Genomic DNA, 54,676 nt, shown 5'->3' with positions numbered 1-54,676 from the left:
CCGTTACGCGGGCCACCGCCTCGACCTCGTCGCCCGCGACCGCGACGCCTACCTCCGGCTCACCCCGCACGCCACCGCCCACACCCCGGAGACCCTCACCCTCGGCGTCCCCACCGACGGCACCGCCGCCCACGTCCGCGCCCTGCTCGACACCCTCGACCCGCACCGCACCGACATCGAGCGCTTCACCCTGCACAGCGCGACCCTCGACGACGTCTTCCTCCACCTGACCGGCACCCCGAAGGAGCCGAGCCATGTCTGACCCGACCGCCGGACCGCTCGCCACCACCACCGCCCTCGTCGGGCGCGGCATCCTCCTCAGCCGGCGCAACCTCGACGCCGTCATCACCTCGCTGATGATGCCGGTGCTCCTGATGCTGGTCTTCGTCTACTTCTTCGGCGGAGCCATCGAGACCGGCCACGACCAGTACGTCACCTACGTCGTCCCCGGCGTCCTCGTCCTGTGCGCCGGCTTCGGCGCCGCCGGCACCGCCGTCAGCGTCAGCGACGACATGCGGCGCGGCACCGTCGACCGGCTCCGCACCCTCGACGTGGGCGGCGTCCCCTTCCTCACCGGACACGTCGCCGCCACCGTCGCCCGCAACCTCCTGGCCACCGCGCTCGTCCTCGGCGTCGCCGCCCTCATCGGATTCCGCCCCGCCGCCACCCCCGCCGGCTGGCTCGCCGCGATCGCCCTGCTCCTCGCCTACATCACGGTGATCTCCTGGCTGTCCGCCGCGGCCGGCCTCCTCGCCCGCACCCCCGAAGCGGCCAACGCCTTCACCTTCTTCATGATGTTCCTGCCCTACCCGAGCAGCGCCTTCGTGCCCATCGACACCATGCCGAGCTGGCTGCACGGCTTCGCCGAGCACCAGCCCGTCACCCCGCTCATCGAGTCCATGCGCGGCCTGCTCCTCGACCAGCCCGTCGGCAACGCGCCCTGGACCGCCCTCGCCTGGCTCGGCGGCATCCTGGCCCTGTCCGTCGCCGCCTCAGGCGCCCTCTTCCGCCTCCGCACCCGCTGACGGAGCACGGCGGACGGAGCACGGCGGACGGGGCACGGCGGACGGGCCGTGTGCGAGGGGTCAGAAGATGTCCGGGGAGAACGGCCGCAGCGGCGTACGGAAGAGCAGATCGGCCCGCGCCGCCGCACCCGGCACCGCCTCCTCGATCCGCCCGAGCAGCGCGAGCCGCACCGCCGACTCGTCGCCGAGGACCAGCCGGGACAGCTCCGCCACGTCGAGGACCAGATCCGCCGACGCGGTCGTCGGGGCGCACGACGCGCCCTTCGGGGAGGCGTCGAGCCGGTACCGCCCGCCCGCGAACCCGTCCGCGTCCCGCACGTCGAGCACCAGACCGTCCGCCACCGGGTACGTCCGCTCCTCCAGCACCCGCACCACGTCCAGGATCCGCAGCCACAGCATGTCCGCGTGGGAGACCGTCCGGGCGGCGCGCGGGTCCGGCAGGAGCAGCGGCAGCGGATCGTCCGGCGGCCGGTGGCCGGTCCGCACCGTCACCACCCAGTCCACCGAGCACACGAACCGCCACAGCGCCCGCTCGGCGGCGGGCGTCGCCGCGATCAGGTCCCGCACGGTCAGCGTGTTCTCCGGCTGCTTCCCGTCGCCCCACTTGTCGTCGCAGCGGTACGACACGTACCCCTCGGGCTCGCCCGCCGCCGAGCGGTAGACGGCGTAGTACGGCTCCGTCCACGGCTCCAGCTGGTGCCCGAGGCCGGTGCCCACGGCCCAGTTCCGCTCGACCCGGTCGGTGACCCCGGCGCGCGTCCCGGCCAGCCTCCGGTGCAGGTCGGGCCCGATGCGGCGGATCTCGGCCCCGTCGGCCAGATCGATCCGGCCGCCGTCCTCCGGGCGGCCGCTGCGGCGCGGGTCGAGCCCCGCCCGGCGCAGGTCCACGCTCCACTCGGTGGTCCAGCTCGCGGGACCGAAGCCGTACCGGCCGTAGATCGGGTACTCGGCGGCGATCAGCGTCGCGACCGCGTCGCCCCGCTCCCGCGCGGCGGCGAGGTCCCGCGCCATCAGGCGGCTCAGCAGCCCGCGCCGCCGGTGCGTCGGCGCCACCGTCACCTGGGTGACGGCGTCCGCGGCGAGGCCACCGCCGCCGACCGTGCTCACCCGCTGCGGGAAGGAACGGAAGGTGGCGACCACCCGGCCGTCCTCCACGGCGCCGAGGGTCCGGTCGAGGTCGACATGGGCCAGCCGGTCGGCCACCAGCGCGTCCGGGACCACGGGCTCGTTCAGGAAGCCCGTCCGCAACGCCCGCAGCCACTCGGGGAACTCGGACTCGGTCACCGTACGCAGTTCGACAGCCATCCTCCGACCCTACGCACGCCCCCACCCTCCCGGCGCGGCAATTTCCGGCGGGGCCGACGGCGCCCGTCAGCCGGGAGGACAAGCGGGCGGACGGGGCCGGCGGGCCGGAGCGGCGGGTCGGGCCGGCGGGCCGGACCGGCGGATCGCGCCAGCGGGCCGGGCCGGCTGGCCGTCGGCCGGTCAGGCCAGCAGGTCGTCGACCTGTGCCTCGCCCTCGCGATAGCGGCGGGCGATCTCCGCCCCGCAGTCGTCGGCGGTCCGCTGGAGCGTCTGCCGGCGCCGCGAGATCTGCTGCTCGTAGCCGGCGAGCCGCCCCATCGCGGTGTGCAGCTCCTCGTCCGTCCGGGCCGTCAGGTCCGACAGCTCGACCTCCGACAGCATCTCGGCCGCGAGCCGCCGGTACTCCTCCGCGCGCGGCGTGGACAGCGTCACGTGCCGGGCCGAGGTCCGGTGCCGGGACGGCACGTCCGCGAGGATCTCGGAGAGCCGGTCGAGCACCGGCGCCTCCGGATCGGTCCGGCGCGCCAGCTCGGCCCGCAGGATGTCGATCCGGCCCTGGAGCATCCGCCGCACATAGCTGAGATCGGCCTCGTCGCTCTGCGCGTCCCGCCGCAGCGTCCGCAGCTCGGACAGGCGCAGCCCGCCGAGCTCGTGCCCCGGGCGGCCGGAAGGAGCCGGCTCGGCGGCCGTCCGCTGCACGGGCGGCCGCGCGACCGGCCCGCCGGGCACCGCGCCGGCGGAGCGGATCAGCGGTACGGGGCCGGACGGCGTCGGCCCGGTGCTGGAAGCACTCATGAGAATCGTCCCCTCGACCGGTGCGGAGCCGCACCGCCTCCCCGCATGGTGCCACTCCCGCACGCGCGCGTGCAGGCGCTCTGCACCCGTTCGGCCCCCAGAAATCCCCGATCGGTAAGTTGGGACGCATGCGAGCTGTGGTGCAGAGGGTGGACGGCGCGAAGGTCGTCGTCGCAGGGGAGACGGTCGGCGAGATCACCGGCGAGGGGCTGTGCGTCCTGGTGGGCGTCACCCACGACGACACACCGGAGAAGGCCGCCCAATTGGCCAGAAAGCTCTGGTCCGTCCGGGTATTGGAGGACGAGAAGTCCTGCTCCGACGTGGCCGCGCCGCTCCTGGTGATCTCCCAGTTCACGCTCTACGGCGACGCCCGCAAGGGCCGCCGCCCCACCTGGAACGCCGCCGCCCCCGGCCCCGTCGCCGAACCCCTCGTCGACGAGGTCGTCGCCCAGCTGCGGAAGCTCGGCGCCCACGTGGAGACGGGCCGCTTCGGCGCCGACATGCGCGTCAGCCTCACCAACCACGGCCCGTTCACGGTCCTGCTGGAGGTCTGAACCCCTACGGCTCGACGACGGTCTCCTGCGCGGCCGCCGTCGACCCCGCCACCAGCGGCGCGTCCACCGGCACGTTCCGCTTCACCAGTGCCAGGGCGATCGGCCCCAGCTCGTGATGGCGCACGGCGGTCGTCACGAAGCCGAGCTGACGCCCGTCGGGACCGTCCGAGGCGAGCCGCAGCGGCGTGCCGTGCCCCGGCAGGCTGACCTCGCTGCCGTCCAGGTGCAGGAAGACGAGCCGGCGCGGCGGCTTGCCCAGGTTCTGCACCCGGGCGACGGTCTCCTGCCCCCGGTAGCAGCCCTTCTGCAGGTGCACCGCGGTGCCGATCAGCCCGAGCTCGTGCGGGATCGTCCGGTGGTCGGTCTCGAAGCCGAGCCGGGGCCGGTGCCCCTCCACCCGCAGCGCCTCGTACGCGAGGACGCCCGCGGCCGGCCCGTGAGCGGCGGCGAAGGAGTCCAGCTCCGCGCGCGGCAGGAACAGATCGCGGCCGTGCGCGGTCTCCCGTACGACCACGCCCTCCGGCGCCTCTGCGGTGGACCCGGCCGGCAGGTGCACGACCGCGAAGTCCTCCGTCCGGTCGGCGACCTCGACCCGGTAGAAGAACTTCATCGACTCCAGGTAGGCGATGAGCTCGCCCCGCGTCCCCGGCTCGACGTGCGCCCACACCGTCTCGCCGTCGTCGACGAGGGAGAGCGCGTGCTCGATGTGCCCGTTGGCGGAGAGGATCAGCGCCTCGGTCGCCTGCCCGGCCGGCAGGTCGCTGACGTGCTGGGTGAGGAGCAGGTGCAGCCAGCTCAGCCGGTCGTCGCCGGTGACGGTGACGACGCCCCGGTGCGACAGGTCGACGAAACCGGAGCCGTCGGCGAGGGCGCGCTGCTCTCGGAACAGGTCGCCGTAGTGGGCGGCGACGCCTTCGTCCCGCCCTTCGGCGGGAACGGCGCCGGGCAGGGACAGCAGGGAGCTCTTCATGGGAAAAGCCTACGACTCCCCGGTCACGCCCCGTCGGCGGCGGCCTTCCGCGCGCACCCGGCGCACCGGCCGAAGATCGCGAAGTGCTTCATGTCCGTCTCGAAGCCGAAGGTCTCGCGCAGCTTCCCGGTGAACTCGGCGGCCACCTCCACCTCCGCCTCGATGACCTCCGAGCAGTCCCGGCACATCAGGTGCAGATGGTGGTGCCGGTCCGCGAGGTGGTAGGTCGGCGCGCCGTGCCCCAGGTGCGCGTGGCTGACGAGCCCGAGCTCCTCCAGGAGCTCCAGGGTCCGGTACACGGTGGAGACGTTCACCCCGGAGGCGGTCTTCCGCACCTCGACGAGGATGTCGTCCGGCGTGGCGTGCTCCAGCGCGTCGACCGCCTCCAGCACGAGCTGCCGCTGCGGCGTCAGCCGGTATCCCCGCCGCCGCAGGTCGCTCTTCCAGTCGGTGCTCACCACGCCCCCCAGTGTAGGAGGGCGCGGCGCGTCACCGGAGGTCCCGCGACAGACCTACTTGAAGAAGGCGATGCCGTCGTCGGGCATGTCGGGGAGGTTGCGGGCCATCTCGGCGACCTCTTCCGGGGTGACGACCTTCTTCAGGTGCGCCGACATGTAGGGGCGGAGCGGGACCTCGGGGGTCGCCTTCTCGCCGACCCACATGAGGTCGCTCTTCACGTAGCCGTAGAGGCGCTTGCCGCCCGAGTACGGCCCCGAGGCGGCGGTACGGGCCACGGCGTCGGTCGCCAGGTCGATCTGCGGCTTCTGGTCGGCGAGCTCGCCGTACCAGACCTCGACGACGCCGTCGTCGCGGACCATCACGACCTCGACCTTGCGGTCCTTGTCGATCCGCCAGAAGCCGCTCTCGCTCTCCAGCGGGCGGACCTTCTCGCCGCTCGCGCTGAGGACCCAGGAGTGCGAGTGGTACTCCAGGAAGTCCCGGCCGTCGTGGCTGAAGGTCACGGACTGGCCGAAGTTGCACTTCTCGGCGCCCGGGAAGTCGGAGACACCGGCGCCCTCCCAGGTTCCGAGGAGGAACGCGAGCGGGACGAGGTCCGGGTTGAGGTCGGACGGGATCTGGATCATGAGCGGCTCAGACGATCTGTGAAGGGGGACCGGTGAAGGGAGGGGGAGGTCAGCGCTGGCCCTGGTACAGCTTCTTCACGGCCAGTCCGGTGAAGGCGAGCACGCCGACGGCGACCAGGACCAGCAGGATCTCGAAGAAAAGAATCACAGGGTGCTCCTCGGCTGAGCGGTGAAGGCGGAACGGGCCGGACCCCAGCTTAGTGGGCGGGGGCCCGGCCCACTCGGTGAGGTGGGTCTCCCGGTGACCGCGTCAGCCGAGCAGCTGCGCCTGCAGCGCGACCGTCTGCTGGAAGGGCACGGTCAGCACCCCGCCCTTGCGGGTCTGGGTGATCACCGCGAGCGTGTCACCGGCCTGGATGTAGGACCAGCGGGTCTGCTCGGAGCCGTACGGCTCCTCCTCCTGGTACGCGTAGGGGGTCAGGTTCGGCACGTCGACGTCCCGCGTGGACGGGTCGAGCGCCGCCGACTCCACCCCGGGCGGCAGCCGCTCGCCCCGGTACACCGCGCGGGCGGCCTCGTCCTTGTACGCCTCCGAGAACGCCACCGACGAGAACCGCAGCAGGTGGATCCGGGTCGTGGTGCCGTCCGGCATGGTCCAGCCGCGCGCGGCGACGTGGCGGAGCGCCGAGTCGGTCAGATACGCCTTCACGTCGGGCCGGTCCTTCTCCACCAGCACCTCCAGGTAGGAGTCGAGCCCCACCCAGCCGCCGTTCAGCTTCGGGTCGACCTTCGCCCCGGCCGGCGCGGCGAGCAGCAGCTTCCGCAGGTCGGCGTGGTGGACCTCGCCGTCGTTGCCGTCGGTGAACGGCCGCGGGGACCCGTCGGGCAGCGCCGGCAGGGCCAGCTCCGGGTAGTCCCACCGCCCGTCGGGCTCGGTCGCGAGCCCCGGCACGTCGGTCCGCTCCATCGCGGTGATCCCCATGGCGGCCCCGGCCCCCACACCGCCGCAGACGAGCACGGCGGCGGTCCAGCGGACGACGCCCCACAGCACCCGCCGCGCCTTCGTGGGCCCGGGGGCGGGGGCGGGGGCGGGGACGGGGGCCGGGGCCTCGTCCACCACGTCCACCACGTCCACCGGCCGCTGCTCCTCCGCCGGAACCTGGGACGGGGCCCCGGGCTCGGTCACGGTCACGGTCTGCTCGCTCATACGTACTCCCCCGGGGATGCGATGTGGTCGAGCTGCTGCTTCATCAGCTTGGCCACCCGCGCCTTGTCGAACGGCTTGGCGCCCGCCGCCGTCATGGTGACCAGGACGTCGGAGTCGTAGGCGAGGCAGACCATCTCCGCGAGTGCCTTGGCCTTCTCCCCCTTGTCCAGCGAGTCGTCCTCGGGCGCCAGGTAGCAGACGGCGTTCTTGTGGTCCTTGATCGTGGGCCCCTTCGGGAACTCCAGGTAGTCCAGGACCTCCTTGCGGATCCGGTGGCTGTCGCGGACCCGCTTTTTGTCCTTGATCCGCGCGACCTCGAACGTGACGACGACGTCGTCGTTCTCGTCGGCGAAGGTGCGCACGCCCACGCCCTGGATGCCGAGCTTGTCGACCTCCTTCTCGAAGGCGCGGCGCTTCTTCCCGGAGAGCCCCTCGCCCGCCTGCTTCATCAGCGCGGTGGCCTCCGCGGCGCCGAGCTCGCCGTCGTTCCCGTACAGCTCCTCGTCGGGGCCGAACACGTACCCCTCCGGCAGCGGCAGCAGGAGCCTGCTCAGCGGTGTCGCGGTCTTGCCGCGTGCCACGGCGGTGGCGGGGTCCTCGCCCTGGACCGGCTTCTCGGGGTCGTCCCACAGCCGCGTCGGCGCGGTGCGGTCGGCGGAGGAGACGGTGACGGCGGTGTAGGCGACGCCGCCGCCGATCAGGCCGAGGACCAGTACGGAGGGCAGGACGACCCCGAGGAGGATCCGCCCGACACCCCGCTTCCGCGTCCCGGGCTCCACGTGCTCCACGTGCTCCACGTGCTCCACGTGCTCCGCTTCGGGTCCCGCTTCGGTCACGTCGTTCCGGTCCTCACTCACAGGCGCCCCAGCTGTCGCTCGGCCAGCGAACGGATCTCTTTCCCGGAAATCTTCTTCGTGTCGGTGACGAAGATCTCGACGGCGATGTCACCGCGGTGGAAGACGGCCCTCGCCTCGTACAGGTCCAGGTAGCCGGGCTTCCGGTCCACGGGGAAGACGTAGGAGCGGCCGTCGGTCGACCCCTTGATCGGCGTGCCGTCCTCGTCCGCCCAGTCCTCGTCCGGCAGGTAGGCGTGCTGGCCCTCGGTGAACTCCTGCGCGCCCAGCACGGCGCTGGACCGGTACTGGATCAGCCGGATGTGGGTCCGCTTGTGCTCGCCGGTGATCCAGGAAGTGGCCGCGACCCGCCGGATCTCCAGGTCCAGCTGGTCCTCCAGGGCCTCGCCCGGGTTCTCGAACATCGCGGCGAAGGTGTCCACCGACATCCAGCCGTCGACGTCCTCGGCGTACTCGTCCTCCTTCGCCCCGGCGGGCTTCGGCAGCAGCAGCTTGCGCAGGTCGCCCTGGGCCTTGGCCTGGCGGTCCTCCGCGGCCGGCAGGCGCTTCTGCTTCTGCCCCTTCGGAAGCGGCTTCGGGTACGCGAGGCCGGGCTGGTTCAGCGGCGGGAGCGGCGTCGGCTCGCGGTCGGCCTGGATGCCGTAGCCCACGGCGGTGCCGCCGACGAGGCCGATCACGGCGGCGATCGCGATCAGCCCGACCGTACGGGCGATCCTGCGGCGGCGCGGAGCCGGCCGGGCGGGCGGTTCCGGCCCGGGATCCGGCACGGGCGCCGGGGTGTTCTGAGCGGGTTCCACCGCTTCCGTGGCTTCCAAGACAGTCCCCCCACGAGACTATGAACGGCGGATTCCGTTATCCGCGCATCCACCTGACCCGTGAGCCGTGCATGAAGTTGCGGAGCCTCGCATTACAGTTCGGTATATGGCGAAGAAGCTCGTGATCAAGGTGACCGCCGGGGCCGACGCCCCGGAACGCTGCTCCCAGGCTTTCACCGTGGCCGCCGTCGCCGTCGCGAGCGGCGTCGAGGTGTCGCTGTGGCTGACCGGCGAGTCCTCGTGGTTCGCCCTCCCGGGCAGGGCGGCCGAGTTCGAACTGCCCCATGCGGCCCCGCTGCCGGACCTCGTCGACTCGATCCTGGCGGCCGGCCGGATCACCCTGTGCACCCAGTGCGCGGCCCGCCGCGAGATCACCGAGAAGGACGTCCTGGACGGCGTCCGCATCGCCGGCGCCCAGGTCTTCGTCCAGGAGGCCACGGCCGACGACACCCAGGCCCTCGTCTACTGACCCCGCGCGGGCCCGGTCCTACCGGTCCCGCCGCTTCCTGCCGTCGAGTTCGTCCCACCACTCGTCCGACTGCGGGTCACCGGACGGATCGTCCCACCACCGGTCCTCCGGCCCCCGCCGGTTCGCCACCATCGCGGCCACGGGCGGGATCACCATGGCCACGACGCACATCCCGATGGCCACCGGCATGGAGAACAACCGCACGACGGCCCAGGCGCCCACGAACAGAACCACACAGGCACCCATCAGCCAGAAATAAACGTGCCGACGCCGCGCGTACACACTTCCAGCCTACGACCGAAGTCCCCCCGCTGACAGATCGGCGGGCCGCTCCCCGGGTCCTGGTGATGGCGTCCAACCGCCCCTCTCCACCGGAACGGATACCTTCCCGGCGGGCTGCCCCGAACGGTCCTGAGCAGCCTGAACCGCTGGCGGCGTCCGTCGGCGAGACGCATCCCGTGCGTCGTCCTCCGGACCGTCGGCGGTCCTCGGTGCGCGGAGGGGTCCGGGCCTCACCTCGTGCGCGGCCGGGCGATGGTTCTCCGTGCCAGCCCGGCGGCGCGCCTCGACGCGCGATCGCCCGGCCTCTTCCGTCATCCTGCGGGGTACGGGCTTCTCTGCCCTGCGCCGCGCGCCCAGTCCCTGGCCGCGCCGCCCGATCACGACGGCGGAAGCCTCGTGCCGGGACGTCTTCCCTCGGGTGGTACTGGTGCTCCGCCTCCAGTGCTGAGCACCCCATCGGCTGGAGTACGCGGGATCCACCACGATCACCGCCAACCCGGCCCTGTGGGCCATGGCCACGAGCCTCGACATGAAGCGCGCCGTGGGCATGCCTGCCACCATCGACCGGAACCGCCGCCCCGCCTGTCCTGCCCACCCGCACCGATCCCGGCCGGTGTCGAAACCGAGGTCCTCGATGACCAGGGCCGACACGCCGCCCTTCCTGGCCTCCCCCACGAGTGCGGTGCAGACGCGTCTCACCTGCGCGTCCCGCCGGGACGCCGACCCGCTGTAGTCAGCGTCGATCCTGCCCGGCCGCCCCACCGGGTTCCCGTGCCTGTCCAGGCGCCAGACCGCCAGATGGTCCACGTTCTGATCGATCCCCAGAACCCCGCCGGCCAGTGCCGACGCCATCAGTGACTCCTCGTCCGCGTCCACCCGCAGGGCGGCTGCCGCCGGGGTGAACGACGCGGTCAGACGGCAGCGGTCGCCGTCGAACCGGATGGTGTAGCCGACCGCCCGGTGTGCCTCGACCTGTGCACGCCACTCATCGGCCCGGTAGGCGAATCGACAGCGGGCGTCCAAGGTGTAGCGGCCGAAGCGGTCGCAGTGCTCTCGGTGCCGCTCCGCGAGCACCGCCGGCAGCTTGACCACGACCTCTCCGTCGGGTCCGACCCTCAGGGACTGGTTCCCGTGCGTCTTCCCGGCCTCGCCGTCCGCCTCGATCCGGTTCCTCGCCTCCCACCAGCGGTGCCGCCACTCCTCCGGAGTCCACCCCGGCCGGTCCGGATGGAGACGGCTGTGCAGCAGGTCCTTGCCCCCGCGCACGACGTGCACCCGCCCCGCCGCCGAGTCGGCGGCGACCTCGCCGGCCCGCGCCCGAAGGATCTGAAGTCGCCGCTGCTTGGCCGCCCGCACCCCCCGTGACGGGTAGCCCCTGGCGCGCGTGACTTCGTCGCGCCCTCCGACCGGCGCGGCGAGCCGCCGTTCGATCGCCTCGATCGCGGCGACGAGTTGCCTGAGATGGGCCGCCTGCGCCCGTCGGGCCAGCTGCCATTGTTCGTTCGACCCACGGGTGATCGTGCCGGCCCACCGTGAAGAGGTGAGGGCCGTCAGCCCGCGCTTGCGACGGGCGAAGTCGGCGGCGGTGTGGCGGGGACCCAGCCTCACCCGCTCGGCGAGATCGCGGGAGGCGAGCCGGGAAAGGTACTCCGCCAGCTCACGAAGGATCACGGCATCGCGGTCCGACAACCGCAGCCTGGTCCGCACGGTCAGCGCGCCGGTGGGAACGACCACACGCGGAGGAGCGAGCACCCGCAGTCCGGATGCCGAACGCTCGACCATGCCCTCACCCCCCGATCACCCACCCGTCGAACGTCTCAACGAGTCATGCGTACGGAGGTCACACGGTCGGCCGAATCAATCGGTCCGGGAACGGCGCGAGGGGCCGCACGAGGCGTCCAACCCCCAGGATGTGCGGCCCCTCGGCCAGTAGGTGGGGCTTCCCGCCGCACCGGCTCCCACGGAGACCGGCGCGGCGGCGCGAAGCCCGGCGCGGATCACACCGCGATGGCGACGTCCGTCAGGCTGCCCGTCTCGGTGACGACGACCTTGCGGTCGGCCGTGGCGCCGGGGACGAGGGCGCGGAGGGTCCACTCGCCGGTGGCCGCGTAGAAGCGGAACTGGCCGGTGGCGGAGGTGGGGACCTCGGCCGTGAACTCGCCGGAGGCGTCGAGGAGACGCACGTAACCGGTGACGGGCTCGCCGTCCTTGGTCACCTGGCCCTGGATGGCCGTCTCACCGGGCTTGAGGGTGCTGACGTCGGGGCCGCCGACCTGTGCTCCACACATGTTGTTACGTCCTGTCCTGTCGCGAGGGGAGGTCTTACTTGTTGGCGCCGAGCTCGATCGGCACGCCCACGAGGGAGCCGTACTCGGTCCAGGAGCCGTCGTAGTTCTTGACGTTCGGGACCTGGAGCAGCTCGTGCAGGACGAACCAGGTGAGGGCGGAGCGCTCGCCGATGCGGCAGTAGGCGACGGTGTCCTTCGCCAGGTCGACCTGCTCGGCCTCGTAGAGGGCCTTGAGCTCGTCGTCCGACTTGAAGGTGCCGTCGTCGTTGGCGTTCTTCGACCACGGGATGTTGCGGGCGGACGGGACGTGGCCCGGGCGCTGCGACTGCTCCTGCGGGAGGTGGGCGGGGGCGAGCAGCTTGCCGGAGAACTCGTCGGGCGAGCGGACGTCGACGAGGTTCTGGGTGCCGATCGCGGCCACGACGTCGTCGCGGAAGGCGCGGATGGAGACGTCCTGGGCCTGGGCCTTGTACGCGGTGGCCGGGCGGGCCGGGACCTCGGAGCCGTCGACCAGGTCGCGGGAGTCGAGCTCCCACTTCTTGCGGCCGCCGTCGAGGAGCTTGACGTCCTGGTGGCCGTAGAGCTTGAAGTACCAGTAGGCGTACGAGGCGAACCAGTTGTTGTTGCCGCCGTAGAGGACGACCGTGGTGTCGTTCGCGATGCCCTTCGCCGAGAGGAGCTTCTCGAAGCCCTCCTGGTCGATGAAGTCGCGGCGGACCGGGTCCTGGAGGTCCTTGGTCCAGTCGATCCGGATGGCGTTCTTGATGTGGTTCTTGTCGTAGGCGGCGGTGTCCTCGTCGACCTCGACGATCGCGACGGCCGGGTTGTCGAGGTTGGCCTCGACCCAGTCGGCGTCGACCAGTACGTCGCTGCGAGCCATGCTGTTCTCCTCCGGGGCAGTGTGCGGCGGTGTGGTGCGGGGGTGGTGCGGCATGTGCGGGTACGCGTCACGGCGTGCGCCCGACGGCGTGGTGCTGCGCGGTGCGGCCCCGGCCGCGAGGGGCCGGCGGGCCGTGGGGAATACGGGCGCGGAGCGCGTCCCGCTCAGACGGAGCGACAGAGCATGGCGGCGATGCGGCACAGGTCTACTGCCCGCCGCTTCGTGAGTTCCGCCTGTCGCTTCATGCCGTCGATCGTAGGGACGGACAGGCGACCGTGTCACCGGCGTGTCGTATCGTGAGACGCGATCGTCCGAAGAATGAGATGAGAGAGGGGCCGGAGCACGCTCCGACCCCTCGCCGACGGCCCTCCCGGCCCCGCGCTTCTGCGGATCGGACGGGCTCGTCTCAGTATGTGAAAGTGTCCGGGACGGTGGGCCTTTCTCAGCCCGCCACGGCGACGTCCTTGCCGGTCACCGTGACCGCGAGCCCCTCCGGGCGCGGCTCCACCTTGGAGACCCGCATCCCGGCGACGCGGCCGAGCTCGCGCTCGAAGTCGGTGCGCTCGCGGATCATGTCCTCCACGAGCGGGATGCCCTCGCCGGGCACCTCGTCGGCGCGGACCTTGATGGTGTCGCCGTCGACCAGTGTGACGGAGGAGACGACGGTACGGGTCACCTTGCGGCCCAGGACCTCGACGCTGCCCGTCACCTTCACCTTGCCGGGGCCGCCGTACTCCATGGCGGTGGCCCGCTCCGAGGCGGCGACCAGGTCCGCGTACGAGATGAGCGCCGTGCCGGTCGCCGAGGCGGCCCTGGCGCCGGTCCAGTCGCCCGTCACCGTCACGTCCCGCAGGTCGACGGTGAGCTCGCCGATCCGCACGGGCTTGCCGCCGGCCTGGGTGCGGACGCCCCGGGCGACCACCTCGACCTCGCCGAAGCGCTTGTCGGCGGCCTGGGTGAGGAAGGGGAAGCCCTTGATGTCCACCTCGACCGACTCGGTCCTGCCGCCCGCGAGCGAGGCGCGCCCGGCGATCTCGGACTCGGCCCAGGCGACGGCCAGCCGGTCGCCTCCCACCAGGATCCCGCCCAGCACGACGGCCACCACCAGCAGGATCCGCAGTGCTCGCATGGCTGATTTTCCCCCGTTGCCGAAGATGACGATGTCCGGGGACATCGCCGGAGACGTGTGCCGGCCCCCCGACACGTGATCGACGTGCCGGGGGGCCGAGTGGTTCCCGGGAGCCCCGGGCGGTGCGGCCGGACCGCTCAGACCAGGGCGCGGCCGAGAAGGTACACGGCGGGCGCCGCCGCCGTCAGCGGCAGGGCCACTCCGGCCGTCATGTGCACGAAGCGGGACGGGTAGTCGTAGCTGGCCACCCGCAGGCCGACGAGGGCGCAGACGCCGGTGGCGAGGCCGAGGAGCGCGCCGGAGGCGCCCATGCCGGCGAGCGTGCCGGCGGCGATGCCCGCGCCGGCGGCGGCGAGCAGCGAGACGACGAGGGAGACGGGGCCGGGCAGCGGGACCGCGCGGGCGAGGACGGTCGCGGCGACGGCGGCGGAACCGGCCACCACCGCGTCCGGTTCGGCGCCGAGGTGCCCGGCGGCGAGGACCGTGAGCGCCGCCGAGGCGACGGTGGCCATGAGGCCGTACATCCGCTCGTCGGGGTCGGCGTGGCTGCGGAGCTGGAGGACCAGGCTGAGCAGGACCCAGACGCCGAGGGTGCCGAGGAGGGCGGGGGCGGCGTGCTCGCGGCCGGTGGCCAGGAGGGCGGCGTCGGCGACGAGCCCGCCGAGGAAGGCGAGGGCGATGCCCTGGCGGGCGGGCCACATGCCGTTGAGCCGGAACCAGCCGGCGGCGGTGAGTCCCTGGAGCGCGACCAGCGGCAGCAGGAGCCCGTACGTGCCGAGCGCGGCGCCCCCGGCGAGCAGCAGTCCGAGGACGGCGGTGAGGAGGGCGGGCCGCATCCCGGGCTCGATGATCGGCGACCGGCCCTCGGCCCGCGCGCGCTGGGCGTCGGTGATGCGGGTGTTGCCGGAGGTCGTCGGCGAGGAGTACGCGGGCCCGGCGCCGGCCGCCGGGACGGCTTCCGGGACGGCCTCCGGGACCGGAGCGGGGGCGGGGGCGGGGGCGGCGGGGGCCGGCACCGGGGCGTGGGCCTCATGCCGCGGCTGGGCGTACGCCTGCGGGTACGGCTCCTGGGCGTACGGCCCAGCGGTGTACTGCTCCTGGGCGTACTGCTCCTGGGCGTGCGCCTGGGGGTACGCCTGTCGCGGGTACGGCTCCGGCGCGTACGCCTGGGCGTGCGTGCCCTGGGGATGCGCGGCCTGGGGATGCGTGCCCTGGGGATGCGCGGCCTGAGGGTGCGCCCCCTGGGGGTGCGCCCCCTGGCTGTACGGCTCCGGCGGGTACGTCTCCGGCCGGTACGGCTCCGCGTACGGCTCCGGGGTGTACGCCTGCCGGGGCTGCGCGTCTGCGGCGTACGGCTGCTCCTGCGGCGGCCGGACCGCGGGCTGGTACGTGGTGTCCCAGGTCTGGCCCTCCCAGGTCTGGGTGACCGAGGGGTCGTACGCGTTCGGGTCGTACGGCTGCCCGCCGTACCGCTGGTCATCGCTCATGCTGTGGGGTTCACCCTCCTGCGAACGGGGGGAGCACCTCGACCGTGCCGCCCTCGGCAAGCCGTACCGTCTCATGGCTCCGGGTTCCGACCGGGTCGCCGTCGACGAGGAACGAGCACCGCTGGAGGACACGGACGAGCTCGCCCGGGTGGTTCGCGCGGGCGGCGTCCAGGGCTTCGGCGAGGGTCTCGGCGGTGTACGGCTCCTCGGCGATCCCGGCGGCGGCCTTGGCCGCGGCCCAGTAGCGGATGGTTCCCGCTGCCATAGCGGCGCTCCCTTCGTTCGTGTGCGCGCCGCCCCCCATGATGGGCTATCGGCGGACGAGCCAGGCGCCGAGCCGGTCGAGCAGTTCCTCCGCGGCGGCGTTCTCGGCGTGGCCCATGCCGGGCTCCAGCCACAGTTCGGCGCCGCCCGCGGCGGCCAGGGTGCGCGGGTGGTCGAGGGGGAAGTAGGCGTCCCGGTCGCCGTGGACGACGAGCAGCGGGGTCGGGGCGATCCGCGCGGCGGCCTCGACCGGGGAGAGCGGGACGGGGTCCCAGGGGCGCCGGTCGATGCGGACGCGGAGCCCGTACCGGCCGACGAGCCGGCCGACCGGGCGGGTGACGACCCAGTGGAGGCGGCGCATCGGGGCCGTCCCCCGGTAGTACCAGCGGGCGGGGGCGGAGACGGCGGCGACCGCGTCGGGCGCGGCGTCGGTGCCGCGGTCGAGGGCGGCCTGCCGGAGGACGACCGAGCCGCCCATGGAGAAGCCGACGGTCACCACGCGCGCGTGCCCCAGCTCGCGGGCCCAGCGGACGGCGGCGGCGAGGTCCAGGACCTCGCGGTCGCCGACGGTGGAGAGGCCGCCGGAGCCGCCGTGGCCGCGGAAGGAGAAGGTGACGACGGCCGCCGCGTGGCGGCCGAGGACCTCGGCGGCGCGGCGGACGGCGGGCCGGTCGAGTGAACCCGTGAAGCCGTGCGCGACGACCACGGCCGTGCCGGCACCGGTGGCGGGGCCGCCGCCGGTGCCGGGTGCGCTGTCGCTGTCGGGTGCGCTGTCGGCGGGGTCGGCGACACTGGCGGGGAAGGGTTCGTGCAGCGCCTCGATGCGGACGCCGTCGGCCGTCCGCAGCATTGCGCGGCGAGGTCCGAAAGTGAGCGAGGAAACATCCATCATGTGAAATCGGCCCTCTGCCTCGGAACTCATGTGGGCTATTCTCCTGGGCAGAGGATCCGGGCGACGTCGCCACCGGGTCCTTTTGCGTTTTCCGACCGTTGTTACGGACGGATGAACAAAAGCTCTCAGGGCGCGAGAGCCACAGGTGAGACCCGCACCACCCGAGCAGTACCGCAGCTGTCCTCGCAGGGACCGAGGAGGAACCGACGTCATGGACGAGCGTACGAAGCACGACCGACCGACGAGCCGGCCGACCCTGGCAGGGGGCGAGGCCCGATGAGCTCACTGCTGCTGCTGACCAACGCCCTCCAGCCGTCGACCGAGGTGCTGCCCGCCCTCGGCCTGCTGCTGCACAACGTGCGGGTGGCGCCGGCCGAGGGTCCGGCGCTGGTGGACACCCCGGGCGCGGACGTGATCCTCGTCGACGGCCGGCGCGACCTGCCGCAGGTCCGCTCGCTCTGCCAGCTGCTGCGCTCCACGGGGCCCGGCTGTCCGCTGATCCTGGTGGTCACGGAGGGCGGTCTGGCGGCCGTCACCGCGGACTGGGGCATCGACGACGTGCTGCTCGACACGGCGGGTCCTGCCGAGGTGGAGGCGCGGCTGAGGCTCGCGCTGGGCCGTCAGCAGATCGTGGCGGACGACTCCCCGATGGAGATCCGCAACGGCGACCTGTCGGTGGACGAGGCCACGTACAGCGCGAAGCTGAAGGGGCGGGTCCTGGACCTGACCTTCAAGGAGTTCGAGCTGCTGAAGTACCTGGCGCAGCACCCGGGCCGGGTGTTCACGCGCGCGCAGCTGCTCCAGGAGGTGTGGGGGTACGACTACTTCGGCGGCACCCGGACGGTGGACGTGCACGTGCGGCGGCTGCGGGCGAAGCTCGGCCCCGAGCACGAGTCGCTGATCGGCACCGTGCGGAACGTGGGTTATCGCTTCGTGACGCCCGAGAAGGTCGAGCGGGCCGCCGAGGAGGCGCGGGCCAAGGAGGCGAAGGAAGCGAAGCGGGCGGACGGCTCCGCGGGGACGAAGGGGTCGGAAGCGGGACAGGACGCCCGGCAGGAGGCTCGTTCCGGTGCCGGAGTCAAGGGCGCCACGGCCGATTCCACCCGTTAGGCGGACGGCAACGTGGCGTATGCCACAGTGCGACCTGCCGGTAGGTAGGTCACCCCGCGTAGACTTCCGCGCGTGGCCAAGGTGACGCGGGATGACGTAGCGCGACTGGCGGGTACTTCGACCGCGGTCGTGAGTTACGTCATCAACAACGGACCCCGGCCGGTCGCCCCGGCCACGCGCGAGCGTGTCCTCGCCGCCATCAAGGAGCTGGGCTACCGGCCCGACCGGGTGGCCCAGGCGATGGCGTCCCGCCGCACGGACCTCATAGGCATGATCGTGCCGGACGCGCGCCAGCCCTTCTTCGCGGAGATGGCGCACGCGGTCGAGCAGGCCGCCGCCGAGCGCGGGAAGATGGTCCTCGTCGGCAATTCCGACTACCGCACCGAGCGCGAGATCCACTACCTGCGCGCCTTCCTCGGCATGCGGGTCTCCGGACTGATCCTGGTCAGCCAGGGCATGAGCGAGCAGGCCGCGAGCGAGATCGAGGCGTGGGACGCGCGCGTGGTGCTGCTGCACGAGCGGCCCGAGGCGATCGACGACGTGGCCGTCGTGACCGACGACATCGGCGGCGCGCAGCTCGCCACCCGGCACCTCCTGGAGCACGGCCACCCGTACGTGGCGTGCCTCGGCGGCGTCCCCAACACCCCGGCCGTCGGCGACCCGGTCGCCGACCACGTCGAGGGCTGGCGGCGCGCCATGGTGGAGGCCGGCCGGTCCGTCGAGGGCCGGCTCTTCGAGGCCCCGTACAACCGGTACGACGCCTACCAGGTGGCCCTGAAGCTGCTCGCGGGCCCGGACAGGCCGCCGGCGATCTTCTGCTCCACCGACGACCAGGCGTTCGGCGTGCTGCGGGCCGCCCGCGAGCTGCGCATCGACGTGCCGACCGAGCTGGCGGTGGCGGGCTTCGACGACGTGAAGGAGGCGGCGCTCACCGATCCGCCGCTGACCACCGTCTACTCCGACCGCCCGGCGATGGCCCGGGCGGCCGTCGATCTGGTGCTGGACGACGCCGTCCGGGTGGCCGGCTCGCGCCGCGAACGCGTCAAGCAGTTCCCCTCCGCGCTGGTGGTCCGCCGCTCCTGCGGCTGCCACTGACCCGCCCCGGGCGCGGCTGCCACTGACCTGCGCCCCGGGCACGGCTGCCACCGACCCGCCCCGGGCGCGGCTGCCACCGACCCGCCCCGGGCGCGGCTGCCACCGACCCGCCCCGGGCGCGGCTGCCACTGCCCCGCCCCGGGCGCGGCCCTCGGACCACGCCCCCCGCCATCCACCACCGCCGACCCCCACGCCCGTCCTTATTTCGGGCATACAGGGTTCTGTCGGGCTTCTCAGCCGGTCCTCAGGTGGTTCTCATCTCGCGGGCCGAGAGTCTGATCCATGACGGACCACACCCAGCCCCAGCAGCCGTACCACCCGCCGCGCCCGCCGTACGAGCCGGTGCGGCCGATCACGACCGAGCCGGGCACCACCGTGTGGCCGTCCGGGTCCGGCGGCGGGCACACCCCTCCCCCTGCCGGACCGGCGTACGCGACGGCCGGCCCTGCGCCCGCCGCCGGCCCCGCGCCCGTCTCCCGGCGGCGCGCCAAGCGCGGTGTCGGACTGATGGCCGCCGTGGCCATCGCCGCCGCGGCGATCGGCGGCGGCACCGCGACCCTGGTGCAGCAGCTCACCGTGCGGGACGCGCCCGTCACCGCCTCCTCCGTCGTCAGCGGCACCAACGTCTCCGCGAGCAGCGCCGGCACGGTCGCCGGGGTCGCCGAGGCCGTCTCCCCCTCCATCGTGGAGATCTCCGCGAGCTCCACCTCCGGCAAGTCCACCGGCTCCGGCGTGATCATCACCGGCGACGGCGAGATCGTCACCAACAACCACGTGATCTCCGGCGCCTCCGACATCACCGTGCGGACCAGCGACGGCAAGACCTACCGGGCCGAGGTCGTCGGCAAGGACCCCGACAAGGACCTCGCCCTCATCAAGCTCCAGGACGCCTCCGGGCTCAAGGCCGCCACCCTCGGCGACTCCTCCAAGGTGAAGGTCGGCGACGAGGTCGTCGCCATCGGCTCCCCCGAGGGCCTCACCGGCACCGTCACCAGCGGCATCGTCTCCGCCCTCGACCGGGACGTCACGGTCGCCAAGGACCCCGAGGACGCCGAGGAGGACTCCGGCGGCCAGGACGGACAGCAGCGGTGGGACCCGCGCCAGGGCTGGCCGTTCGAGTTCGGCGGGCAGGAGTTCAACGGCGACACCGGCTCCTCGAAGACCACGTACAAGGCGCTCCAGACCGACGCCTCCCTCAACCCGGGGAATTCCGGCGGCGCGCTGATCAATATGAACGGCGAGATCATCGGGATCAATTCGGCCATGTATTCGCCCAGCTCTTCGAGCGGTTCGACCGCCGGCAGCGTCGGCCTCGGATTCGCCATCCCGGTGGACACCCTCAAGGCCGATCTCGACACCCTCCGCTCGGGCGGCCGGAGCTGAACGCATGGCACGCTGACCCCATGAGCAGCGGGCAGCCGAACGCATCCGAACGCATCCTCATCGTCGACGACGAACCCGCCGTGCGGGAGGCCCTGCGCCGCTCCCTCGCCTTCGAGGGGTACGCGACGCGGGAGGCCGTCGACGGGATGGACGCGCTCGCCGCCATGGAGTCGTACGCCCCCGACCTCGTCGTCCTCGACGTGCAGATGCCGCGCATGGACGGGCTGACGGCGGCCCGCCGGATCCGGGCCGCCGGCTCGACCGTGCCCATCCTGATGCTCACCGCCCGCGACACCGTCGGCGACCGCGTCACCGGCCTCGACGCCGGCGCCGACGACTACCTCGTGAAGCCCTTCGAGCTCGACGAGCTCTTCGCCCGCATCCGCGCCCTGCTGCGCCGCAGCTCCTACGCCGCGCCGTCGGCCGTCACCGCCGAACCGGCGGACGTGCTCTCCTTCGAGGACCTGCGCATGGACCTGGCGACCCGCGAGGTCACCCGCGCCGGGCGGCCCGTCGAGCTGACCCGCACCGAGTTCACGCTCCTGGAGATGTTCCTGGCGCACCCCCGGCAGGTCCTCACCCGCGAGCAGATCCTCAAGGCCGTCTGGGGCTTCGACTTCGAGCCCAGCTCGAACTCCCTGGACGTGTACGTGATGTACCTGCGGCGCAAGACGGAGGCGGGCGGCGAACCGCGCCTGGTCCACACCGTGCGCGGGGTCGGCTACGTGCTCCGCGGCGGAGGCGGCGCCGAATGACCCCTCCTCCCGGCGCCGGTCCCCGGCCACGGCCCCGCACCCCCCTGGCCTGGTTCCGCTCCCGCCCGCTGCGCTCCCGGCTCGCCCTGCTCACCGCCTTCGCGGTGGCCGTCGCGGTCGCCGCCGTCTCGGCGGCCTGCTGGTTCGTGACGCGGGCGCAGCTGGAGGGCGAGATGGACGCGGGGCTGCGGACGACCCGGCTCGACCAGGGCGCCGTGGCGAGCCTGTTCACGCTCTGCCGGCGGGGCGAGACCCCGCCGCCGGCCGCCGGCTCGTACACCGTGCAGATCATCGACGCGGCCGGCGGCGTCTGCACCTCCGGCCAGGCCGCGCTCCCGGTCGGCGAGGCCGATCGCGCGGTGGCCCGGGGCGCGCTCCCGAACGTCCTGCACACGGTGAAGGACGCCGACGGCCGCGAGATGCGCGTGTACACGTACCCGCAGCAGCTGGGGCCCGGGCTCGTCGCCGTCTCCGTCGCCCGCCCCCTCGCAGAGATCGACAACTCGCTCGCCACCCTGGGCTGGGTCCTGCTGCTGGTCTCCGGCATCGGCGTGGTCGGCGCGGGCGCCGCAGGACTGTGGGTGGCGCGGACCGGCCTGGAGCCGGTGAACCGGCTGACCGGGGCGGTGGAGCACGTGGCCGCGACGGAGGACCTGACGGTACGGATCCCGGCGGAGGGCGAGGACGAGATCGCCCGCCTCTCGCGGTCCTTCAACCAGATGACGGCCGCGCTGGCCAGCTCGCGCGACCGGCAGGCCCGCCTGATCGCCGACGCCGGCCACGAACTCCGCACCCCCCTGACCTCCCTGCGCACCAACCTCGAACTGCTCGCCCGCAGCGAGGAGACCGGCCGTGCGATCCCGCCGGAGGACCGCCGGGCGCTGATGGCCTCGGTGAAGGCGCAGATGACGGAGCTGGCCGCGCTCATCGGCGACCTCCAGGAGCTGGCCCGCCCCGACGCGGTGCGCCCGGGTCCCCTGGAGGTCGTCCCCCTCCACACCGTCCTGCGCTCGGCCCTCGACCGGGCGCGCCTGCGCGGCCCGGAGCTGACCTTCACGACCGACCTGGCGCCCTGGTACGTACGCGCCGAACCGGCCGCGCTGGAACGGGCCCTGGTCAACGTCCTCGACAACGCGGTGAAGTTCTCGCCGCCGCGCGGCACGGTCGAGGTGGTCCTGATGCGCGGCGAGCTGACGGTCCGCGACCACGGCCCCGGCATCGCCCCCGACGAGCTCCCGCACGTCTTCGACCGCTTCTGGCGCTCCCCGTCGGCCCGCAGCCTCCCCGGCTCGGGCCTGGGCCTCTCGATCGTGGCCCGTACGGTCAAGCAGGCGGGCGGTTCGGTGAGCCTGACCCCGGCGGAGGGCGGCGGCACGATCGCGGCCCTCCGCCTGCCGGGCGCGCCGACACCGCCACCGGAGGTCACCGGCTGACGGGCTACTGCCCGACGCGCCCGTCGACGCGTTCGCGCAGCAGGTCGGCGTGGCCGCAGTGGCGGGCGTACTCGGTGATCTGCATGGTGAGGAGTTCGCGGAGCTGTCCGCCGTCGGCGATCGGCGCGCCGAGGTCGGGGGCGGCGGCGATGAAGCGGTCCGTCGCCTCCGCCTCCTCCTTCCAGCGGCGCCGGGCGTCCTCGACGACGGCCGGGTCGGCGACGGCGCCGGTCCAGTCGGCCTCGCGGTCGTCGGGGGTGCGGTAGATCCGGGGCGAGGGCTCGCCGGCGAGGCGGCGGAAGTGGCGTTCGTCCTCGGCCATGTGCCGCAGGAGGCCGAGGAGGGACATGGTGGAGGGCGGTACGGAGCGGCGGGCGAGCTGCTCGGCGTCGAGGCCCTCGCACTTCAGCTCCAGGGTGAGGCGGAAGTGGCGCAGGGCGTCGAGGAGCGCGCCGCGCTCGTCGGTGACCTCCGGGCCGCCGCCCTCGCGCGGGTCGTCGTCGGGGTCGGCCCACATGTCGGTGTGGACGGTGGAGGTCGTCCACCGGGTCAGGTCCGTGTCGCTGGTGTCGCTGGTGTTCATGGGCGCCATGGTGGCTCAGTTGTGGCGGAGCAGGGCGTCCACGAGCCCGGGGCGGGTGGCGGGGAAGTCCAGTGGCACGATGCCGAGTCCGGTGCGGCCGGCCGCCCAGGAGCCGTCGAGGAAGGCGTGGACGCGCGGGTTGAGGTTGTCGGAGTTCCAGCGGGGCGGCAGGGCGGCGGAGGTGCTGACGAAGTTCACGTACAGCGGTCCCGGCCGTTCGGCGGCGGCGCGGAAGTGGGCCTCGATCTTGGGGTACTTGGCGGCGGGGAGCGCGTTCCAGTCGTCCTGCACGGCGAAGTGACGGGAGTCGGCCCAGCGCAGGCCGGGCAGTCCGCCGTTGTCGGCGAGGAGCACGACCCGGCCCCGGGCCTCCCCGAGCGCGGGGAGCCCGTCGCCGATCCGGAAGAGGGAGCGCCAGCCGCGCCGGTCGAGGTAGTCGTCGAAGACGCCCCGGAAGACGGCGTCGGACTCCTCCGAGTACTCCTGCTTGACCCGCATGAGGACCGTCTCGGAGGGGTGGGCGGCGAGGAAGTCGCGGCAGGCGACGAGCACGTCGCCGAACATCATGTGCTGGTAGGCGGCGCCGTGGTGGATGGCGAAGGACCCGCCGGTCACCCGGCAGCGCACGTCGAGGAAGCGCACCCCGCTGTCGAGCTGCTGCGCGACGGTGGTGTTCTGGCACTGGGCCCACGGCCCGCCGAACCGCGCCCCGGAGTCGTGCGTGCCGGGGATCGTGAGCCGGGCGAGCGCGGTGCCGTCCGGGTGCGCTCCCATCCACGCGCGCGGGTCCACGGCCGCGGCGCGTGCCGCGGGCGCCCCGGTGAGCAGTACGGCTCCGGCCCCGAGGGCCCCGGCGAGAAAGCGTCGTCGCTCCATGGAACGGGATGATGGCAGGTGCACGTCAACCTGCGCCAGAGCGGGGACGGGTGCGCCTTCGGCCGGGGGCGGCCGGAACGGGGGGTGTTCCTCCGCCCGTACGACCGCGTCGGCCGTACGGGCGGAGGACACCCGAGGACTACTGCACGACCGTGATGCGGCCGGTCGCCGGGGCCATGAGCGGCTGGGCCGCCGAGGAGTTGGCCGTCAGGTAGGCGATGAAGATCTCCAGGTCCGAGGCGCCGACCAGCTTGTTCGCACCGGTGGCCAGGACCGGGAAGCCGTCGCCGCCGCCGGTGAGGAACTCGTTCATCGCGACCCGGTAGCTCTTCGCCGGGTCGATCGGCTCGCCGTTCAGCCGCACCGAGTCGACCACGATCCGGTCCGCGCCCGCCTTCGTCATGTCCAGGGTGTACGTGAAGTTCTTCGACACCTGGAGGATCTTCGGGGCCGCCTGGTTGGCACCGCTGACCTGCTGCTGGAGCGCGGTGACGAGCTGGGCGCCGGTCAGGTCGACCGTCGTCATCATGTTGGTGAACGGCTGGACGGTGTACGCCTCGCCGTAGGTCACCACGCCGTCGTCGCCCTTGGTCAGCGGCGCGCGGACGCCGCCCGGGTTCATCAGCGCGAGCTGCGCGCCGCCCTTGTCGGCCGGGGAGAGACCCGCCAGCTGCGCGTCGGCGATCAGGTTGCCCATCGGCCTCTCGACCGCGTCGAGCGGGTTCTCGATGTTCTCGCCGATGTAGCCGACCGGCCGGTTCGCGATCGGGGCGGCCAGGGCCTTCCAGCGGTTGATCAGCTTGGTGATCTTCCAGTGCGCGTCCACGTCACGGGTGACGACGTGGTTCGCCGAGGACACGGCGGTGCGGACGATGTCCTTCGTGCGCCGGTCGTAGGTGAGCGTCGTGTCGGTGTAGAGCCGGCCGAAGGAGGCCGCCGAGGTGACCGTGCGCGGCTTGCCCGAGGGGTCCGGGATGGTGCACGCGTACGCCTGGTGGGTGTGGCCGGTGACCAGGGCGTCGACCTGCGGGGTGACGTTCTTGGCGATGTCGACGATCGGGCCGGAGATGCCGGCGCCGGCACCCGGGGTGTCGCAGTCGTAGTTGTACGCGCCCGAGGCGGGCAGACCGCCCTCGTGCAGCAGCGCGACGATCGACTTCACGCCCTTGCGCTCCAGCACCTTGGCGTACTTGTTGATCGCCTCGGCCTCGTCGCCGAACTTCAGGCCCTTGACGCCCTCGGCGGAGACGATGTTCCCGGTGCCTTCGAGCGTGACGCCGATGAAGCCGATCCTGACGCCGTCCTTCTCCCAGATGAAGTACGGGTCGAGCAGCGGCCTGCCGCTCTTCTCGTCCGTCACGTTGGCCGTGAGGTACGGGAACTTCGCGCCCTTGAAGCGCTTGCCCTTCTCGAAACAGCCCTCGGTCGGGTGGCAGCCGCCGTTCTGTATGCGGCTCAGCTCGCGGGCGCCCTCGTCGAACTCGTGGTTGCCCACCGAGCTCACGTCGAGCTTCATCGCGTTCAGGGCCTCGATGGTCGGCTCGTCGTGGAAGAGGCCGGACAGCAGCGGCGAGGCACCGATCATGTCGCCCGCGGCGGCCGTGATGGAGTAACGATTCCCCTTGCGGGCCTGCGCCAGGTGCGTGGCCAGGTACTCGGCGCCGCCGACGCCCTTGATCTCCTCGGTGGTGCCGTCCTCCTTCACGCGCTTGAGGTTGCCCGAGGAACCGGTCGGCGGCTCCAGGTGGCCGTGGAGGTCGTTGAAGGACAGGAGCTGCACGTCGACCATGCGGCCCCAGCCGTGGCCGTGCCCGCCGTGCCGCTCGCCCCCGCGGTCCTGGCCGGCACCGGCCGGCATCGCCGCGACGAGCGCCCCGACGGTCGCCAGCCCCGCGCCGGCGGCCAGAATCCGCCGCCCCGCCTTGCTCTTCCTGCGGTTCACTGCCATCTCTTCCCTGGTCCCCTCTTCCCCTTGCCCCGGTACGCGGCTTTGATCGTCGCCGCGCTTGCGGACGCAGCCTAGAGTCAACGCGCGTAGCGCAACAGGGGGTAGCCGGTTACAAGACAGTTGCCGCTGGCCGAAGCACCGGCGCCGTAGGCTCGCACCATGACTTCCGACGCGGCGCCCGCCCTCGAACCGGGACGGCAGATCCAGACGTACGACGAGCTCACCCCCGAGCAGGTCCAGGAGGTCATGGACCTGCTCGCGGCCTCGGACCGCGCCGACGGCGTGCACGCGGTCTCCGAACAGGGGCGGCTCTACCTCCGCCACGGCCGGCGGGACGGCGTGCGGCACTTCCTCCTCACCGTCGGGCCCCGCCTCCAGGGCTACGCCCAGCTGGAGGAGACCGACCCCGTCGAGGCCCCCGCCGCCGAACTGGTCGTCCACCCCGACCAGCGCGGCCGGGGCCACGGCCGCGCCCTCGGCACCGCCCTCCTCGCCGCCTCCGGCAAGCGGCTGCGGGTCTGGGCGCACGGCGGCAAGCCGTCCGCCCGCCACCTCGCCCAGGTCCTGGGCCTCACGCTCTTCCGCGAACTGCGCCAGCTGCGCCGCTCCCTGACGCCCCTGGACATCCCCGAGCCGGCCGTCCCCGAGGGGATCACGCTGCGTACCTTCGTCCCCGGCCAGGACGACGCGGCCTGGCTCGCGGTCAACGCCGCCGCCTTCGCCCACCACCCGGAGCAGGGCTCGCTGACCCAGCGCGACCTGGACGACCGGATGGCCGAGCCGTGGTTCGACCCGAAGGGCTTCTTCCTCGCGGAGGACGCCGACGGCCGCCTCGTCGGCTTCCACTGGACCAAGACCCACGCCGAGGAGCGCCTCGGCGAGGTGTACGTCGTCGGGATCCTGCCCCAGGCGCAGGGCGGCGGCCTCGGCAAGGCGCTCACCGCGACGGGTCTGCGCCATCTGGCGGCGGAGGGGCTGCCGACGGCGATGCTGTACGTCGACGCCGACAACTCGGCGGCCGTGCGGGTCTACGAGGGGCTGGGCTTCCGGACCCACGAGGTGGACCTGATGTACCGCTCGGAGTCGTAACGCACGTTTCTCATGTGCCCCGGGGGGCGGTGGAGTTGACACCGCCCCCTTCTTTCCACCACCCTTTCACTACTTGATTAGTGAAAGGGTGGTGGAAGGGACGTGGTCGAGTACCGCATCGACCGGCGCAGCGGCGTCGCCACCTACCTCCAGATCGTCCAGCAGACGAAACAGGCCCTCCGGATGGGCCTCCTGGAGCCCGGCGACCGACTGCCCACCGCACGCGAGGTCGTCGAAGCGACGGCCATCAACCCGAACACGGTCCTCAAGGCGTACCGCGAGCTCGAACGCGAGGGCCTCGTCGAGGCCCGGCGCGGCCTCGGCACCTTCGTCCGCGCCACGCTCGGCACCAGCGCCCCCGCCGACTCGCCCCTCAGGGGCGAGCTCGACGCCTGGGCCCGCCGGGCTCGCGCGGAGGGCATGGACCGCGAGGACATGGCGGCGCTCTTCACCGCCGTACTGACACAGCACTACGAGGGGGACGACGAGAAGTGACCGCGAACGTGGCCCTGGGAGCGGAGCTCCTGGGCAAGAAGTACGGCGGACGGAGGGGCGGCTGGGCCCTCCGGGAGTGCGACTTCGCCCTCCCCGCCGGCCGGATCTGCGCCCTCGTCGGGCCCAACGGCGCCGGCAAGTCCACCCTCCTCGGCCTCGCCGCCGGCCTGCTCCGCCCCACCGAGGGCACGCTCACCGCCCCGCCCCGCGAGGAGCTCGCCTACGTCGCCCAGGCCAAACCGCTCCACCCCCGGCTCACCGTCGCCGACACCCTCCGCATGGGCCGCGAGCTCAACCCCGGCCGCTGGGACGACGCCGCCGCGCTCCGCGCTGTCGAGGGCGGCGGCTTCTCCTCCGGTACCCTCGTCCAGCACCTCTCCGGCGGCCAGCGCACCCGCGTCGCCCTCGCGCTCGCCCTCGGCAAGCGCGCCGGACTCCTGCTCCTGGACGAGCCGATGGCCGACCTCGACCCGCTCGCCCGCCACCAGCTCATGGGCCTGCTGATGTCCGACGCGGCCGAGCGCGGCACCACGGTCGTCATGTCCTCGCACATCCTCACGGAGCTGGAGGGCGCCTGCGACCACCTGATGCTGCTCTCCGGCGGACGCGTCCGCCTCGACGGCGCCGTCGACGACCTGCTCGCCGCGCACACCCTGCTCCGGGGCCCGGTCGCCGACCTCGCCCCGCACACGGTGGTCGACTCCCGCACGACGGGCCGTCAACTCACCGCCCTTGTCCGCCGCGAGGGCCCCGTCGAAGGGCCCTGGGAATCCACCGAACCGTCCCTCGAGGAACTCCTCCTCGCCCACCTCCGCAACCCCGAAGGAGCCGCCGCGTGAGCAGCCTCGCCCTGAAGGGCTCCGCGTGGGTGACGATCCGCCAGTACCGGCGGACGCTGTGGCTGGCGGGCGCGGCGGCGGTCCTGGCCCTGGCCGTGATCGGCGTGCTGCGGATCTGGGACGCGCAGTACCCGGACGTGCGCACGGAGGACGGCTTCCTGCAACTGGACCCGTTCAACAGCGGGAACCCCTGGCTGCGCGGCGCGATGCACTCCTTCTCCGAGGGCGTCCTGGGGATCCCGTTCCTCGTCGCGCTCTTCGTCGCGGGACCGATGCTGGCGCGCGAGTTCGAGTCGGGGACGTACCAGCTCTCGCTCACCCAGTCGGTGAGCCCGGTCTCCTGGCTCCGCGCCAAGCTGACCGTCGCCACCGGCACCGCGCTGGGCGCCGTCCTGCTCCTGACCGGCGCGTACGCGCTCGGCTGGGCGCGGGTCGGCGACTCGTACAGCCTGCTGCGGACGGACGCCGGGCCGTATCTGGTCCTCGGCACCGTCCTCGTCGCCTACACGCTCCTCGCCGTCGCCGTCGGCGCGCTCGCCGGACTGCTGATCCACCGCACCCTGATCGCCATGTCCGCCGCCGGCCTCTTCGTCGGCGTCACCCTGCTCACCCTCCACGCCTGGCGCTGGGACTTCCTGACACCGGTCACGATCACCGGGGAGGCGGTGGAGAACGCCTCGACCCTCATGGCCCCCGACGGCGCGCTCATCGTGAAGCAAGGACTGCTCACCTCCGACGGCAGGCGTCTGGAAGGCTGGTTCTGCGGCGACTCCGGCGGCGCCTGCCGCACCGACGAACCCGTCACCGCCCAGTACCTCGACTACCACCCCGTCTCCCACGTCCTGCCCACCCAGCTCATCGAGACCGGCATCCTCCTCGCCCTCGCCGCCCTCGCGGCCCTCGCCGCCTTCCGGGTGCTCCGCGCACGGCACCCGTAGCGCCGGGGCATCCGCAGGAAGCCGGCACCCGTAGCGCCGGGGCACCCGCAGGAAGCCGGCACCCGTGGCGGCCCGTCACCCGCACGGGTGAAGATGGGGGGCGGGGCCCGTCACAGGCCCCGCCCCCGATTCCCGCACGACATGTCGTCGTCACCCGCCATTCAGACGCGCTTGCGACGCTCACGCAATGAAGCGATCCGTGACCACGCCCGGCGGGGTGATCTCCCCGGGAAGACTTCCCAAGGGGAGACTGCCCTCCCCCACGGCCCGCTCCGACGCGCCCGGCGACCCCTTCGCGCGGAAGAATGGGTCCATGAGCCAGCAGCCCGCCGAGGTCCCGGTCCAGACCTCCGCCACCGCGTCCCCGCAGCCGTCCCTGGGTTCCATAGCGGCCCACCGCCCGCACGCCGTCAACGGCGGCGGAGCCGGGAGCGACCTGGAGCCCGACCTCGACTCCGACCTCGACGCGTACGAGGCGTACACCGAGGACGGCGACGGCACCGACGGCGAGCTGCCGCAGGGCCGCTTCCTCGACCGCGAGCGCAGCTGGCTCGCCTTCAACGAGCGCGTCCTCGAACTCGCCGAGGACCCGACGACCCCCCTCCTCGAACGGGCGAACTTCCTCGCGATCTTCGCCTCGAACCTCGACGAGTTCTTCATGGTCCGGGTCGCCGGCCTCAAGCGCCGCATCGCCACCGGCGTCGCCACCCGCTCCGCCTCCGGTCTCCAGCCCCGCGAGGTCCTGGACCTCATCTGGACCCGCTCGCGCGAGCTGATGGCCCGGCACGCCGCCTGCTACCAGCAGGACGTGGCCCCGGCCCTGGCCGACGAGGGCATCCACCTGATCCGCTGGCCCGAGCTCACGGAGAAGGAGCAGGCGCGGCTCTTCACCCTCTTCCGCCAGCAGATCTTCCCCGTCCTCACCCCGCTCGCCGTGGACCCGGCGCACCCCTTCCCGTACATCTCCGGGCTCAGCCTCAACCTGGCCGTGGTCGTGCGGAACCCGGTCAGCGGCCACCGCCACTTCGCCCGCGTCAAGGTGCCGCCGCTGCTCTCCCGCTTCCTGGAGGCGTCCCCGCAGCGGTACGTGCCCCTCGAGGACGTCATCGCGGCGCACCTGGAGGAGCTGTTCCCCGGCATGGAGGTGCTGGCGCACCACATGTTCCGGGTGACCAGGAACGAGGACCTGGAGGTCGAGGAGGACGACGCCGAGAACCTGCTCCAGGCCCTGGAGAAGGAGCTCATGCGGCGCCGCTTCGGGCCGCCGGTCCGCCTGGAGGTCGAGGAGTCCATCGACCCGTACGTCCTCGACCTGCTCGTCCGCGAGCTGAAGGTCTCCGACGCCGAGGTCTACCCGCTGCCCGGCCCGCTCGACCTGACCGGGCTCTTCGGGGTCGCCTCGCAGGACCGGCCCGAGCTCAAGTACCCGAAGTTCGTCGCCGGCACCCACCGGGACCTCGCCGAGGTCGAGTCCGCGTCCGCGCCCGACATCTTCGCGGCGCTGCGCGAGCGGGACGTGCTCCTTCACCACCCGTACGACTCCTTCTCCACCTCCGTCCAGGCGTTCCTGGAGCAGGCGGCGGCCGACCCGGACGTCCTGGCCATCAAGCAGACGCTGTACCGGACCTCCGGCGACTCCCCGATAGTCGACGCGCTCATCGACGCCGCCGAGTCCGGCAAGCAGGTCCTGGTCCTCGTCGAGATCAAGGCCCGCTTCGACGAGCAGGCCAACATCAAGTGGGCGCGGAAGCTGGAGGAGTCCGGCTGCCACGTCGTCTACGGCCTCGTCGGCCTCAAGACCCACTGCAAGCTGTCCCTGGTGGTCCGCCAGGAAGGCGAGCTGCTGCGCCGGTACTCGCACGTCGGCACCGGCAACTACCACCCGAAGACGGCCCGGCTCTACGAGGACCTCGGCCTGCTCACCGCCGACCCGCAGGTCGGCGCCGACCTCTCCGACCTCTTCAACCGGCTCTCCGGCTACTCCCGCCGCGAGACCTACCGGCGCCTGCTGACCGCCCCGAAGTCGCTCCGGGACGGCCTGGTCTCCCGGATCACCAAGGAGATCGCCCACCACCGGGCGGGCCGGCCCGCGTACGTGAAGATCAAGGTCAACTCGATGGTCGACGAGGCCGTCATCGACGCCTGCTACCGGGCCTCCCAGGCCGGCGTCCCGGTCGACGTCTGGGTGCGCGGCATCTGCGCCGTACGGCCCGGCGTCCCCGGCCTCTCGGAGAACATCCGGGTCCGGTCCGTGCTGGGCCGCTTCCTGGAGCACTCCCGGGTCTTCGCCTTCGGCAACGGCGGCGAGCCCGAGGTCTGGCTCGGCAGCGCCGACATGATGCACCGCAACCTGGACCGGCGCATCGAGGCCCTGGTCCGGGTCTCCGACCCCGCCCACCGGGCGGCACTCACCCGGCTCCTGGAGACCGGGATGTCCGACACCACCTCCTCCTGGCACCTCGGCCCGGACGGGAACTGGACGCGCCACGCGACCGACCCCGAGGGCAAGCCGCTGCGGCACGTGCAGGAGATGCTCATCGACGCGCGGAGGCGCCGGCGTGCACAACCTTGACCCCACGCAGTCCGCGCAGTCCCCGTCCGCGACGCGCTCCGCGCGCGACGCGACCGCGGGCGAGGTCCTCGCTCCCTACCTGCACGCCCGGGCCGCGGACTTCCTCCGCGGCCTGCGGCAGCACGGCGAGAGCGGCGCGGACACCTCCGGAGCCGAGGAGGCCGCCGGTACGCTGCGGGCCGCCGCCCGCCGGATCAGCGGCAGCCTGCACACCTTCCGGCCGCTGCTCGACACCGCCTGGGCCGACCAGCTCCGCACCGAGCTGGCCTGGCTCTCCGGCACCCTCGCCCTGGAGCAGGCGTGCACCTCACGGCTGGTGCGGCTGATGGACGCGCTGAACCGGCTGGCCGGCGGCGCCGGGCCGGTGCCCGCCGCCCGCGGCTCGGAGAGCGCCGGGCTGACCGTCGGCGCCGCCCGGGCCGGCGCCCTCCTGGAACGGCAGCTCACCCTCGCCAGGACCCGGGCCCACTCGGCCGCCCTCCAGGCCCTCGGCTCCTCCCGCTTCCACGCCCTCGCGGACGCCGTCGCCCTCCTCGCCTCCGAGGTGCCGCTCGGCCCGGCCGGGTCCGCCCCCGCCGACGAGGTCCTCGACGCCTCCGCGTCCGTCGCCCGCCGCCGCCTCCTCGACGCGGTCGGCACCCTGCCGCTGAGCCGCGCGGCCCACCCGTACAACGCGGAGGCCCTGGCGCTGGCCGCCGGCGAGAACCAGGACGCGCCCTGGCACCACACCCGGCTGCTGCTCCGGCTCCACCGGTATGCCACCGAGGTGACCGCCCTCGGCGCCGAGCCCGACCCGCCGCTGTACGAGGCGGCCCGGGCCCTCGACCGGCACCGCGACGCCGCCGAAGCGGGGGCCGCCGCCTCCGCGGCGGCCCGTACCCCCCGCATCGCCCCGGCCACCGCGTACGCCCTCGGCATCCTCCACGCCGACCAGCGCCACGAGGTCGAAGCCGCCCGCTTCGCCTTCCAGCACGCCTGGCACACGGTCGCCGTCCCGGTCCCATGACCTCCCCGGAACCGGTCCTGGCGGCGGGCTGCGTCCTGTGGCGCCCGTCGCCGGCCGGGCACGGCATCGAGATCGCCCTCGTCCACCGGCCGAAGTACGACGACTGGTCCCATCCGAAGGGGAAGCGGAAGCGCGGCGAGAGCGCCGAGGCGTGCGCCCGGCGGGAGGTCCTGGAGGAGACCGGGCACCACTGCGCGCTGGGCGCCCGGCTGCCCACCGTCCGCTACCCCGTCGACGGCCGCCCCAAGGAGGTCGTCTACTGGGCGGCCCGCGCCCTCGGCGGCGCCTTCGTGCCGGGCCGGGAGGTGGACCGGCTGCACTGGCTGCCGCCGGCCGAGGCCCGCACCCGCCTGACCCAGCCACGCGACCGCGCGCTGCTCGACTCCCTCCTGGCGACGGCGGCGACCCCGGGCGGACAGCCGGGCGACGCCTGCTAGACCCGGCGCCCCCGCCGGCCCCCGGCCCGAGCCCGGCACCCCGGCCCCGGCCGCGCGTACGGGCCCGGCACGCCGTGCCGGGCCGCACCGTGGCTTACGGCACGGTTCACCTCGCGTTCACTCTCCACGGTTGGCCGCTTCACCTGATCTGCCTAATTTCGGCCTTACGGGGTGCACGGAGCCTGACGATGCACCCGCAACCCGACACACGCCGCCCTCGAAGCGACGGACACCCGGTCCGAAACACGGCGGCTTCTGGAAGGAACCTCCGAAAGTGAAGCTTTCGCGCAAGAACGGGCTTCGCGCCTCCGCGATCGGTGCCCTCGTCGTCTCCGGCGCGCTGGTCCTGTCGGCGTGTGGCTCGGACGACAACAGCGAGCCCACCAAGGGCGGCGGCGACAAGACGTCCGCCGCGGCGTCGAACATCAAGTGCGACGGCGCCAAGGGCCAGCTGCTCGCCGCGGGCTCCAGCGCGCAGAAGGGCGCGATGGACCTGTGGGTGAAGAACTTCCAGGCCGCCTGTGAGGGTGTCGAGGTCAACTACCAGGCCATCGGCTCCGGTGGTGGCATCACCAAGTTCAACCAGGGCCAGGTCGCCTTCGCGGGCTCCGACTCCGCCCTGAAGGACGAAGAGGTCGCCGAGTCGAAGAAGATCTGCCAGGGCGGCACCGGCGTCAACCTGCCCATGGTCGGCGGCCCCATCGCCATCGGCTACAAGCTGGAGGGCGTGGACAACCTCGTCCTGGACGCCCCCACCCTCGCCAAGATCTTCGACAACAAGATCACCAAGTGGAACGACCCGGCGATCGCCAAGCTGAACCCGGGCGCCAAGCTCCCGGACAGCAACATCCAGGCGTTCCACCGCTCGGACGAGTCCGGCACCACCCAGAACCTGGGCAAGTACCTCTCGGTCGCCGCCCCGGCCGACTGGAAGCACGACCCGAAGACGAAGTCGTGGCCGGCCCAGGGCGGCCAGGCCGCCAACGGCTCCTCCGGCGTCGCGACCGCCGTCAAGGACGCCGAGGGCTCCATCGGCTACTTCGAGCTCTCGTACGCCACCGCGAACAAGATCTCCACCGTCAGCCTGAACACCGGCGCCTCCGCCCCGGTCGCGGCCACCTCGGAGAACGCCTCCAAGGCCATCGCCGCCGCCAAGGTCAAGGGCACCGGCAACGACGTGGCCCTCTCCCTCGACTACGCCACCAAGGCCGAGGGCGCCTACCCGCTCATCCTCGTCACCTACGAGATCGCCTGCGACAAGGGCAACAAGGCGGAGACCCTGCCGACCCTGAAGGCGTTCCTCAACTACACCGTCAGCGACGAGGGCCAGAAGGTCCTCGCCGACGCCGGCTACGCCCCGCTCCCGGCCGAGATCGCGGCCAAGGTCCGCGCGATCGTCCCCACCCTGTCCTGACCCCCGGCCGGGGGCGGCCCCTCACCTCCCGTGGAGGTGCCGCCCCCGGCATCCGGTGCACCGCCGCCAGGAGCCGTACCCCGTACGGCTCCGCAGACCGGAGAAACCGATGGTTACCACGACACCACCCATAGACCAGAACAGGAGCAGGCGCGCCAAGAGCGCGGCCCGCCCCGGAGACCGCATCTTCAGCGGCCTCTCCAAGGGGTCCGGCATCACCCTGCTCGTCATCATGGCCGCGATCGCGGGCTTCCTGACCTACCGCGCGATCCTCGCCATCTCCAAGGACAGCACCAACTTCTTCACCACCTTCGAGTGGAACCCGGCCGGTTCCCCGCCGGTCTTCGGCATCGCCGTCCTCGCCTACGGCACGATCGTCTCCTCGATCATCGCCATGGTCATCGCCGTGCCGGTCGCGATCGGCATCGCGCTCTTCATCTCGCACTACGCCCCGCGCAAGCTGGCCAAGCCGCTCGCGTACGTCGTCGACCTGCTCGCCGCCGTGCCCAGCATCATCTACGGCCTCTGGGGCGCGATCTTCCTGGTCCCGTACCTGGACGGCCTCAACAAGTGGCTCGACCAGTACCTGGGCTGGACGTACATCTTCGACAAGGCCGGCGACGGCGTCGCCCGCAACATGTTCACCGTGGGCATCCTGCTGGCCATCATGATCCTCCCGATCATCACCAACGTGACCCGCGAGGTCTTCCTCCAGGCCCCGAAGATGCACGAGGAGGCCGCGCTCGCCCTCGGCGCCACGCGCTGGGAGGTCATCCGCATGGCGGTGCTGCCCTTCGGCCGCTCCGGCATCATCTCCGCCTCGATGCTGGGCCTCGGCCGCGCGCTCGGCGAGACGATGGCCGTCGCCGTCGTCCTCTCGCCCAGCTTCGTCCTCTCGGGCCACCTCCTCGACCCGGGCGGCGGCACCTTCGCCCAGAACATCGCCGCGAAGTTCAACGAGGCCAACGAGTTCGGCCGGGACGCGCTGATCGCCTCCGGTCTCGTCCTCTTCGTCATCACCCTGCTGGTCAACGGCGCCGCGCGCATGATCATCGCCCGCCGCAAGGAGTACTCGGGGGCCAACGCATGAGCCACGCCGTCCAGGATCGCCCCGTGGCGTTCGCCAAGCCCCGCGGCCCCCTCTCCCACGCCCGCCTCCCGCGCTGGACCCCGCTCGCCGTCGCGGCCGGCTCCATCGCCGCCGGCGTCGGCATCGGCCTCGCCGCCGGCTGGCACAGCAAGGTGCAGTGGGGCATGATCTCCGCGCTCCTCTTCGTCCTGGCCACCTACGCCGTCACCACCAAGGTGGAAGGCTCCCGCCAGGCCAAGGACCGCGTCGCCACCAGCCTCGTCTGGGTCTGCTTCGTTCTCGCCGTCATCCCGCTGCTCTCGCTCGCCTGGGTGACGATCAGCAAGGGCATGGAAGTCCTCGACGGCTACTTCCTCACCCACTCGATGAACGGCGTCCTCGACGCCGAGGCCGGCGGCGGCGTCTACCACGCCCTCCTCGGCACCATCGAGCAGGTCGGCATCGCGACCCTGATCGCCGCGCCGATCGGTCTGCTCACCGCGGTCTACCTGGTCGAGTACGGCACGGGGAAGCTCGCCAAGGCCGTCACCTTCTTCGTCGACGTCATGACGGGCATCCCGTCGATCGTCGCCGGCCTCTTCATCCTCGCCACCTGGAACCTGATGCTGGGCTTCGGCCCCTCCGGTTTCGCCGGCGCGATGGCCCTCGCCATCCTGATGATGCCGGTCGTCGTCCGCTCCACCGAGGAGATGCTCAAGCTCGTCCCGAACGAGCTCCGCGAGGCCAGCCTCGCCCTCGGTGTCCCGAAGTGGCGCACGATCCTGAAGGTGGTCCTCCCCACCGCGATCGGCGGCATCACCACGGGCGTCATGCTCGCGGTCGCCCGCATCACCGGTGAGACGGCCCCCGTCCTGCTCCTCGTGTTCGGTACGAAGCTCATCAACCCGAACCCCTTCGAAGGCGCCCAGTCCTCGCTGCCGCTCTACGTGTACGAGCAGTACGCGGTCGGCACCGACGCCGCCGTGGCCCGCGCCTGGGCCGCCGCGCTCGTCCTGATCGCCTTCGTCATGATCCTCAACCTGGTGGCCCGCGGCATCGCCCGCTGGAAGGCCCCGAAGACCGGCCGCTGACCGCGGCACTCTGGATGTGAACTGATATGGCCAAGCGAATCGACGTCAGCGGCCTCTCCGCGTACTACGGCACCCACAAGGCGATCGACGACATCTCCATGACCGTCGAGCCCCGCTCGGTGACGGCCTTCATCGGCCCCTCCGGCTGCGGCAAGTCCACCTTCCTGCGCACCCTGAACCGCATGCACGAGGTCACCCCCGGCGGCCGCGTCGAGGGCAAGGTGATGCTGGACGACGAGAACCTGTACGGCTCCGGTGTCGACCCGGTCGCGGTCCGCCGCACCGTCGGCATGGTGTTCCAGCGCCCCAACCCCTTCCCCACCATGTCGATCTTCGACAACGTGGCGGCGGGCCTCCGGCTGAACGGCTCGTACAAGAAGGCCGAGCTCGCCGACATCGTGGAGCGCTCCCTCAAGGGCGCGAACCTGTGGAACGAGGTCAAGGACCGCCTCAACAAGCCGGGCTCCGGCCTCTCCGGCGGTCAGCAGCAGCGCCTGTGCATCGCCCGCGCCATCGCGGTCGAGCCGGACGTCCTGCTCATGGACGAGCCCTGCTCGGCCCTCGACCCGATCTCGACCCTCGCGATCGAGGACCTGATCGGCGAGCTGAAGGAGCGCTTCACGATCGTCATCGTGACGCACAACATGCAGCAGGCCGCCCGCGTCTCGGACCGCACCGCCTTCTTCAACCTGGCCGCCGTCGGCCAGCCCGGCAAGCTCATCGAGCTGGACGACACCGAGCGCATCTTCTCCAACCCGAGCGTCCAGGCGACCGAGGACTACATCTCCGGCCGCTTCGGATAAGGACTCGTCTGCGGTGCTGCATGGCGGTGCCACCGTACGACGAAGGGCCCGGCTCCCCCAGGGGAGCCGGGCCCGACCATTTCCAGCCACCTACCGACCTCAGCCGAAGACCAGCCGCACCGACCTCAGCCGAAGAACAGCTGCACCACGTAGAAGCTCAGCGCCGCGACGATCGCCGCCGCCGGCATCGTGATGAACCAGCCGAGGATGATGTTCTTCGCGACGCCCCAGCGCACCGCGTTCACCCGCTTCGTCGCACCCACGCCCATGATCGCGGAGGTGATGACGTGGGTGGTGGAGATCGGCGCGTGGAAGAGGAACGCCGAGCCGAACATGATCGACGCACCGGTCGTCTCCGCCGCGAAACCCTGCGGCGGGTCCAGCTCGATGATCTTGCGGCCGAGGGTCCGCATGATGCGCCAGCCGCCCGCGTACGTACCGAGCGAGAGCATCACGGCGCAGGCGATCTTCACCCAGACCGGGATGTCGTCACCGGCCTGCTGCACATCGGCGATGACCAGGGCCATCACCACGATGCCCATCGTCTTCTGCGCGTCCTGGAGGCCGTGGCCGAGCGCCATGCCGGCCGCCGAGACCGTCTGCGCGATGCGGAAACCGCGCTTGGCCTTGTGCGGGTTCGCCTTGCGGAAGATCCACAGGATCGCGCACATCACCAGGTAACCGGCCACGAGGCCGACCACCGGCGAGATGAACATCGGGATGACGACCTTGTCGAGGACGCCGCCCCAGATGACCTCGGTGCCGCCGGCGAGCGCCGCGCCCACCATGCCGCCGAAGAGCGCGTGCGAGGAGGAGGACGGCAGACCGAAGTACCAGGTGACCAGGTTCCAGATGATCGCGCCGACGAGCGCGGCGAAGAGGATGCCCATCCCCTTGTCGCCGTGCGGCGTCTCGATCAGGCCCTCACTGACCGTCTTGGCGACCCCGCTGCCCATGAAGGCGCCGGCGAGGTTCATGACCGCGGCCATCGCGAGGGCGGCGCGCGGGGTCAGCGCCCGCGTCGACACCGAGGTGGCGATCGCGTTGGCCGAATCGTGGAAGCCGTTCGTATAGGTGAAGCCGAGCGCGACACCGATGGTCACGATCAGGGCGAAGGTGTCCACGAAGCCTCAGGACTCCTTGACCGCGATGGTCTCCACCGTGTTCGCCACGTGCTCGAAGGCGTCGGCCGCCTCTTCCAGCACATCCACGACCTGCTTCAGCTTGAGCACCTCGATGGCGTCGTACTTGCCGTTGAAGAGGTGGGCGAGCAGCTTGCGGTGGATCTGGTCGGCCTGGTTCTCCAGCCGGTTGACCTCGATCCAGTACTCGGTGAGGTTGTCCATGGTGCGCAGGTTCGGCATCGCCTCGGCGGTCAGCTCCGCCGCCCGGGCCAGGACCTCGATCTGCTGCTCGACACCCTTGGGCAGTTCCTCGATGTTGTAGAGGACGACCAGGTCGACGGCCTCCTCCATGAAGTCCATGATGTCGTCGAGGGACGAGGCGAGGGAGTAGATGTCCTCACGGTCGAACGGCGTGATGAAGGAGGAGTTCAGCTGGTGGAAGATCGCGTGGGTGGCGTCGTCGCCGGCGTGCTCCGCTGCCCGCATCCGCTCCGCGATCTCGGCCCGGGCGGAAGGCTCCGCCCCGAGCAGTTCCATCAGGAGCTTGGAGCCCGTGACGATGTTGTCCGCGGACGCGGCGAACATGTCGTAGAAGCTCGTCTCCCTGGGGGTCAGACGAAATCGCACGTGAGGTCCTCGGGGTGCTGGGTTTCGGTCAGGCTGATGCTAGGCGCATCATCCGGCCACGGCTAACCGGCGTCCTCTCAGTGTCGCCCATCAGGCACAGTGATCTGCACGAGGCCCCCGCCCCCTATCGGCGGGGATCGGTACCATATACCCACGAGGGGTATACACCCCCTTATCTGGACAACGGGAGGACGCGATGACGACCACCGAGGCGGACCAGGTCACCCCCGAGGCCGTCGAATCCGTCGAGCCGGCCGACCACGCCCACGGGGTGCACGGCTACCACAAGCAGAAGGACGAACACCTCAAGCGGCTGCGGCGGATCGAGGGGCAGATCCGCGGTCTCCAGCGGATGGTCGACGAGGACGTCTACTGCATCGACATACTCACCCAGGTCTCGGCCTCCACGAAGGCGCTGCAGTCCTTCGCCCTCCAGCTCCTGGAGGAGCACCTGCGGCACTGCGTGGCCGACGCCGCCGCCCACGGCGGCGACCTCGACGCGAAGGTCGAGGAGGCCACCAAGGCGATCGGCCGGATGCTCCGCACCTGAGCCGGACCTCGCCCGACGGCTGCCGGAGCCGACGGGAGCGGTCAGACAGGCTCTAGCGGCCGGCCGGTTCGACCCGGAGTACCTCGTCGATCAGGTCGGCGCTGAGCCGTTCCCCGTCCGCGGCCGAGGCGGCGATGATCAGTTCGCCGCACAGCTCTATCTCGGCGAGGGCGACGCGGTCGGGGTCAGCGGTCACGGTTGCGGTACCGGGCGGAGCCACGCGCCTTCACCTCTTCCTGCCGGAGTCGGTGTCCCAGCGTAGGGATCGCGCCACGGACGGCGCATGACACGGACGGACCATTTGGCGATGGTCCGAACCACGCGGCGTCCGGGCGGGGGCCTCAGACCTCGACCTTGCCCGCGTAGATGTCCCGCCCGTCCGGCAGGGTGACCACGACCCGCGCCCCGAAGCCGTACAGCAGCGTCGTCGAGGAGACGGCGACCGTGCGCCCCTGGTTGCCGAAACTGAACCGGTGCCGGACCTTCCGCAGCCGGCCGTCGCCGTCGAGGTACGCGTCAAAGGGCACCGCGTCGGTGGTGAACCCTTTCGCCGCCGCGGCGAGCGCGCCCCTCAGCTGCGGCGCGGCGGCCTTCGCGGCCGCCCCGAGGTCGGAGACCCCCCGGTAGTGGCGCACCTTCACCCCGGCGAGCTCGGTCTCCCCCACGTACGTCACCTCCCGCGCCCCGCGCAGCAGCTCGGCCGCCGCGCCCGGGTCGGTGGCCCCGCCGGTGACCAGGTTGCCGTCGTCGAGGGTGGTGGTGTCGACCCGCACCCACTTGTCGGCGGGGACGCCGGCGCCGCGGTTCTTCATGTAGAGGGCGCCGGGGGTGAGCAGCTCGGTGATCGGCCGGTGCGCGCTGGTGCCGGCCGCGTCCTTGGGGAGCACCACCTGGAGGTGGCCGGTGCGGCGCCGGAAGTCGTAGCCGCCCTCGCCGCGGATGGTGACGCGGGTCCCGCCGGCCGCCATCTCCATCGCGGTCGACGCCTTGGCGGTGCCGGCCCGGACGAGGGCGTCGGCGGCCCCCCGGACGGCGCCGGCCGGATCCGGCCGCGGCTCGGGTTCCTCGGCGGCGCCGCAGCCGGTGACCGCCGCGGCGACCAGGGACGCGGTGACGGCGAGCGCCCCGCCGCCGAGCCCGCGCGGACGCGCGTACCGCTGCACCACCATCGCCCGTCGACCCCCAAGAAGCCTGGATTCCCGATGCGGATAACGACGGCACGGGCGAGCCGTCACGCGCAGTACGGTGGGGGCGTGCATGAGCAGCCCGCGACCGGTCCGCACCACACGACGACGCAGGAGCGGGGCTCCTTCGCGCTGGCCCGCTGCAGCTGCGGCTGGTCGGGCCCGGCCCGCCGCTCCCGGGACCGCGCCCGTACCGACGCCGCCGAGCACGCGGCCGCCGCGCGCCACCAGGAGGTCACGCCCTAGGCCGCGAGGCCCTTGCCGTCCCGGCCGTCCTCGGCGGCTCCGCCGAGGCGGGGTTCGGGGATGCCGAAGGTCTCGGTGCGGGCGGCGGCGAGGGTGTCGGCCCGGCGTGAGCGGACCAGCCACGCGCCCCGGCGCGACCGCGCGACGGCGGAGACCAGCGGGGTGAGCAGCGCCATCGTCAGCGGGGCGAGGAGCAGGGCGACGGCGGTGCCGAGGGCGAAGCCGCCGATGACGTCGGTGGGGTAGTGGACGCCCATGTAGACGCGGGCGAAGCCCTCGGCGAGGGCGAGGCCGATGGCGGCGAGGCCGAAGCGGCGGTGGGCGACGAAGAGGGCGACGGCGATCGCCATCGCCATGGTGGCGTGGTCGCTGACGAAGGAGTAGTCGGTCTTCCCCTCGACCAGGACCTCCAGGCCGTCGTGGTCCTCGAACGGGCGGGGCCGCTCGACGAAGCCGCGGATGGGGATGTTGACGAGGAGGGCGACGCCGGCCGCGAGCGGGGCCCAGACGATGCCGGCGACGGCCGAGACGGAGTCCGCGAGGGTGCCGCGGCGCCGGACGCTCCACCAGCACCAGAGCACGACCAGGACCATCGCGAGCATGATCCCGTACTCGCCGGTGAACTCCATGACCCGGTCGAACCACGGGGGAGCGTCCTTGGCCAGCCCGTTGATGTCGTACAGCAGGCCGACATCGGGACTCGAACCGTCCGATGCGAGTTCAGCCATCTGCCGCGGCCCCTTGCTCTCGATTGCTGGTTGCCAACCCCCGTGGTCAGACGTGGTCGGAGTCTTCGGTCGGTGGAACGATCCCGCTGAGGCACGCGTTCCGCCGACACCCGTGGATCATGATGACGTTACCGAAGAGTGACGCTTCCCCGCAGCTCAGGGCCTGTGCCTGACGGAGAGTTCCGGCCAGTCGGCCCGTCAGTTCACGCGGGGGTCCCGGCGGGACGGGTGGGCAGGGCGGCGGCGCCGTCCTTCGTGACCCTCGTCGCCCCGAAGTAGTCGGGCGTGTCGATCCGGGTGAAGCGGATCACCGCGCCCGTCCTCGGCGCGTCGATCATGTAGCCGCCGCCCACGTAGATGCCGACGTGACGGATCGCCCGCGAGTTCGTCAGGTCGTCGGAGAAGAAGACCAGGTCGCCGGGGAGCAGCTCGTCGCGGCGCGGGTGCGGACCCGCGTTGTACTGGTCGTTCGCCACGCGCGGCAGCTCGATCCCGACCTCTTGGTAGGCCGCCTGCGTCAGGCCCGAGCAGTCGAAGCGCCCGCCCTGCGCCGCCGTGCCCGTGCCGCCCCACAGGTACGGGGTGCCCAGCTTGCCCTGGGCGAAGTGGATCGCGCCGGCCGCCTGCTGCGAGGGCGCCACCCGGCCCTGCGGGCGGGCGAAGCTCTTCTCCAGGGACCGGATGATCCGCACGTAGTTCCGCGTCTCGCTGTACGGCGGGACGCCCCGGTTCTCGATGACCGCGTAGGGGCCGGCGTTGTACGCCGCCAGCATGTTGCTGGTCGGGTCGCCCGGCACGCTCTTCACGTCCTTCGCCAGCGCGCAGTCGTACGAGGCGGCCGACGGGATCGCGTCCTTCGGGTCCCAGATGTCCCGGTCGCCGTCGCCGTCCCCGTCGATGCCGTGGCTCGCCCACGTGCCGGGGATGAACTGCGCGATGCCCCGCGCCTGGGCCGGCGACACCGCCCGCGGGTTCCAGCCGCTCTCCTGGTACAGCTGCGCCGCGAGGAGCGCCGGGTTGATGGCCGGGCAGAGGTTGCCCCACTTCTGCACGAGCCCCTGGTACATGGCCGGCACCGCGCCCTTGGCGAGCGCCACCGTGCCGGTCGCCGCCGTGCCCGCGCCGCCGAGGAATCCGGCCGCCGCCGCGTACGTACCGACCAGCAGCAGGGCCAGGAAGCCGGCACAGAGCCCGAAGGCCCCGCCGGTCAGCAGCCACGCCTTGCCCGCCCTACGCACCGTCAACCACCCCTCGGTCCCTGGCAGTACGCCCCGGAGCCCAGTCTAGGCGGGACGCTCCCCCTTGGGGACGGCGCGTGTCCGACGCGGCCCCAAGAGTGCAACAACGACAATCATTGCCCGGAGTCACCCCCCGTGATACACAGAGTGACCATACGCGTCTTCGTATCGAATCCGGTCGAACCACCGCAGGTCAAGACGGTCAGACCGGTCAAGTGTGCGGGGATCGGGTAAAGAGAGCCGCCAAGCCGTCACACGCGAGCGGTTTCATCAGCGAAGATAGTGGCGATGACCCATGCCGTCCGGCAGGGGTGACCAACGACCCGACAGGGGCGGTGAGTTCTATGTACCTGGCGGCCGAGAAGGGCGACATCACCACCATCATCGGTGGAATCGCCCCGAACTGGGGCCCTTTCGGGGGCCTCGGCGCCGAAGCCAAGATCATGATCGAGGTCGTGATGGCCGTGGCCATCCTCCTCTGCCTCGGCATCGCCATCTGGGGCGCGGCCAAACAGCGCATCGGCGCGACCGCGCTCCGCGACACGTTCAGCGCCGAGCAGGGCAAGGGCCTGATCGTCGCCGGTCTCACCGGCGTCTTCATCATCGGCTCCCTCGGAACCCTCTTCACCATCGTCTACGGAATGGCGATCTGACCGCGCGTCGCCTGACGCGCGGTCATCCAGCACCACTGTCGTACCCGCGAACGAACGAGGGGGCGTACCCGGCATGAGTCCCGGCGACGAGCACGACGGCTACGGCGGCTCGGGCCAGACCCGTACCCGCCTGCCCGAGGGCAACACCGGTGACGTCCACGGCGGCACCCGACGCCCGGCCCGCGGCTCCCGCTCCCTGCTCACGGGCGTGGGCGTCGTCGTGCTGCTCGTCGCCGCCATCGCCTTCGCCAACCGCGGCGGCGGCGACCCGGCCGGCTCGTCCCCCTCCTCCGGCACCCCCGGCAAGGCCGGCGCCACCGCCCCCACCGGCACCCGCCCGGTCACCGGCACCAACGGCACCGTCCCCACCGGCTTCGCCCACGACGAACAGGGCGCCCAGAGCGCCGCCGCCAACTACGCCACGGCCCTCGGCTCCACCGACATGTACCAGAAGGGCCCCCGCGAGGCCCTGATCCGCGCGGTCTACGCCCCGGAGGTGGCCGACGCCCGCGTCGCCGACCTCGGCAAGGGGTACGGCGACAAGGCGCTCCTGGGCCGCATGGGCCTCCAGCCGGACGGCACCGCCCCCCAGGGGCTCACCTTCGTCGCCCGGACCATCCCCGTGGGGACGAAGGTGGAGTCCTACAGCCAGGAGCGGGCGACGGTCTCCGTCTGGCACTCGTACCTCTTCGGCCTCGCCGGCGAGGAGTCGAAGAACCCGGTCTCCGAAGCCTGGTACACGAAGACCTACGAGCTCCTCTGGACCGCCGGCGACTGGAAGATCGTCGACGTCCGCCAGAAGGACGGACCGGTCCCGGTCGGCCGGGACCAGCGGGCCTCCTCCGCCCAGGACATGGCGGACGCCGTCGAACAGTTCGGAGGCTTCACCTATGCCCGGTAGGCCCGCCCTCCTCGCCCGCGCCACCGCCGTCCTGGGCGCCGCCCAGGCGGGCGTCGTCCTCTTCGCGGGCCGCGCCCTCGCCGACCCCACCCCGACGCCCTCGGGCACGCCGTCGGGCACTCCCTCGGGCACTCCCGCACCGAGCAACAGCACCAATCCGTGCGAGCTGCTCAGCGACACCGCCCGGGACTACTGCGAGGGGCAGGGAACCGGCGGCACCGGCGGCGGAGGCTCCTCCACCGGCACCGTCAACGACCCGGCGAACGCCCTCGACCCCCTCTCCTCCCTCGCCCGAGGCTGCGCCGACGCCGCCGTAGCCGTCGTCGACTACCTCTCCAAGGCCGTGAAGGAGACCGCCGAGGTCGACTTCACCAACACCGAGTTCCTCTCCCGCTACGCCGTCGTCTTCGCCGCCGCCACCTTCCTCACCGTCCTCCTCTGGCTGCTCGCCGTCGCCAAGCGCGCCATGCGCGGCGTCCCGCTCACCACCGCGCTCTCCGAGGCCGTCGGCTTCCTCTGGCTGACCGTCCTCGCCTCCGCCTTCACCCCGCTGATCCTCTACACCGTCGTCAACGCCACCGACGCCATCACCGAGGTCATCGCCTCCGGCACCGGCCAGCAGACCGACGTGTTCTTCGGCGCGTTCAAGCAGGCCCTCCAGAAGGGCGACAGCATCAGCGGCGGACCGATCATGCTGATCATCGTCAGCCTGGTCACCGTCCTCGCCGCCGGCGTCCTCTACCTGGAACTCTTCCTCCGCGCCGTGCTCCTCTACGTCGGCGCCCTCCTCGGCGTCGTCGTCTACTCCGGCCTCGTCGACAAGAACATGTGGGGCCACGTCCGCCGCTGGGCCGGCATCATGATCGCCGTCATCCTGGTCAAGCCGATCATCGTCATCGTCCTCGGCCTCGCCGGCGCCCTCTCCTCCGGCACCGGACCCGACTCCTTCTCCGCCGTCGTCTCCGGCCTCGCGATCATCCTGCTCGCCATCTTCGCCTCCGCGATGATCTACCGCTTCGTGCCCGGCTTCGGCGACGAGATCGTCGCCTCCCGCAACAACCGCCTCCACCGCGCCGGGGAGAACGCGGCCGCCGCCGTCATCTCCTCCCCCGCCTCCCTCGTCTCCCAGGGCATCAAGACCCACAGCACCCGCGACAACGGCGCCGGCGGCGGCCAGACCGCCTCCTCCGCCGCCCCCCGCCCCGCGAACCAGCTCTCCGGCGGCGTCGCCGCCCACAGCAGCCGCACCCCCCAGGGCAACAGCGCCACACCCCCGCCCCGCAGCGGCAACCCCACCGCCGGAACCCCGCACAGCAACCGCAAGAACTCTGGAGGTGCAGGGCGTTGACGACCCAGTCCCAGCCGGTCACGCCCCGCCGTACGTATCTCATCGGCCGCGCCCGGCCGAACGCGATCGTCGGCAAGAACCGCGAGACCGGCGAGATCGCCCTGATCGTCGCCGGCGCCTTCCTCGGCATGATGAGCGGGCTCCTCATCCCCCTCCTCCCCCTGCGGATCGCGCTCCTCGCCGGCCTGCCCATGCTCGCGATCGCCGCCGTGTACCTCCCGTACAAGCAGCGCACGTTCTACAAGTGGTTCGAGATCAACCGCAGCTACAAGCGGATGCTCAAGCGCGGCACCGCCTACCGCTCCGCCGCCGCCGAGTCCGGCACCCGCCTCGACGGCCGCGAGGTCGAGGTCGGCCCGCCGCCCGGCATCGGCCGCGTCAGCTGGCTCTCCGCCCCCTTCGGCCCCGACGAGATCGCCGTCCTCCTCCACGCCGACCGCCGCACCGTCACCGCCGCCATCGAGATCGAGGGCCCCGGCGTCGGCCTGCGCGACTCCGAGGACCAGGAAGCCCTCGTCGACCGCTTCGGCACCCTCCTCAAGCACGTCGCCAACGGAGACGGCTTCGTCACCCGCCTCCAGATGCTCGCCCGCACCCTCCCCGCCGACCCCGACGCCCACGCCAAGGACGTCGCCCAGCGCGGCGACCCGACCGCGCCCGGCTGGCTCCAGGAGTCCTACGACCAGCTCCAGTCCATGGTCTCCACCTCCAGCGAGCAGCACCGCGCCTACCTCGTCGCCTGCATGCACTACACCCGCGACCTCGCCGCCGAGGCCAACGCCATGGCCCACGCCACCCGGCACGCCACCGGCGCCCGCCGCCTCGACCGCGACGGCGGCCTCGCCGTCGTCATGGCCCGCGAACTCACCGACATCTGCGCCCGCCTCACCGAGGCCGACATCCGGGTCCGCCAGCCCCTCGGCCAGTCCCGGCTCGCCTCCCTGGTCCACTCCATGTACGACCCGGACCACCCGATCGACCACATCCAGGCCATGACGAAACGAAACGCTTGGCCCGCCGAACTCGACGCCATGGAAGCCACCTACCTCCAGGCCAAGACCCGCGAGTCCTCCACCCGCGCCCCCTGGTGCCACGCCACCGCCTGGGTCAAGGAGTGGCCGATGACCCCGGTCGGCGTCAACTTCCTCGCCCCCCTCCTCGTCCACACCCCCGACGTCATCCGCACCGTCGCCGTCACCATGGACCTCGAACCCACCGAGGTCGCCATCGAGCGCATGCTCACCGAGAAGACCAACGACGAGGCCGAGGCATCCCGCCAGGCCAAGATGAACCGCACCGTCGACCCCCGCGACATCGCCGCCCACGGCCGGCTCGACCAGCGGGGTGAAGATCTCGCCAGCGGCGCGGCAGGCGTCAACCTCGTCGGGTACATCACCGTATCGGCGCGCTCGCCCGAGGCCCTGGCCCGCGACAAGCGCACCATCAGGGCCTCCGCCGGCAAGTCGTACCTCAAGCTGGAGTGGTGCGACCGCGAGCACCACCGGGCCTTTGTGAACACCCTGCCGTTCGCGACCGGCATCCGCCGCTAAGGCCGAAGGGGCACCGACCGATGCGAGACCCGCTGACCGTCCTCACCGACGCCTTCACCTCCTTCGTCCTCGGCAAGGTGGAGACCACCCGCCTGCCCGTCCGCACCTCCACCGGACAGGCCCAGGCCGTCTACCTGCCGACCGCCGCCCCCGGCCTCGGCGACTCCGGCGTGATCATCGGCCGCGAGGTCTACAGCGGCAAGGGCTACGTCTACGACCCCTTCCAGCTGTACGGTCAGCAGCTCCCCGCCCCCCACTGGCTCGTCCTCGGCGAATCCGGCAACGGCAAGTCCGCCCTCGAGAAGACGTACGTGCTCCGCCAGCTCCGCTTCCGCGACCGGCAGGTCGTCGTCCTCGACGCCCAGGGCGAGGACGGCGTCGGCGAATGGAACCTCATCGCCCAGGAGCTGGGGATAACCCCCATCCGCCTGGACCCCATGGTCGCCAACGACTCCGGGATCCGCCTCAACCCGCTCGACCCCGCCATCACCACCACCGGCCAGCTCGCCCTGCTGCGCACCATCATCGAGGTGGCGATGGGCCACGGCCTCGACGAGCGCTCCGGCTTCGCCCTCAAGGTCGCCCACGCCCACGTCAACGAGCACATCACCGAACGCCAGCCGATCCTCACCGACATCGTCGAGCGACTGCGCCACCCCGAGGCCGAGTCGGCCGAGGCGATGAACGTCGACATAGACGACGTACGGGCCTGGGGCCTCGACGTGGCCCTGGTGCTCGACCGCCTCGTCGACGGCGACCTGCGCGGCATGTTCGACGGCCCGACCACGGTCGGCATCGACCTCGACGCGCCCCTGATCGTCTTCGACCTCTCCCACATCGACCGCAACTCCATCGCCATGCCCATCCTCATGGCGATCGTCGGCGTGTGGCTGGAACACACCTGGATCCGCCCCGACCGGAAGAAGCGCATCTTCCTCGTCGAGGAGGCATGGCACATCATCAACAGCCCCTTCGTGGCCCAGCTGTTCCAGCGCCTGCTCAAGTTCGGCCGCCGCCTCGGCCTGAGTTTCGTCGCGGTCGTCCACCACCTCTCCGACGTCGTCGACGGCGCGGCGGCCAAGGAAGCGGCGGCGATCCTCAAGATGGCCTCCACCCGGACCGTTTACGCCCAGAAGGCCGACGAGGCCCGCAACACCGGCCGCGTCCTCGGCCTGCCCCGCTGGGCCGTCGAGATCATCCCGACCCTCACCCCCGGCATCGCCGTCTGGGACGTCAACGGCAACGTGCAGGTGGTCAAACACCTCATCACCGAACGGGAACGCCCGCTCGTCTACACCGACCGCGCCATGACCGAGTCCTCAGGCCCCGCCGACCCCGAACTGGAGTGGGAGACCGAGCAGCGCGCGCTCCTGATGGAGCGACAGATGAACGACAACCCCCGGTCGACGGTGGCGTGACGTGACGGAGGCACGGCAGAGGCAAGGCGGCGGCGGGGTCTCGGACGGGTTCCTGATCGGGCTGTTCGCCCTGATCCTCAGCCTGTCCCTGCTCGTCTGGTCCGCCACCGGACTGGCCGGGTTCCTCGCCCACGGCGCCTGGCCGGACGGGGTCGAGCTCACCCGCACCCCGCCGGCCCTCCGCGCCCTGGTGATCGCCCCCACCGACCTGGCGGCGGCCTGGCCGGACACCCCGCCCGGCCAGCTCTCCGGCTACGGCCTCTTCTGGGGCCTGGTCATCGGCCAGGCGATGATCCTCGCCGTCCTCGCCGTCTTCCTCCTCGGCACCTTCGCCCGCTGGCGCGCCGTCCGCGCCCACCGCAAGGCGCGCACGCACGCCGGCCCCGCCCGCCACCCGGAGCAGCCCGAGCCCGCCCCCGTACCCATACAGAAGACCGCACCGCCGGCGGCACGGGACCCGGAACCACACCCCTCCCCGGTCTCCGCACAGAACCCGGAACCGCACCCCGCGCCCATCACGACACAGCACCCCGAGCCGCACCCCGCCCCGGACCCCGAACCCACGACTCCGCGCCCGGGGTCCGCCCCCACCGTCTACGGCCCGCCCGAGACCCGCCGCCCCCTCGCCATACAGGCCGTCCGCGACGCCGAGGGCCCCGTCCTCGTGGTCACCTCCGACCCCGCCGTCTGGGCGGACACCAAGGACGTCCGCGGCAAACTCGGCCCGGTCCTCGTCTACGACCCCGGCCACCTCTGCGACACCCCGGCCCGCCTCCACTGGTCCCCCGCCGAAGGCTGCGCCGACCCGGACACCGCCCAGGCCCGCGCCGCCGCCCTGCTCGCCCCGGTCCGCCCGACCGCCCGCCTCGACGCGGCCACCGCCACCACCGCCGAAACGCTCCTGCGCTGCTGGCTGCACGCCGCCGCGGTCGACGGCCGCCCCTTCCGCCAGGTCCACCGCTGGGCCCAGGGCACCGACGCCCACGAGCCGGTACGCATCCTCCGCGGCCACCCCAAGGCCGCCTCCGGCCTCGCCGGCCTCCTCGAAGCCGCGCTCACCGCCCACCCGGAGAGCCGCCGCCTGGCCCAGGAACTGACGGCCCGCGCCTTCTCCGCCTTCTCCGCGGTCCACATCCGCGAAGCCTGCACCCCGAATCGAACGGATTCGCTGGCCCTGGCATCTTTCCTCGAAGAAGGGGGCACCCTCTACGTGGTGGGTGAACCGATCGAGGATCCGCGCACCCACCCGGGCGCGATGCCCCTCCTCACCGCGCTCGCGTCGCACGTGGTCGAGCACGGCCGCCGCATGGCCGCACGGTCATCCGACGGTCGGCTCGACCCACCACTCACCCTGGTCCTCGAAGACGTCGCCGCCGTCGCCCCGCTCCCGGACCTCCCCGCCCTCCTCACGGACGGCGCCGCCAGGGGATTCCCCACCCTGGCCCTGATGCGCTCCCCCGAGCAGTCCCGCACCCGCTGGCCCGAGCCGACGGGACGTCACGTCTAGACCGCGGGCAGCAGCTCGTACTCGTCCTCGTACGCGCCCGTGTCACCCGGCATCGGCACCCTCTCGCCCGACGGCGTGAAGCCGAAGCGGCGGTAGAAGGCGGCGGCCCGCGCGTTCTCCTCGTGGACGTACAGACGCACCCGGCGCACCCCGTCCACCGTCCACGACCACTCCACGGCCGCCCGGAACAGCGCGTCGATCACCCCGCCGCCGCGCGCCTCGGGCCGCACGTAGACGCCCACCAGGTGCGTCTGGTCCACCTTCGCCGGCTCCCCGAACCGCACCTCGTCCGACGGCCGTTCGACGAGCACCGTCACCGTGCCCAGCCAGCGCCCGTCCGGCGCCTCGGCGACGAACTGCCGCACCCGGCCCTCGCCCGTCGCCGCCGCTGCCGCCGTCCGCTCCCGCCAGAAGTCGTCCGGACGCGCCACCGCGTCCTCGTGGGTCTCCAGGAAGGCGAGGTGCGCGACGGGGTCGAGCAGCGCGGCGAGCCGCAGCTCGCGCGCCTTCTCCCACTCGTCGGCCAGGACGGTACGGATCGCGTAGGTCATGCCCGGCATCCTCGCCGCCCACCGCCCCCGCCCACAAGGGAGATTCGCAGCTCAGCGCCGTGCCGTCGTACCCCGGTACGACACCGCCCGGCCGACTGCCGACCACGGTCGGACGATCGGCCCCGCCGTCCTTCGTAGCGTCGACCGCATGATCCGAGCAGAGCGACTCACCAAGCGGTACGGCGACCGGACCGTCGTCCGGGACCTCTCGTTCACCGTCCGCCCCGGCACCGTCACCGGCTTCCTCGGCCCCAACGGCGCCGGAAAGTCCACCACTTTGCGCATGATCCTCGGCCTCGACGCCCCGACCCGCGGCACCGCCACCGTCGACGGCCGCTCGTACGCCGCCCACCCGGCGCCCCTCACCCAGGTCGGCGCCCTCCTCGACGCCCGCTCCTTCCACCCGGGCCGCTCCGCCTTCCACCACCTCATGGCCCTCGCCCACACCCACGGCATCCCGCGGGCCCGCGTCGAGCACGTCCTCGGCGTCACCGGGCTCGCCGACGCCGCCGGCCGCCGCGTGAAGGGGTTCTCGCTCGGCATGGGCCAGCGCCTCGGCATCGCCGCCGCCCTCCTCGGCGACCCCGCCACCGTCGTCCTCGACGAACCCGTCAACGGCCTCGACCCGGAGGGCGTCCGCTGGGTCCGCACCCTCCTCACCACCCTCGCCGCCGAAGGCCGTACGGTCCTCGTCTCCTCCCACCTGATGAGCGAGATGGCCCTGACCGCCGACCGGCTCGTCGTCATCGGCAAGGGCCGGCTCCTCGCCGACACCACCGTCGCCGACCTGGTCCGCGACGCGGGCACGGCCTCCGTCCTCGTCGTCACCCCGCACGCCGACCGTCTCCGCGCCCTCCTCCCGGCAGCGGCCCACACCACCGCCGAGGCCCCCGGCACCCTCCGCGTCACCGGCGTCGACGCCCCCGCGATCGGCCGGGTCGCCGCCGCGCACGCGGTCGAACTCCACGCCCTCACCCCCGAGACCGCCTCCCTGGAGCAGGCGTTCATGGACCTCACCCACGACTCCGTCGAGTACCAGGGAGCAGCCGCATGACCCCGACCACGCCCGCCCCCGCCCCGTACGGGATCACCCTCCCCCGGGTCCTGCGCTCCGAGTGGCACAAGCTGTGGACGCTCCGCTCCACCTGGGTCAGCGCCCTCTCCGCCGTCGTCCTCGTCCTCGGCGTCGGCGTCCTCATGGGCACCACGTACACCTCGGACGGAGGCGACTCCGACGTCGACACCGTCGTCCTCACCCTCTACGGCTCGCAGCTGGGCGGCATCGCCCTCGCCGTCCTCGGCATCCTCGTCACCGCCGGCGAGTACTCCTCCGGCCTCGCCCGCGCCACCTTCACCGCCGTCCCCGCCCGTCTGCCGGTGCTGTGGGCGAAGGCGGCGGTCCTCGGCGCCACGGTCCTCGCGCTCGCCCTCGTCACCAACCTGACGACCTTCCTCACCGCCCAGGTCTTCCTCGGCGACACCGACCAGGCCGCCGCGCTCACCGACGACGGCGTCCTCGGCGCCCTCGCGGGCAACGCCGCGGGGCTGGCCCTGCTCGCCCTCCTCGCCCTGGGCCTGGGCGCCGCCCTCCGCTCGGTGCCGGGCGCGCTGGGCGCGTTCATCGGCGGCGTCCTGGTCCTTCCGGAGGTCATCGGGATGCTTCCGTACGACGCCGTGGACACCGCGCTGCGCTACTTCCCCACCCAGGCGGCCGGCGTCCTCGGTTCGGCGACGCCGCTGCCCGACGCCCCTTCGGCCGGCGCCGCCCTGCTCGCCCTCGTGCTGTGGGCGGCGGCGGCGCTGGCGGTCCCGGCGTTCCTGCTCCGCCGCCAGGACGTACGGGGATGATGACGGGGTGACGACGGAGACGACGGCGCCCAGCCGGTACACGCACCAGCTGATCACCCGCGTCCGCGCGGCCGACGCGGCCCGCCCGTGGCTCTGGGACGGCGCGCTGACGGCCACGTGGACGATGGCGGCCCTGGTGGACGCGGCGGGCGGCTGGCGGAACGTGGCCCGGGACCCGTCCCTGCCCGTCGGCCTGGTCGTCGCGCTCAGCCTCGCCCTCTCCCTCCCCTTGTACGCGCGCCGCCGCCATCCGACGACGGTCCTGGCCGTGATGACGGCGGCGACCTTCGTCAGCGAGGTGTCGGGCGCCTTTCTCCAGGCCGGGTTCCTCCAGGTCTTCCCGCTGTTCCACATCGCCCTGAGCCGTCCGCCCCGCCGTCTTCTGTGGGCCTTCGTCCTGCTCCTGGTCCCGCTCGTGACGGGCGCGCTCCGCTTCGACGGCGCCGCGTGGCACATCCACGTCACGTCGGCGCTGTGGGCGTACGTGTTCGTCGCCCTGGCCGGCATCACGCTCCGTTCCCGCCGCGACCACACCACGAGCCTCGTGGAGCGTGCCCGCCGTCTGGAGGTCGAGCGGGACCAGGAGGTCCGGCTCGCGGCCGCCGCCGAGCGGGCCCGTATCGCCCGCGAGATGCACGACATCATCGGCCACAACCTGTCGGTGATCACCGGGCTCGCGGACGGCGGCCGGTACGCGGCGGCGAAGAGCCCCGAGCGGGCCGCGCAGGCCCTGGACGCCATCGGTACGACGAGCCGGCAGGCTCTGGGCGAGCTCCGCCGCCTCCTCGGTGTCCTGTCCGTCTCCGACGACGCCGCCCCGGCCGCCGCCCGCACTCCCCAGCCGACGCTGGCGGACCTGGACTCCCTCCTCGAAGGCGTACGGAAGGCGGGTCTGCCGGTCGCGGCGGAGCTGCCGTCCCCGCTTCCGTCCCTGCCGCCGGGCGCCCAGCTGACGGTGTACCGCGTGGTCCAGGAGTCCCTGACGAACACCCTCAAGCACGCGGGCCCGGGGGCCGGGGCCACCGTCCGTGTCGTGACCGCCCCGGATGCCGTCCTGGTCTCCGTCACCGACACGGGCACGCCGTCCGCCACCCCCGGCCAGGGCCAGGGCCTCACCGGAATGCGCGAGCGCGCGGCGCTCTACGACGGCACACTCGACTGCGGCCCCCTGCCGTCCGGCACGGGCTGGCAGGTACGGCTCCGCATCCCCACCGCCCCGGAGGAACACCGCTCGTGACGACCGTTCTGATCGCCGACGACCAGCCGATGCAGCGCTTCGGTTTCCGCATGCTCCTGGAGAGCCAGGACGACATGACGGTCGTGGGGGAGGCCGCGAACGGCACCGAGGCCGTCCGCCAGGTCGCCGACCACCATCCGGACGTGGTCCTGATGGACATCCGCATGCCCGGCCTGGACGGTATCGAGGCCACGCGCCGGATCATCGCCGCGGGCGCCCGCACCCGCGTCCTCATCATCACGACGTTCGACCTGGACGAGTACGCGTACGACGGGCTCCGCGCCGGCGCGAGCGGCTTCCTGGTGAAGGACGCCCAGCCGGAGGAGCTCCTGGCCGGCGTCCGCGCGGTGGCCGCGGGCGACGCGGTGGTGGCCCCGAGCCTCACCCGGCGCCTCCTGGACACGTACATCCACCATCTGCCGCCGTCGCCGTCGTCCACGGCGGTGCCACCGCGGCAGGACCCCCGCCTGTCGGGCCTCACCGAACGCGAGCACGAGATCCTCACCGTCATCGGCCAGGGCTGGACCAACACGGAGATCGCCGAGCGCCTCCACCTCGCGGAGTCCACGGTGAAGACGCATGTGGGCCGCATCCTGGCGAAGACGGGAGCGAGGGACCGCGTCCAGGCGGTGATCCTGGCCTACGACACCGGCCTGGTGAAGCCGGCGTAGGTATCCGGTGTAGGGGGCGGGGGCCCCTGAAACGCAGAAAAGCCCCGCACCATAAGGTGCGGGGCTTTCCCACAATGATTGTTCGGCGGCGTCCTACTCTCCCACAGGGTCCCCCCTG

The 54,676-nt window shown here is 72.5% G+C and carries 58 protein-coding genes (1 of these 58 cut by a window edge); 32 read left to right on the top strand and 26 right to left on the bottom strand.

Going from position 1 to position 54,676, the window contains the following annotated elements; translation table 11 throughout:
- Positions 1–262: the 3' portion of an ATP-binding cassette domain-containing protein gene (locus ACIGHB_RS33720; protein ID WP_399918597.1), read on the top strand. It extends 716 nt beyond the left edge of the window; the window shows 262 of its 978 coding nt (coding positions 717–978); its start codon lies off the left edge, out of view; it ends in the stop codon at positions 260–262.
- Positions 255–1,025 carry an ABC transporter permease gene (locus ACIGHB_RS33715; RefSeq protein ID WP_399918595.1) on the top strand — a complete coding sequence of 257 codons (771 nt, stop codon included), beginning with the start codon at positions 255–257 and terminating at the stop codon, positions 1,023–1,025. The genes ACIGHB_RS33720 and ACIGHB_RS33715 overlap by 8 nt, the downstream gene beginning before the upstream one ends.
- 60 nt (positions 1,026–1,085) lie before the next feature.
- On the opposite strand, the gene ACIGHB_RS33710 is transcribed toward ACIGHB_RS33715, so the two are convergent.
- Both ACIGHB_RS33710 and ACIGHB_RS33705 read right to left on the bottom strand, forming a co-directional pair.
- Positions 1,086–2,330, bottom strand: coding sequence for a GNAT family N-acetyltransferase (locus ACIGHB_RS33710; RefSeq protein ID WP_360308251.1), 1,245 nt, complete (start codon positions 2,328–2,330; stop codon positions 1,086–1,088).
- Between the two features lie 180 nt (positions 2,331–2,510).
- On the bottom strand, positions 2,511–3,125 hold the full coding sequence (locus ACIGHB_RS33705; RefSeq protein ID WP_399918593.1) for an ABC transporter substrate-binding protein: 615 nt from the start codon (positions 3,123–3,125) through the stop codon (positions 2,511–2,513).
- Positions 3,126–3,253: 128 nt separating this feature from the next.
- Between ACIGHB_RS33705 and dtd the strand changes: the two genes are divergently transcribed.
- Positions 3,254–3,679, top strand: coding sequence for a D-aminoacyl-tRNA deacylase (gene dtd / locus ACIGHB_RS33700; RefSeq protein ID WP_360308245.1), 426 nt, complete (start codon positions 3,254–3,256; stop codon positions 3,677–3,679).
- A 4-nt stretch (positions 3,680–3,683) separates the two neighbouring features.
- Here dtd and ACIGHB_RS33695 read toward each other — a convergent pair whose 3' ends face one another.
- The 6 genes from ACIGHB_RS33695 to ACIGHB_RS33670 form a co-directional block, all read right to left on the bottom strand.
- Positions 3,684–4,649, bottom strand: coding sequence for a folate-binding protein (locus ACIGHB_RS33695; protein WP_360308242.1), 966 nt, complete (start codon positions 4,647–4,649; stop codon positions 3,684–3,686).
- Between the two features lie 23 nt (positions 4,650–4,672).
- Positions 4,673–5,110 carry a transcriptional repressor gene (locus tag ACIGHB_RS33690; RefSeq protein ID WP_360308239.1) on the bottom strand — a complete coding sequence of 146 codons (438 nt, stop codon included), beginning with the start codon at positions 5,108–5,110 and terminating at the stop codon, positions 4,673–4,675.
- 51 nt (positions 5,111–5,161) lie between these two features.
- A complete protein-coding gene (locus ACIGHB_RS33685) occupies positions 5,162–5,734 on the bottom strand; it encodes an FABP family protein (protein WP_360308236.1) in 573 nt (190 codons plus the stop codon).
- A 250-nt stretch (positions 5,735–5,984) separates the two neighbouring features.
- The gene (locus tag ACIGHB_RS33680; protein WP_399918590.1) at positions 5,985–6,881 is read right to left on the bottom strand and encodes a hypothetical protein; all 897 of its coding nucleotides are present in this window, start codon (positions 6,879–6,881) and stop codon (positions 5,985–5,987) included.
- Complete coding sequence (locus tag ACIGHB_RS33675) at positions 6,878–7,717, bottom strand: hypothetical protein (protein ID WP_399918588.1); 840 nt, start codon at positions 7,715–7,717, stop codon at positions 6,878–6,880. Before ACIGHB_RS33675 ends, ACIGHB_RS33680 begins: the two co-directional genes overlap by 4 nt.
- Positions 7,718–7,734: 17 nt before the next feature.
- Positions 7,735–8,532, bottom strand: coding sequence for a hypothetical protein (locus ACIGHB_RS33670; RefSeq protein WP_399918586.1), 798 nt, complete (start codon positions 8,530–8,532; stop codon positions 7,735–7,737).
- Between the two features lie 124 nt (positions 8,533–8,656).
- Here ACIGHB_RS33670 and ACIGHB_RS33665 point away from each other — a divergent pair, with 124 nt between their 5' ends.
- On the top strand, positions 8,657–9,019 hold the full coding sequence (locus tag ACIGHB_RS33665) for a DsrE family protein (RefSeq protein WP_360308225.1): 363 nt from the start codon (positions 8,657–8,659) through the stop codon (positions 9,017–9,019).
- 18 nt (positions 9,020–9,037) lie between these two features.
- On the opposite strand, the gene ACIGHB_RS33660 is transcribed toward ACIGHB_RS33665, so the two are convergent.
- From ACIGHB_RS33660 to ACIGHB_RS33625, 8 genes are all read right to left on the bottom strand, one after another.
- The gene (locus tag ACIGHB_RS33660) at positions 9,038–9,301 is read right to left on the bottom strand and encodes a DUF3099 domain-containing protein (protein ID WP_360308222.1); all 264 of its coding nucleotides are present in this window, start codon (positions 9,299–9,301) and stop codon (positions 9,038–9,040) included.
- A gap of 9 nt (positions 9,302–9,310) precedes the next feature.
- Positions 9,311–11,083, bottom strand: a complete 1,773-nt coding sequence (locus ACIGHB_RS33655) for an IS200/IS605 family accessory protein TnpB-related protein (protein WP_399918584.1) — start codon at positions 11,081–11,083, stop codon at positions 9,311–9,313.
- 215 nt (positions 11,084–11,298) lie between these two features.
- Positions 11,299–11,589 (bottom strand): DUF1416 domain-containing protein, encoded by a 291-nt coding sequence (locus tag ACIGHB_RS33650; RefSeq protein WP_360308216.1) that lies wholly within the window; start codon positions 11,587–11,589, stop codon positions 11,299–11,301.
- Between the two features lie 34 nt (positions 11,590–11,623).
- Positions 11,624–12,469: a sulfurtransferase gene (locus tag ACIGHB_RS33645; RefSeq protein ID WP_399918581.1), complete on the bottom strand. Its 846-nt coding sequence runs from the start codon at positions 12,467–12,469 to the stop codon at positions 11,624–11,626.
- A 442-nt stretch (positions 12,470–12,911) separates the two neighbouring features.
- The gene (locus tag ACIGHB_RS33640) at positions 12,912–13,598 is read right to left on the bottom strand and encodes a DUF2993 domain-containing protein (RefSeq protein WP_399918579.1); all 687 of its coding nucleotides are present in this window, start codon (positions 13,596–13,598) and stop codon (positions 12,912–12,914) included.
- A gap of 137 nt (positions 13,599–13,735) precedes the next feature.
- Positions 13,736–15,085, bottom strand: a complete 1,350-nt coding sequence (locus ACIGHB_RS33635) for a hypothetical protein (protein WP_399918576.1) — start codon at positions 15,083–15,085, stop codon at positions 13,736–13,738.
- Positions 15,086–15,095: 10 nt separating this feature from the next.
- Complete coding sequence (locus ACIGHB_RS33630; protein ID WP_360308204.1) at positions 15,096–15,350, bottom strand: MoaD/ThiS family protein; 255 nt, start codon at positions 15,348–15,350, stop codon at positions 15,096–15,098.
- Between the two features lie 45 nt (positions 15,351–15,395).
- A complete protein-coding gene (locus ACIGHB_RS33625) occupies positions 15,396–16,271 on the bottom strand; it encodes an alpha/beta fold hydrolase (protein WP_360308201.1) in 876 nt (291 codons plus the stop codon).
- Between the two features lie 246 nt (positions 16,272–16,517).
- On the opposite strand from ACIGHB_RS33625, the gene ACIGHB_RS33620 reads away from it, so the two are divergent.
- The 5 genes from ACIGHB_RS33620 to ACIGHB_RS33600 all read left to right on the top strand — a co-directional run bounded on the left by ACIGHB_RS33620 (position 16,518) and on the right by ACIGHB_RS33600 (position 22,017).
- Positions 16,518–17,351 carry a response regulator transcription factor gene (locus tag ACIGHB_RS33620; protein ID WP_399918573.1) on the top strand — a complete coding sequence of 278 codons (834 nt, stop codon included), beginning with the start codon at positions 16,518–16,520 and terminating at the stop codon, positions 17,349–17,351.
- Positions 17,352–17,423: 72 nt separating this feature from the next.
- Positions 17,424–18,446, top strand: a complete 1,023-nt coding sequence (locus tag ACIGHB_RS33615) for a LacI family DNA-binding transcriptional regulator (protein WP_360308195.1) — start codon at positions 17,424–17,426, stop codon at positions 18,444–18,446.
- 282 nt (positions 18,447–18,728) lie between these two features.
- Positions 18,729–19,829 (top strand): S1C family serine protease, encoded by a 1,101-nt coding sequence (locus tag ACIGHB_RS33610; protein WP_399918570.1) that lies wholly within the window; start codon positions 18,729–18,731, stop codon positions 19,827–19,829.
- Between the two features lie 20 nt (positions 19,830–19,849).
- Positions 19,850–20,584 carry a response regulator transcription factor gene (locus tag ACIGHB_RS33605; protein ID WP_360308189.1) on the top strand — a complete coding sequence of 245 codons (735 nt, stop codon included), beginning with the start codon at positions 19,850–19,852 and terminating at the stop codon, positions 20,582–20,584.
- Positions 20,581–22,017, top strand: a complete 1,437-nt coding sequence (locus ACIGHB_RS33600; protein ID WP_399918568.1) for a sensor histidine kinase — start codon at positions 20,581–20,583, stop codon at positions 22,015–22,017. The genes ACIGHB_RS33605 and ACIGHB_RS33600 overlap by 4 nt, the downstream gene beginning before the upstream one ends.
- A 4-nt stretch (positions 22,018–22,021) precedes the next feature.
- Here the strand turns inward: ACIGHB_RS33600 and ACIGHB_RS33595 are convergent, their stop codons facing one another.
- The 3 genes from ACIGHB_RS33595 to ACIGHB_RS33585 all read right to left on the bottom strand — a co-directional run bounded on the left by ACIGHB_RS33595 (position 22,022) and on the right by ACIGHB_RS33585 (position 25,424).
- Positions 22,022–22,609 carry a DinB family protein gene (locus ACIGHB_RS33595; RefSeq protein WP_399918566.1) on the bottom strand — a complete coding sequence of 196 codons (588 nt, stop codon included), beginning with the start codon at positions 22,607–22,609 and terminating at the stop codon, positions 22,022–22,024.
- Positions 22,610–22,615: 6 nt separating this feature from the next.
- On the bottom strand, positions 22,616–23,476 hold the full coding sequence (locus ACIGHB_RS33590) for a phosphatidylinositol-specific phospholipase C (protein ID WP_360308180.1): 861 nt from the start codon (positions 23,474–23,476) through the stop codon (positions 22,616–22,618).
- A 139-nt stretch (positions 23,477–23,615) separates the two neighbouring features.
- Positions 23,616–25,424 (bottom strand): bifunctional metallophosphatase/5'-nucleotidase, encoded by a 1,809-nt coding sequence (locus ACIGHB_RS33585; RefSeq protein ID WP_399918564.1) that lies wholly within the window; start codon positions 25,422–25,424, stop codon positions 23,616–23,618.
- Positions 25,425–25,583: 159 nt separating this feature from the next.
- On the opposite strand from ACIGHB_RS33585, the gene mshD reads away from it, so the two are divergent.
- From mshD to pstB, 11 genes are all read left to right on the top strand, one after another.
- Positions 25,584–26,513 carry a mycothiol synthase gene (gene mshD, locus ACIGHB_RS33580; RefSeq protein WP_360308173.1) on the top strand — a complete coding sequence of 310 codons (930 nt, stop codon included), beginning with the start codon at positions 25,584–25,586 and terminating at the stop codon, positions 26,511–26,513.
- 102 nt (positions 26,514–26,615) lie between these two features.
- Positions 26,616–27,008 carry a GntR family transcriptional regulator gene (locus ACIGHB_RS33575; RefSeq protein WP_360308170.1) on the top strand — a complete coding sequence of 131 codons (393 nt, stop codon included), beginning with the start codon at positions 26,616–26,618 and terminating at the stop codon, positions 27,006–27,008.
- Positions 27,005–27,847 (top strand): ABC transporter ATP-binding protein, encoded by an 843-nt coding sequence (locus ACIGHB_RS33570; protein ID WP_360308167.1) that lies wholly within the window; start codon positions 27,005–27,007, stop codon positions 27,845–27,847. Before ACIGHB_RS33575 ends, ACIGHB_RS33570 begins: the two co-directional genes overlap by 4 nt.
- On the top strand, positions 27,844–28,785 hold the full coding sequence (locus tag ACIGHB_RS33565; protein ID WP_399918561.1) for an ABC transporter permease: 942 nt from the start codon (positions 27,844–27,846) through the stop codon (positions 28,783–28,785). Before ACIGHB_RS33570 ends, ACIGHB_RS33565 begins: the two co-directional genes overlap by 4 nt.
- A gap of 313 nt (positions 28,786–29,098) precedes the next feature.
- Complete coding sequence (locus tag ACIGHB_RS33560) at positions 29,099–31,357, top strand: RNA degradosome polyphosphate kinase (RefSeq protein ID WP_399918559.1); 2,259 nt, start codon at positions 29,099–29,101, stop codon at positions 31,355–31,357.
- A complete protein-coding gene (locus ACIGHB_RS33555) occupies positions 31,344–32,363 on the top strand; it encodes a CHAD domain-containing protein (protein WP_399918556.1) in 1,020 nt (339 codons plus the stop codon). Before ACIGHB_RS33560 ends, ACIGHB_RS33555 begins: the two co-directional genes overlap by 14 nt.
- A complete protein-coding gene (locus tag ACIGHB_RS33550) occupies positions 32,360–32,800 on the top strand; it encodes an NUDIX hydrolase (protein ID WP_360308158.1) in 441 nt (146 codons plus the stop codon). Before ACIGHB_RS33555 ends, ACIGHB_RS33550 begins: the two co-directional genes overlap by 4 nt.
- A gap of 274 nt (positions 32,801–33,074) precedes the next feature.
- Positions 33,075–34,214: a phosphate ABC transporter substrate-binding protein PstS gene (pstS, locus tag ACIGHB_RS33545; protein ID WP_360308155.1), complete on the top strand. Its 1,140-nt coding sequence runs from the start codon at positions 33,075–33,077 to the stop codon at positions 34,212–34,214.
- Between the two features lie 109 nt (positions 34,215–34,323).
- Positions 34,324–35,304, top strand: a complete 981-nt coding sequence (gene pstC, locus ACIGHB_RS33540; protein ID WP_360308152.1) for a phosphate ABC transporter permease subunit PstC — start codon at positions 34,324–34,326, stop codon at positions 35,302–35,304.
- Complete coding sequence (gene pstA, locus ACIGHB_RS33535; RefSeq protein WP_360308149.1) at positions 35,301–36,374, top strand: phosphate ABC transporter permease PstA; 1,074 nt, start codon at positions 35,301–35,303, stop codon at positions 36,372–36,374. The genes pstC and pstA overlap by 4 nt, the downstream gene beginning before the upstream one ends.
- A gap of 26 nt (positions 36,375–36,400) precedes the next feature.
- Positions 36,401–37,177: a phosphate ABC transporter ATP-binding protein PstB gene (gene pstB, locus ACIGHB_RS33530; protein ID WP_360308146.1), complete on the top strand. Its 777-nt coding sequence runs from the start codon at positions 36,401–36,403 to the stop codon at positions 37,175–37,177.
- Positions 37,178–37,302: 125 nt separating this feature from the next.
- Here the strand turns inward: pstB and ACIGHB_RS33525 are convergent, their stop codons facing one another.
- Both ACIGHB_RS33525 and ACIGHB_RS33520 read right to left on the bottom strand, forming a co-directional pair.
- Positions 37,303–38,301 carry an inorganic phosphate transporter gene (locus tag ACIGHB_RS33525; RefSeq protein WP_360308143.1) on the bottom strand — a complete coding sequence of 333 codons (999 nt, stop codon included), beginning with the start codon at positions 38,299–38,301 and terminating at the stop codon, positions 37,303–37,305.
- Between the two features lie 6 nt (positions 38,302–38,307).
- Positions 38,308–38,928, bottom strand: coding sequence for a DUF47 domain-containing protein (locus ACIGHB_RS33520; protein WP_030495503.1), 621 nt, complete (start codon positions 38,926–38,928; stop codon positions 38,308–38,310).
- Between the two features lie 196 nt (positions 38,929–39,124).
- On the opposite strand from ACIGHB_RS33520, the gene ACIGHB_RS33515 reads away from it, so the two are divergent.
- Positions 39,125–39,478 (top strand): metal-sensitive transcriptional regulator, encoded by a 354-nt coding sequence (locus tag ACIGHB_RS33515; protein WP_229883913.1) that lies wholly within the window; start codon positions 39,125–39,127, stop codon positions 39,476–39,478.
- A 52-nt stretch (positions 39,479–39,530) separates the two neighbouring features.
- Here ACIGHB_RS33515 and ACIGHB_RS33510 read toward each other — a convergent pair whose 3' ends face one another.
- Together ACIGHB_RS33510 and ACIGHB_RS33505 are read right to left on the bottom strand one after the other, a co-directional pair.
- Entirely contained in the window at positions 39,531–39,674 is a 144-nt protein-coding gene (locus ACIGHB_RS33510; RefSeq protein ID WP_360308526.1) for a hypothetical protein, read from the bottom strand.
- A gap of 145 nt (positions 39,675–39,819) precedes the next feature.
- Positions 39,820–40,647: a hypothetical protein gene (locus ACIGHB_RS33505; RefSeq protein WP_399918550.1), complete on the bottom strand. Its 828-nt coding sequence runs from the start codon at positions 40,645–40,647 to the stop codon at positions 39,820–39,822.
- Positions 40,648–40,731: 84 nt separating this feature from the next.
- Between ACIGHB_RS33505 and ACIGHB_RS33500 the strand changes: the two genes are divergently transcribed.
- Complete coding sequence (locus ACIGHB_RS33500) at positions 40,732–40,908, top strand: hypothetical protein (protein ID WP_399918548.1); 177 nt, start codon at positions 40,732–40,734, stop codon at positions 40,906–40,908.
- On the opposite strand, the gene ACIGHB_RS33495 is transcribed toward ACIGHB_RS33500, so the two are convergent.
- The gene (locus tag ACIGHB_RS33495; RefSeq protein WP_399918546.1) at positions 40,905–41,636 is read right to left on the bottom strand and encodes a phosphatase PAP2 family protein; all 732 of its coding nucleotides are present in this window, start codon (positions 41,634–41,636) and stop codon (positions 40,905–40,907) included. The genes ACIGHB_RS33500 and ACIGHB_RS33495 overlap by 4 nt on opposite strands.
- A gap of 203 nt (positions 41,637–41,839) precedes the next feature.
- Positions 41,840–42,880, bottom strand: a complete 1,041-nt coding sequence (locus tag ACIGHB_RS33490) for an NlpC/P60 family protein (protein ID WP_399918544.1) — start codon at positions 42,878–42,880, stop codon at positions 41,840–41,842.
- Positions 42,881–43,218: 338 nt separating this feature from the next.
- Here ACIGHB_RS33490 and ACIGHB_RS33485 point away from each other — a divergent pair, with 338 nt between their 5' ends.
- The 6 genes from ACIGHB_RS33485 (at position 43,219) to ACIGHB_RS33460 (ending at position 50,251) form a co-directional block, all read left to right on the top strand.
- Positions 43,219–43,527, top strand: coding sequence for a hypothetical protein (locus tag ACIGHB_RS33485; RefSeq protein ID WP_189951126.1), 309 nt, complete (start codon positions 43,219–43,221; stop codon positions 43,525–43,527).
- Positions 43,528–43,600: 73 nt separating this feature from the next.
- Entirely contained in the window at positions 43,601–44,428 is an 828-nt protein-coding gene (locus ACIGHB_RS33480; RefSeq protein WP_399918542.1) for a hypothetical protein, read from the top strand.
- Positions 44,418–45,776, top strand: a complete 1,359-nt coding sequence (locus tag ACIGHB_RS33475) for a hypothetical protein (protein WP_399918541.1) — start codon at positions 44,418–44,420, stop codon at positions 45,774–45,776. Before ACIGHB_RS33480 ends, ACIGHB_RS33475 begins: the two co-directional genes overlap by 11 nt.
- The gene (locus ACIGHB_RS33470; RefSeq protein WP_360308125.1) at positions 45,773–47,326 is read left to right on the top strand and encodes an SCO6880 family protein; all 1,554 of its coding nucleotides are present in this window, start codon (positions 45,773–45,775) and stop codon (positions 47,324–47,326) included. The genes ACIGHB_RS33475 and ACIGHB_RS33470 overlap by 4 nt, the downstream gene beginning before the upstream one ends.
- Before the next feature lie 20 nt (positions 47,327–47,346).
- The gene (locus tag ACIGHB_RS33465; protein WP_360308122.1) at positions 47,347–48,744 is read left to right on the top strand and encodes an ATP-binding protein; all 1,398 of its coding nucleotides are present in this window, start codon (positions 47,347–47,349) and stop codon (positions 48,742–48,744) included.
- Position 48,745: 1 nt separating this feature from the next.
- On the top strand, positions 48,746–50,251 hold the full coding sequence (locus ACIGHB_RS33460; protein WP_399918538.1) for a type VI secretion protein: 1,506 nt from the start codon (positions 48,746–48,748) through the stop codon (positions 50,249–50,251).
- Here ACIGHB_RS33460 and ACIGHB_RS33455 read toward each other — a convergent pair.
- Entirely contained in the window at positions 50,248–50,802 is a 555-nt protein-coding gene (locus tag ACIGHB_RS33455; RefSeq protein WP_399918536.1) for a GNAT family N-acetyltransferase, read from the bottom strand. The genes ACIGHB_RS33460 and ACIGHB_RS33455 overlap by 4 nt on opposite strands.
- Before the next feature lie 148 nt (positions 50,803–50,950).
- Between ACIGHB_RS33455 and ACIGHB_RS33450 the strand changes: the two genes are divergently transcribed.
- The 4 genes from ACIGHB_RS33450 to ACIGHB_RS33435 are packed head-to-tail and all read left to right on the top strand — an operon-like array spanning position 50,951 to position 54,558.
- Positions 50,951–51,856 carry an ABC transporter ATP-binding protein gene (locus ACIGHB_RS33450; RefSeq protein ID WP_399918533.1) on the top strand — a complete coding sequence of 302 codons (906 nt, stop codon included), beginning with the start codon at positions 50,951–50,953 and terminating at the stop codon, positions 51,854–51,856.
- A complete protein-coding gene (locus tag ACIGHB_RS33445) occupies positions 51,853–52,650 on the top strand; it encodes an ABC transporter permease (protein ID WP_360308110.1) in 798 nt (265 codons plus the stop codon). The genes ACIGHB_RS33450 and ACIGHB_RS33445 overlap by 4 nt, the downstream gene beginning before the upstream one ends.
- Positions 52,651–52,657: 7 nt before the next feature.
- On the top strand, positions 52,658–53,887 hold the full coding sequence (locus ACIGHB_RS33440) for a sensor histidine kinase (RefSeq protein WP_399918531.1): 1,230 nt from the start codon (positions 52,658–52,660) through the stop codon (positions 53,885–53,887).
- Positions 53,884–54,558 (top strand): response regulator, encoded by a 675-nt coding sequence (locus ACIGHB_RS33435; RefSeq protein WP_399918529.1) that lies wholly within the window; start codon positions 53,884–53,886, stop codon positions 54,556–54,558. The genes ACIGHB_RS33440 and ACIGHB_RS33435 overlap by 4 nt, the downstream gene beginning before the upstream one ends.
- Positions 54,559–54,676 lie beyond the last annotated feature (118 nt).

This window comes from Streptomyces sp. NPDC085460 (genome assembly GCF_044541975.1).
Lineage (GTDB): Bacteria > Actinomycetota > Actinomycetes > Streptomycetales > Streptomycetaceae > Streptomyces.
The sequence above is the reverse complement of the archived record's forward strand: the minus strand, read 5'-3'. Positions and strand labels throughout refer to the sequence as shown.

What these genes read in the sequence shown, in the direction of transcription:
- ACIGHB_RS33630 (WP_360308204.1), bottom strand. Translation starts at nt 15,350, where the DNA reads ATGGCAGCGGGAACCATCCGCTACTGGGCCGCGGCCAAGGCCGCCGCC.
- ACIGHB_RS33465 (WP_360308122.1), top strand. Translation starts at nt 47,347, where the DNA reads ATGCGAGACCCGCTGACCGTCCTCACCGACGCCTTCACCTCCTTCGTC.
- ACIGHB_RS33640 (WP_399918579.1), bottom strand. Translation starts at nt 13,598, where the DNA reads ATGCGAGCACTGCGGATCCTGCTGGTGGTGGCCGTCGTGCTGGGCGGG.
- mshD (WP_360308173.1), top strand. Translation starts at nt 25,584, where the DNA reads ATGACTTCCGACGCGGCGCCCGCCCTCGAACCGGGACGGCAGATCCAG.
- ACIGHB_RS33655 (WP_399918584.1), bottom strand. Translation starts at nt 11,083, where the DNA reads ATGGTCGAGCGTTCGGCATCCGGACTGCGGGTGCTCGCTCCTCCGCGT.
- ACIGHB_RS33715 (WP_399918595.1), top strand. Translation starts at nt 255, where the DNA reads ATGTCTGACCCGACCGCCGGACCGCTCGCCACCACCACCGCCCTCGTC.
- ACIGHB_RS33450 (WP_399918533.1), top strand. Translation starts at nt 50,951, where the DNA reads ATGATCCGAGCAGAGCGACTCACCAAGCGGTACGGCGACCGGACCGTC.
- ACIGHB_RS33505 (WP_399918550.1), bottom strand. Translation starts at nt 40,647, where the DNA reads ATGGTGGTGCAGCGGTACGCGCGTCCGCGCGGGCTCGGCGGCGGGGCG.
- ACIGHB_RS33480 (WP_399918542.1), top strand. Translation starts at nt 43,601, where the DNA reads ATGAGTCCCGGCGACGAGCACGACGGCTACGGCGGCTCGGGCCAGACC.
- ACIGHB_RS33585 (WP_399918564.1), bottom strand. Translation starts at nt 25,424, where the DNA reads ATGGCAGTGAACCGCAGGAAGAGCAAGGCGGGGCGGCGGATTCTGGCC.
- ACIGHB_RS33685 (WP_360308236.1), bottom strand. Translation starts at nt 5,734, where the DNA reads ATGATCCAGATCCCGTCCGACCTCAACCCGGACCTCGTCCCGCTCGCG.
- ACIGHB_RS33550 (WP_360308158.1), top strand. Translation starts at nt 32,360, where the DNA reads ATGACCTCCCCGGAACCGGTCCTGGCGGCGGGCTGCGTCCTGTGGCGC.
- ACIGHB_RS33645 (WP_399918581.1), bottom strand. Translation starts at nt 12,469, where the DNA reads ATGGCTCGCAGCGACGTACTGGTCGACGCCGACTGGGTCGAGGCCAAC.
- ACIGHB_RS33445 (WP_360308110.1), top strand. Translation starts at nt 51,853, where the DNA reads ATGACCCCGACCACGCCCGCCCCCGCCCCGTACGGGATCACCCTCCCC.
- ACIGHB_RS33695 (WP_360308242.1), bottom strand. Translation starts at nt 4,649, where the DNA reads ATGAAGAGCTCCCTGCTGTCCCTGCCCGGCGCCGTTCCCGCCGAAGGG.
- ACIGHB_RS33600 (WP_399918568.1), top strand. Translation starts at nt 20,581, where the DNA reads ATGACCCCTCCTCCCGGCGCCGGTCCCCGGCCACGGCCCCGCACCCCC.
- ACIGHB_RS33495 (WP_399918546.1), bottom strand. Translation starts at nt 41,636, where the DNA reads ATGGCTGAACTCGCATCGGACGGTTCGAGTCCCGATGTCGGCCTGCTG.
- ACIGHB_RS33650 (WP_360308216.1), bottom strand. Translation starts at nt 11,589, where the DNA reads ATGTGTGGAGCACAGGTCGGCGGCCCCGACGTCAGCACCCTCAAGCCC.
- ACIGHB_RS33610 (WP_399918570.1), top strand. Translation starts at nt 18,729, where the DNA reads ATGACGGACCACACCCAGCCCCAGCAGCCGTACCACCCGCCGCGCCCG.
- pstA (WP_360308149.1), top strand. Translation starts at nt 35,301, where the DNA reads ATGAGCCACGCCGTCCAGGATCGCCCCGTGGCGTTCGCCAAGCCCCGC.
- ACIGHB_RS33665 (WP_360308225.1), top strand. Translation starts at nt 8,657, where the DNA reads ATGGCGAAGAAGCTCGTGATCAAGGTGACCGCCGGGGCCGACGCCCCG.
- ACIGHB_RS33705 (WP_399918593.1), bottom strand. Translation starts at nt 3,125, where the DNA reads ATGAGTGCTTCCAGCACCGGGCCGACGCCGTCCGGCCCCGTACCGCTG.
- ACIGHB_RS33455 (WP_399918536.1), bottom strand. Translation starts at nt 50,802, where the DNA reads ATGACCTACGCGATCCGTACCGTCCTGGCCGACGAGTGGGAGAAGGCG.
- ACIGHB_RS33635 (WP_399918576.1), bottom strand. Translation starts at nt 15,085, where the DNA reads ATGAGCGATGACCAGCGGTACGGCGGGCAGCCGTACGACCCGAACGCG.
- ACIGHB_RS33515 (WP_229883913.1), top strand. Translation starts at nt 39,125, where the DNA reads ATGACGACCACCGAGGCGGACCAGGTCACCCCCGAGGCCGTCGAATCC.
- ACIGHB_RS33620 (WP_399918573.1), top strand. Translation starts at nt 16,518, where the DNA reads ATGAGCTCACTGCTGCTGCTGACCAACGCCCTCCAGCCGTCGACCGAG.
- ACIGHB_RS33560 (WP_399918559.1), top strand. Translation starts at nt 29,099, where the DNA reads ATGAGCCAGCAGCCCGCCGAGGTCCCGGTCCAGACCTCCGCCACCGCG.
- pstC (WP_360308152.1), top strand. Translation starts at nt 34,324, where the DNA reads ATGGTTACCACGACACCACCCATAGACCAGAACAGGAGCAGGCGCGCC.
- ACIGHB_RS33595 (WP_399918566.1), bottom strand. Translation starts at nt 22,609, where the DNA reads ATGGCGCCCATGAACACCAGCGACACCAGCGACACGGACCTGACCCGG.
- pstB (WP_360308146.1), top strand. Translation starts at nt 36,401, where the DNA reads ATGGCCAAGCGAATCGACGTCAGCGGCCTCTCCGCGTACTACGGCACC.
- dtd (WP_360308245.1), top strand. Translation starts at nt 3,254, where the DNA reads ATGCGAGCTGTGGTGCAGAGGGTGGACGGCGCGAAGGTCGTCGTCGCA.
- ACIGHB_RS33485 (WP_189951126.1), top strand. Translation starts at nt 43,219, where the DNA reads ATGTACCTGGCGGCCGAGAAGGGCGACATCACCACCATCATCGGTGGA.
- ACIGHB_RS33710 (WP_360308251.1), bottom strand. Translation starts at nt 2,330, where the DNA reads ATGGCTGTCGAACTGCGTACGGTGACCGAGTCCGAGTTCCCCGAGTGG.
- ACIGHB_RS33680 (WP_399918590.1), bottom strand. Translation starts at nt 6,881, where the DNA reads ATGAGCGAGCAGACCGTGACCGTGACCGAGCCCGGGGCCCCGTCCCAG.
- ACIGHB_RS33590 (WP_360308180.1), bottom strand. Translation starts at nt 23,476, where the DNA reads ATGGAGCGACGACGCTTTCTCGCCGGGGCCCTCGGGGCCGGAGCCGTA.
- ACIGHB_RS33625 (WP_360308201.1), bottom strand. Translation starts at nt 16,271, where the DNA reads ATGAGTTCCGAGGCAGAGGGCCGATTTCACATGATGGATGTTTCCTCG.
- ACIGHB_RS33605 (WP_360308189.1), top strand. Translation starts at nt 19,850, where the DNA reads ATGAGCAGCGGGCAGCCGAACGCATCCGAACGCATCCTCATCGTCGAC.
- ACIGHB_RS33475 (WP_399918541.1), top strand. Translation starts at nt 44,418, where the DNA reads ATGCCCGGTAGGCCCGCCCTCCTCGCCCGCGCCACCGCCGTCCTGGGC.